The following is a 57,671-nucleotide window of genomic DNA, read 5'->3' as shown; positions in this document are numbered from 1 at the left end:
CTTAGAGCATATTTTATGTGGTGAATGTGATGTTTGTCATGGTCGCGGTTACATGAAAACAGTAGAAACTGTTTGTTTTGAAATTTTACGTGAAATTGTCCGCGTTAACCGTGCTTATGATGCAGATAAATTTATTGTTTATACTTCTTCTTCGGTAAGTGAGTCATTAGAGAATGATGAGTATCACAACCTTGCCGAGCTTGAAGTCTTTATCGGTAAGCAAATTAAAGTGCAAACAGAAAGCATGTATAATCAAGAGCAGTTTGATGTGGTGATGATGTAGCTATAACTGAAATGCAGGCGCTGTAATCAAGTAAATTTAAAGTTGAGTAAAGGTTTGGCTAAAACGTAATGAGTGTTTCCGCGGTTCTAAATAGATGGCTTAAACGTCTGTATAAACTACTAGCAATTTTGTTAGTAGCTTTTGCCGTGTTAATTAGCGCCTTACGATTATTTTTACCCTATGCTCACAACTATCGCCAAAATGTCGAAGATTTTATTAATAATACTTACAACAGTAATATTTCGATTGGCACATTAGCGATGGGCTGGGGTAAATCGGGTCCAACGTTAATCAGTAATCAAGTTGAGCTTTTAGCGGGTGATAATAGCCAAATATATATTGATAGTTTAGCTGTTGAGTTAAATTTTTGGCGCAGCATACGAACCGGGCAATGGGTCACAAAAGACTTTGTAATTTCGGGTGCAGAGTTTGAATTCGAACAAGTTGCCTTAGCGAGTTCTGAAGATAATCTTGCTAGTGATAACACAAATGAAGTTAGTTTAGTTGATTCACTTTCTTCCATATTTCTAAAGCAAATATCTCGTTTTTCTATTCGCGATAGTCATGTGCTTTATCACACAACTACCGGCACTCGTGCTTTTACCATTAATGAAATGTTTTGGGTCAATAAGAATAACCGCCATCGAGCAAACGGCAGTGTTATGGTTGATGGGCTAAGCTCAAATAACTTAAAAGTATTATTAGATTTTAAAGGTCCAAGGTTCGATAAACTAAGCGGACAAGCTTACCTTGAAGCCAATGAAATCGACATTACTCCTTGGCTAGGAAGCTTTTTGGCCATCAAAGATGCCAATACACATTCAGCTATTAACTTTAATGCATGGTTAACTTTAACCGCAGGAAAACCTGACTTGGTCCAGTTTTCTTTAGGTAAAAATGAAATTATTTGGCAGCATAAAAGTAAGGCACAAACTTTTGAGATTGTTGGTGGTGATATTCAAATAAAAACACTAGACCAATTAGTTTATAACATTGCCACATCGGCTATAACAATCAAAAGAAACGGTGTGAAAACCAATAAATTATCATTAATTGCAGATGTAAATGGCGAGTTTATTAATGGCCATATTAATGCCATAGAATTAGCCAGCTTTGCCGGTGTATCACCGCTATTATCTGACAATGTTGGTCTTGAAAAACTATTATTTGATCTCGATGCAGTTGGCCGAGTAGAAGACATTTACTTTCGTAGCAACCCCAATAATAAAGCTATAACCGCAACTTTTAGCGATGTAGATAGTCATTTCAGTCAAGGTATTCCGGGTCTAGACAATGTGAGTGGCGAGTTGATTTATGCTAATAATCAACTGCAAATATCGCTTAATGCTATTGACGGTGCTCTACATTTTGATAAACATTTCAAATACCCTATCCCATATACGCATTTAAGTAGTTTGATCAATGCTAAATTTCTTGACGATAGCTGGCAACTTTCGGTTGAAAATATTGCCTTTAACTCTTCACAAATAAGTTTAAAAGCAGATCTAAACGTTAATAGTGTCGTAGATCAGCCAACTACCATGGCATTGTTAGCCAGTGTTAGTCATGGCGATGCCAAATTTGCCGAATATTTTTACCCTCATTTATTAATGGGGGATAGCTTAGTTAACTACCTCAATGGCGCTATTATTGACGGGGAAATTAATCAAGCATTGGTCTTATTTAATGGGCCGTTGCAAAGTTTTCCATTTAATAATAATGAAGGTATCTTTGTTGTTGATGCCGAGTTAGCGCAAAGCACATTTAAGTTTGATCCACAGTGGCCAGCGATAGAAAACTTTGCCGCAAACCTTAACTTTACTAATAATAGTATGCTGATTACGGGACGAGAGGGTACGTTATCAGGTATTGATGTTACCGGTGTTGAAGCGGCAATTGCTGACTTATCTGGTGAAGGAGTGTTGACTGTTGATGCTAGTTTTACCCAAACACAGCCGGAATTAGTTACGCAATTAATGAACGCAAGCCCGATGCAGGATTCGGTTGGTGTTACCTTAGAACAAGTTATTATTTCAGCACCTATTGATGGTGACTTTTCATTAATATTACCCTTAGCTACCCCCGAAGATGTTATTGCTAAAGGCCATGTTAAGTTTAAAAATAATAGTGTGGCACTGCAAACGCCAGCAATGGACTTTAAGCGAGTTAATGGTCGATTAGATTATTATAATGATGTGATAACCGCCAAAGGTGTAAAGCTTGATTGGCGTGGTATGCCAATGACAATTAATGTGGAAGCGAAGCAAAAAGCTGAACTTTATAGCGTTAACATAGAAACGCTAGGTCAGTGGGAAAGTAAACACTGGCAAGCACAATTACCCAATGAATTAGTTAAATATGCCGATGGTAAAGTGGCTTGGAAAGGGATGCTTGAGCTTGAATTCATCGGTGATCAATGTTTTTACGATTACCAAATTAATACCGACTTACATAATATAGCGCTAGCTATTCCTGCACCATTTACCAAAGAAGCTGAACAACAGCTTGCGGTGAGTATTCATGCCTTTGGAGATGAAAAAAATAGTACCATAAAGGCAGATGTAGGCAAGAATATTAACTTTTATGGCTTAATAGACCATCAACAAACACGTTTTTCATTAGCGCATTTAGTGTTGGGTAATCAACAGTCTTGGATGCCGACGCAAGGCTTTCATATAACGGCGGATCTTGCGGATGCCAATTACCAAGAATGGCAGCCATTAGTATTAGATATTATAGCTGGAATAGAGTCAGCAACAACGGACTTAACTGATAATGTAGCTGATAACTTAGCACCGGCTAAAGTCAGTGAACCTGGTTTGTTATCTGTACCTGAAAAAATACACGGGCAATTGAGTAATTTAGATGTTTATGGTCAAAACTTTCAGCAAGTAAGCTTTGATTTTACCCCTGAGCCAAATGGCTGGTTACTTAACCTTAATGCGAAAGAGCTAAGAGGTACTGCTATGTTTTACCCTGATTGGCTTGAGCAGGGTATCGATATTAATGCTGATTTTATTCATTTAAAAAGTATACAACCTCAGTTAGAACCATCAGAAAACATTGATGATTTAGTAAAACAGAATGTACTTGTAACACAAGCTAACAGTGACGCTATAGTCAATGATTCACCAACACAGCATGTTGGTAAGCAAAATGAAAAAATTAAACAAAGCCAACAAGAACAAGCTGAAGTTCAGGCTGTTGATACAGCACAGCAGAAAATAATATCAGCTATCAACCATGAAAGTAATGCTGAAATATTTACAGTGTTTCCTGCATTAAAAGTAAAGTGTACTAGTTGTAAATATGATAATTATGACTTTGGTGAGGTCAACTTTACTATTGCGCGAGAAAACCAGAACACACTACTGCTGAATAATTTTATTGCTAAAAGAGGGGAAAACAACCTTACTTTTGATGCAAAGTGGCAACAAATAAATGATAGTTCAACCACTTCAATAATGGGCAGTTTATCAACAAATAATGTAGCGCGAGAAATTGAAAACATCGGTCTTGTTTCTATTATTAAAGACAGTGGCGTGAAAATGGATTATGACCTTGTTTGGCAAGGCGGTCCGCATGACTTTACAATGGCAACTCTAAACGGAGATTTATCAACAACATTTGATGATGGTTATTTAGCTGATGTTGATGATAAAGGTGTACGTATTTTCTCTTTCTTAAGTTTACAGTCATTGGTACGTAAATTAAGTTTCGATTTTAGAGATATTTTTAGTGACGGTATGTTTTATAGTGAACTTAAAGGTAATTTTACTTTAAAAGATGGCGTAGCTTATACCGATAATGTGGTTATGAAAGGTACGGCTGGGGACTTAAGTATTGTTGGGAATACAAATTTAAATAGTGGTGGGCTAGACTATCGAATGACTTATAAGCCTAATTTGACCTCAAGCTTACCGGTATTAGCGTGGATTGCGACTTTAAATCCCGTTACTTTTTTAGCGGGTGTTGCACTAGATGAAGTGATCACTTCTACGGTCATTGCTGAAATAAATTTCGAAGTAACAGGTAATCTCGATGAACCTTTATTTAAGCAAGTAAGTCGAAAAAATAAAAACATTAGTGTTGGTCGTTCATCGCCCCTAAAATAGTTGATAGCTTGCCAGAAAGTACTGCTGACGGCACCAATGTAGAAAAGTCAGCAAAGCCAAAGTCTAAAGGAGATAACATTGATGGGTCTTGAATATGGCAGATAAAATAAAGCAAATTTGTGCGATCCAAATGACTTCAGGTACTAATGTTGATGATAATATTAGTGATATTGAGCAACAGTTATTAACACTAGAACAGACACAGCAACAATTAGTTTTATTACCCGAGTGTTGCTTATTTTTTGGTGGTAAAGATCAAGAACAACTGACATTAGCGAAAGCAAATAAAGATAGTCATGGTTTGAAGGCAAAACTTGCGGCGCTAGCAAAAAAATATAATGTTTTTTTAGTCGCTGGTAGTATTCCTGTGTTATCAAAATTTCCAGATAAGTTTACCAATAGTTGTTTTGTTTTTTCTCCTGATGGAGAAACCCTCGGTGACTATGATAAAATTCACCTTTTTGATGTTGCAGTAGAAGATAACGAAAAAAATTACTTTGAATCACGTTACGCGAAAGCCGGTGATCATATTAGCGTGGTTGATGTTGCCGGTATTAACGTAGGTTTATCGATTTGTTATGATCTGCGCTTTCCTGAACTTTTTAGGCAATTATGCCAGCAAGGCGCGAAAATTATTACCGTACCCAGTGCTTTTACACGTGTAACGGGAGCCGCACACTGGCAAACACTATTACAAGCCCGTGCGATTGAAAATCAGGTCTATATTATTGCTGCTGACCAAGAAGGTGTGCATTCAAATGGCCGTGAAACTTGGGGCCACAGTATGATCATTAGCCCGTGGGGCGAAATACTGACTCAGCTAGATACTGGTAAAGGTATCATTTGTGCTGAATACCAAGAAGAAGAATTAAACAAGGTGCGTAAAGCTATGCCTGTTAACACTCATAATCGTTTTAAAAATAAGTTGATGTCGTATGAATAATGTTGAGACTGAGCTCTTAGCCAATAGTAAAATTGATGAAAGTATGCTGATGGACACTTTGGATAACATCTTCCAACGTAAAATTGATTTGGCCGATTTATACTTTCAATCTAGTAGTCATGAATCGTGGATGTTAGAAGACGGTATAGTCAAAGAAGGTTCTTATAATATTGAACGTGGTGTGGGTGTGCGCGCTATATCAGGTGAGAAAACTGGTTTTGCTTACTCTGATGATATTTCCCCTGCGGCGTTAAAAAAAGCTGCAGATGCTGCTAAAGGTATAGCTATTGCTGAAAAATCTGCACGTGTACAGGTTTTTGATGGCAAGCAAATGCAAAAAAATCCAATGCTTTATAAAGCGTTGGACCCGCTAGCAAGTTTACCTCAAGAACAAAAAATTACGCTATTGCACGAAGTAGAAGCACATGCTCGTAGTGTCGATAAACGTGTTAAACAAGTGATTGTAAGTTTGTCAGGTGTTTATGAAAAAATATTAGTCGCTGCCAGTGATGGAACTTATGCGACCGATATTCGTCCATTAGTGCGACTAAATTGTTCGGTGTTAGTCGAAGAAAATGGTAAGCGAGAACGTGCCAGCTCTGGCGGCGGCGCACGTACAGACTATAGCTATTTTTTTGAGTTAGAAAATAATAAGCCGCGTTACTTAGCTTATGCAGAAGAAGCGGTAAGACAAGCTTTAGTTAACCTTGTTGCTATTGACTCACCCGCGGGTTCATTTCCTGTTGTACTTGGCGCAGGTTGGCCAGGCGTTTTGTTGCATGAAGCGGTAGGGCATGGTTTAGAGGGAGATTTTAATCGTAAAGGCTCTTCTGCATTTTCTGGCAAAGTGGGCCAACAAGTTACCTCTGATTTATGTACCATTGTTGATGATGGCACCATGGCTAATCGTCGCGGTTCAATAAGCATTGATGATGAAGGTACGCCAGGTCAATATAACGTATTGATTGAGAAAGGTGTGCTAAAAGGCTATATGCAAGATAAACACAATGCTGGCTTAATGGGCGTTAAACCAACCGGTAATGGTCGCCGTGAATCATATGCCCATTTGCCTATGCCACGTATGACTAATACTTATATGTTGGCTGGAGAGCACAAACCTGAAGATATCATTAAGTCAGTCAAAAAAGGTATTTATGCACCAAACTTTGCCGGCGGACAAGTTGACATTACCTCAGGTAAATTCGTATTCACTAGCTCAGAAGCGTACTTAATTGAGAATGGTGAGATCACCTCGCCGATCAAAGGCGCCACTCTGATTGGCAGCGGTCCAGAAGCAATGAAAAATGTCAGTATGGTGGGTAATGACTTAAAACTTGATGCTGGGGTTGGTGTTTGTGGTAAAGACGGACAGAGCTTACCTGTAGGCGTAGGTCAGCCGACCTTGAAAGTTGATGAAATGACCGTTGGCGGTACACAATAATTCGCTAAACACTTTGTTTGTTTTTTGAAAAAGTTTAGTTGAAAAAAAAGCCCGTAAGGGCTTTTTTGTTTTTAAATAGATTGTAAAGTTAAGCTTATTTCAGGCGGATGCCATTAGCTTCAATGGTAATTTTTCCATTTTTCATTAAGTTACCTACCGTTGCTTTGAAGGTTTTTTTGCTCACCCCTAATATTCGCTTAATTAATTCAGGGTCACTTTTATCATGCAAAGGGCTAAAACCGTCATGTTCAGCAATGTGAGCTAATAATTTCTCACTAAAGTCTTTAACTTTACCCTCGCCCGGACGAGTTAAAGATAGATCAATACGGCCATCTTCACGAACTTGTTTGATATAACCCGTTATTTTCTTACCCGTTCTTAGCGGTTTAAATATTTCATTGTCGTAAAGTAAACCCCAGTGCAAATCATTAATAATGGCTTTAAAACCTAAGTCAGTTTTAGAGGCAATGGTAAGTTTAACTTTATCCCACTTCTGATAATCAGCTGGCCAAATATCGATAAACTTATCAAGCTTACTTGAAGCGACTAAACGATCGGTTTTTAAATCGAGAAAAATTCTTACAAGGTAATACTTACCTACTTCCATTTCGCTATGCTGCTGGTTATAAGGTACGAGTAAGTCTTTTGGTAAGCCCCAGTCAAGAAAGGCGCCCATTTTGTTTACTTGGCTGACCTTCAAAGAAGCAAATTCATCTACTTGTGCTAAGGGTTTTTCAGTTGTGGCAACGATTCGATCAGCAGTATCAGCATAAATAAAAACTTTAAGCTCACTTCCTATCTGGCAATCTTCAGGCACAAAACGATTGGGTAATAGTAGTTCACCTAAATCATCCGCATTTAAATATGCGCCTTTATCTGTTATTGCTACTACAGGAAGAGTGTTGTATTTGCCGATGCTTGCCATATGGTTTCTTGTTGTCAGTTAACTTGCGGCTATAATAACCGATTTAGCGGTAAGTTAACTATAACTTTCCATGTTGTCGGTATATTTTATTTAGTCGTACTGGTCTTGGCTTGAATATTTAATTTTGTTTGAATATATTCGCTATGTCGCAAATGCAATAAATCAGCAATTTTACGGATTATATGCTCCTCAATACTAGCAAGTTCACCATCAGCATAAGCCACCTGCCATAATAGTTCTAACATTTTAACACGCTGTTCTAAACTGTATTTCTCGTTGATTTTCGAGGTAAATTGATAAAAGTCAGTCGCATTTTCACAGAGCGCGAGCGAGTGATTAATTATTTCTGATACTTCATCAGGTGTTAACTGAAATTGGGTAGAAATAATATCGTTTAATTTTTTCTGCTCTGTAGTTTCAAGCTGACCATCAGCAAGCATAACTTCACATAATAAAACGCTACAAGCTATTTCAAGCGATAGTTCGTTCTCATGCTGATCATCCGTGTTGCCTAATGATTGAAAGAATGCGTTAATTTTTGACAACATAAAGTGTTCTCCGATGAAATAAAGATTAATTTTAATGTATTTACTTTAAGGTTCAAGTATTCAAGGTATATATTTCACAAAAAATAGGCACCTTGGGTTTGGATTGCTAATGTGTATTTATTCTGTGAAGTGATTAGATTCTACAATAATAACGATAAATTTTTTAAACCTAAGTTCAAACTGATCGTCATGAAAAATGCCTTACTGTTAACGACAATGTTAATTTCTCTCTTACTTATAGACCTCGATATTTTCAAAAAATAGGAGACAACGTCAGAGTATTTAATACTTAAGGCTGAGCATTCTTGGTAATTTCCATTGTTACTATCGTTAGTATTTTATGGGTAGTGATATCGACCAACAATTTTTTAAAAGTAAAATTATTTAGTGAAAAAAACCAAAGTTGTGATCTTAGTTACATATTTTTTAACAGTCCTGATAAATACATATCAAAAATATTTAATTTAAACTAATGATCTATATCGTTTTTATTTATTTTTAGATGGGATTTTCAAAGTCGGCTTGAATTTTGTAACAAGCATTTACAACTTTGTTAGTTTTTGTAGCCAATAATTTCTGTATCCTATTGGCAATTAAGCTAGAAATTTTAAAATTTAGATTCTATGAGGACGTCATTGTGACACGGAAAAAACAAATAATTATACCAATTGTCATTCTAATTGCCGGTGTTTTAATTTTCTTTGCATTTTCAAGTATGAAAAAGCCCCCGGAAGAAAAAGAAGAAATCGATAATACTCCTATTGTTGCGGTTGAAGCTATTTCACTCGCACCCATGACCTTAGATGTAAATTCATATGGTGTTGTTAAACCTAAATATGAAACTGAATTAGTGGCTCAAGTTAGTGGTCAAATTGTTGAGTTATCTGAAACATTTGTTCGTGGTGGCTTTGTCAAAGAAGGTCAATTATTGGCTCGTATAGATCCTAACGACTACGAGGCGGCACTTATTGAAGCTGAGGCTACAATGGCATCAGCTCGTGCTTCGCTTGAAACAGAGCGAGCACAAGGCCAAGTTGCCAAACAAGAATGGCAGCAAATAACAGATTCATCTCCAACAGAATTAAGTTTACGTAAACCACAATTAGCCCAAGAAATTGCTCGCGTTAAATCTGCGCAAGCATCTATTTTACGTGCTAAGCGCAATTTAGAGCGCACTGAAATTAGAGCGCCATATGACGCTATGATAGACAGTAGAAATGTTGGGTTAGGCTCATTTGTTGGTACAGGTAGTATGGTTGGCAAGCTACTAGGTACGGCTATTGCTGAAGTACGTTTACCCGTTGCAGATAATCAATTACAGTTTTTGATTGATCAAGGAGAGAACGCAACGGTGAATTTAACGGGTACATACTCGGGTCTTACAACGGTATGGGACGCTAAAATTGCCCGTGGCGAAGGCGTTATAGACAGTACAAGTAGAATGAGCTATTTGGTTGCTGAAATTTATGACCCTTATGCTTTAGGTAAAGAAAACTCAAAAACACCATTACGCTTTGGCTCTTATGTAAAGGCAAAAGTATTAGGTATAGAAATAGCTCAAGCAGCCAGTGTGCCGCGTTATTTAGTTAATAATGGCCTTGTTGCATTAATGGATAATGAATCTAGATTACATTATTCAGCCGTAACAATTGTTCGCCAAGATGGCCAAAACATTATTATTTCAAAAGGCTTAGCTGACGGTGATAAATTGATAGTTTCTGCGCTTGATTATCCCGTTGATGGGATGAAATTGGCTTTAATTAGTGACAAAAAACCGAAAAAAAATGAACAAGAAGAGGGTGAAAGTAACGAGTCACAAGTTGCACAAAATGACAGTGGTTCAGGAGAGTAATCATGACAACTGTTACGCCTAAAGAAAAGCCGGAAATCGATCATACTATTGATACCAATACCGGCATAATAGCTTGGTTTGCTCGCAATAGCGTTGCCGCTAACTTGTTGATGATTTTCATTTTAGTGGGTGGTTTGTTAACTATTCAAACCATAAACAAACAAATGTTCCCACAGGTTAAGATCAACTGGATTTCTTACACCGCACCCTATCCTGGAGCCGCACCGCAAGAAGTTGAAGAAGGCATAACCATTAAAATCGAAGAGGCGCTTGAAACTGTTCAAGGCCTCAAAAGAGTTATTACTTATTCAAACCGAAATTTTTCCAATGGTTGGTTCGAGGTTGAACTAGATTATGACCCACAAGTTGTACTTGAAGAGGTAAAATCTGCAATAGATTCAATTTCTAGCTTCCCTGACGGTATGGAGCGCATCAAAATAGAACGAGAAAAATTTCGTCAAGAAGTGATGTACTTAAGCCTATATGGTGATTTAACCAACGGCGAACTTAAAGAGCTTGGTCGTAAAATACATAACGAAATTCAACAGCTGCCGATGATCAATATATCCGATATATACAGCGGTTTAGGTTATGAAATATCTATTGAAGTAAGTAAAGATAAGCTTCGAGAGTACGGCTTAAGCTTTACTGATATTGCCACTGCAGTACGCAGTTATTCACGCAACATGTCTGCTGGACAAATTCGTGCAGAAAATGGCTATATTAACTTACGTGTTGAAAATCAGGCTTATCGTGGACATGAATTCGAACAAATCCCGTAGTAACTTTAGCCGATGGCACCAGAATTGTTTTAGGCGAAATTGCGACCATTGATGATGGCTTCGAAGAAGGTTTACAGTACTCTAAATTTAATGGTGAAAACTCAGTTACCTTATTTATTGGTGCTGCTGATAACCAAAGCATAACTGACATTGCCGCTGTGGTTAAAAAATATGTAGAGAAGAAATCTGCGGTATTACCTGAAAGCGTGAAGTTAGAAACATGGGTTGATATGACCTACTACCTTGAAGGTCGTTTGAATATGATGGTAGACAATATGAAAAGTGGTGCCGTATTGGTATTTATCATGTTGGCATTATTTCTACGTGTTCGCTTAGCTTTTTGGGTAATGATGGGATTACCGGTATGTTTCCTCGGTACATTACTGGTAATGCCACTCGAATTTGTCAATGTTACTATTAACGTTATTAGCTTATTTGCTTTCATTCTAGTGCTCGGTATTGTCGTCGATGATGCCATTGTTATGGGGGAAAGTGCCCATGATGAAATCGAAGAGCATGGTCATAGTACCGATAATGTTATTCGTGGAGTTAAGCGTGTCGCCATGCCGGCAACCTTTGGTGTTTTGACCACTATCGCGGTATTTCTGCCGTTTCTTTTTGGTGAAGGGCCATCTTCAGCGTTTGGAAAAGCGATTGGCTCTGTTGTTATACTTTGTCTTATCTTTTCATTAATAGAATCTAAACTTATTTTGCCAGCTCATTTGGTTAAAATGAAAATGAAAGCGTTCAACCCTAAAAATCCAATTGATAGATTACGTGCTTGGATTGACCTTAATTTGAAAAAATTTATTGATACCGTTTATAGCCCTGCGCTAGCTGTTTTTATTGCATACAGATATGGGGTATTAATGTTCTTTATTAGTTTAATGCTCATTAGTGGAGGATTGTTTAGTGGTGGTTTTGTGCGCTTTGTTGGGCAACCTAAAATTCCACATGACTTCCCTCGCGTAACGGTTGAAATGAATGTCGATGCTTCAGAAAAAGCGACTTTAGAAACCTTGTTAAACATTCAAGGGGTAATTAACCGTATCGATAAAGATATTGAAGCTAAATATGGCAATTCGATGATCTCAGATATGCAAGTTGATTTACGCACTAGAACCAGTGGTCAACTGATGGTTAAGCTTGTAGTACCAGAACTTAGACCAATGAATACCTTTGAACTGGCAGATTTATGGCGTGAGGCTATTCCTAATTATCCAGGCGTTAAATCATTCACTATAGGCGACAATTTATTTGGTGGTGGGCGAGACGACGGGGATATTGCTTTCAGATTAGAAAGTAAAAATGATGCAGAATTACTGGCAGCTGCGAGAGAATTAAAAGTTAAACTCAATTCACTTAAAGGCCTTGGTGATGTTAACGATAGCCGTCAAACGAGTGCTAAAGAAGTACAGTTTGAATTGAAACCACTCGCTTATAGTTTAAATTTAACCTTAGCAGACATCGCTTCGCAAGTAAGTTATAGCTTCTATGGTTTAGAGGCGCAGCGTATATTGCGTGACAGTGAAGAAGTGAAAGTCATGGTGCGTTACCCACTCGAACAACGTAGTTCTGTTGGTCATGTTGATGACGTAATGATTCAAGCCCCTAATGGTGCTGAATTGCCATTATCTGAACTGGCCGTTATTACCCTACAAGAAGGGGTTACTCGTATACGCCGTGAGAATGGTAATCGTACGATTAATGTTTGGGCAAGTGTTGATGCAGAGCAAGTAGAGCCCTTTAAAGTGGCTAATGATATTCGTGATAATTTCATACCTGAGTTGTTAAACAAATATCCACAAGTAAAAAGTGAAGTTACGGGTAGTATTCAAGAAGAAATGGAAGGGGCAGATAGCCAATTGCGCGATTTCGTTATCTCGTCAATGATCATATTTTCATTGTTAGCTATTCCGTTAAAGTCTTATTCACAAGCAATGATGATTATGGTCGTTATTCCATTTGGTATTATTGGGGCTGTACTGGGTCACTTTATTTTAGGTATGGATTTAAGTGCCTTATCTGTAATGGGAATTCTAGCGGCTGCCGGGGTAGTGGTGAATGACTCATTGGTGATGGTTGACTATGTTAATAATGCCAGAAAACGAGGTGTGCGACTTAAAGATGCTGTAATGCATGCGGGTAATAAACGCTTTAGAGCGATTATGTTAACGTCAATAACCACATTTATTGGTTTAGTGCCGATCATATTCTTTGAAGTTAGTGCCCAAGCTCAAATTGTTATACCTATGGCGGTATCACTTGCATTTGGTGTGTTGTTTGCCACCATAGTAACTTTAGTGCTAATACCTTGCCTGTATCTTATTGTAGAAGATATTAAGGAATTATTTAGGCGTAAGAAAAAAGTTTCACAAACTGAAACACCTGTTTTAGACAGCCTTAAAGGTTAAGTTTAAGACTATGCTTAAGTTATATGAACGTTAAGTTTTAAAGCCGTTAAACCTTAGGGCGATAAAATAAGCAGAAACTAAAAAGCCATCACATAGTGATGGCTTTTTTATTAACGGGTCTGTCCCAAACTTAAATGTGTTTATGCATTTAAAGCTTATGGGTAATTATTTAACACCGAGCTCTTTTAGTCTTTCTAGTAAGTAACTTGCATGGGTATGTTTTTCTGATAAAACCACTTCGTTACGTGGATGTAAAAATAACGGTAAAGATATGCGTGATTTAGTCGCATTGTCGCCCGTTGGGTTAATAACCCTATGACTAGTTGAAGGAAAATAACCTTGTGAGGCTTCTTGTAACATATCACCAATATTAACAATTAAATGACCAAAGTCAGCTGGAACATCTAGCCATTGACCATCTTGAGCTTGCACCTGCAAACCTGGTTCATTGGCAGCAGGCAAAATAGTTAATAGGTTAATATCTTCATGTGCTGCAGCACGAATAGCACCAGGTTCTTCAGTCCCTTTAAGTGGAGGATAATGCAGTATTCTTAACAAAGTATTCGGGGTATCCTTGATCATATTCGATAAAGGCTCTGAATAGTGTTTAGTTACCTCTACAGGGCTATACTTCTCAACCCAATCAAGTAATTCACTGGCTAAATCTGAGGCCATTTTATAGTAATTTAAAATATCAGATTTTAATTGCTCAGGAATTCGTCCCCACGGGTATACATGATAATACTCTTTAATATCTTTTTTAGTGTGGCCTTTAGCAGTTTCTGAAATTTCAGGGCCGAAGTAGCCATCTTGCTTTTCAGGATCAAATGCAAAATTTTGCTTTTCTTCTTGCGTGAAAAAGGTATACCAATCCTGGTAAATTTTATCGACTAAAGCCTGTTGAATAGGATGATTAGTTAATACTCCAAACCCTGTATTTCGCAAACTCTCTACAAACTTTTTGGCGGCGTCATCAGCGCGATAATCAACAACTTGTACTTGCATATTTTTCCCCTAATACAATAATCTTAATGCTTAATCTTTATTTTTACGTATTATATACCAAACTAAAGGGAAGTGAATGAATTCAATCATTGTCGATTTTTAGACAAATAGCGTCACTGGTTTTAGCGTGCTGAGTTATATAACAAACAGCGCGTTCTTAGCGGTTTTTATTTATACCAAGTCGTGTTAATAACACCTATATAATAATTAATAGGCTGTTATTAAATAAGTTTATATAAAATTAAGAGTAGTCGTATGATAAAAAATTTGGTTGTGATGGTTTCTTCTGTCGTGTTTTTTTCGGCATGTAGTTCTAGTAATAATGTTTGTGAAGATCTCACATTAGCGTCAGAGCAGGTTCAGCAGTGCCAGTCATTACATAAACAAATCATTAATGCGAAAAATAAACCTATAATTCGTACAGAGTTGGAGCGCAGATATCAACAAGATTGTATCGATATCCGTTATTATCGTGATGACAAGCAAGACGGTGTTTGTGGAAACAAACAAGAGGTCGAAGAGTCACTAAAACTTAATAAATAAAACAATGGCTTAAGTGGATTTATTGCCTGATATTTGTTACTTTGCCTACCTTTGAAGCGCTAGGGTCATTTACATGATCCATTTTATAACGTTTACCCGTTCAGTATGGTGAAAAAGTTGACTGATTCATTACACCCAATTGATCCATTAACTAATTCAAACGCAGATTTAGCGGTAGAATCGATCGCCTTACTAAATAAATATCAAAAACTTCAAGATCGCTACAAAGCGCTCTTAAAACTTAACCAACTTTCTATTGATTGTGCTGACCTAAACGCGCTATTTGAACAAGTTCATCATTCTATTGCCTCGGTGATGAGAGCAAATAATTTTTATATCGTGCTTTATGATCAAACATTATCAACGTTAGAGTTAGTTTATCATGTAGATGAAAAAGACAATTTAGCGTTAGGTGTTTACCCTATTAAATTTTTTGAAGGTTCAATGACAAACTATGTTATTGAAAGTCGAAAAGGTTTACTAGCGACACCAGAAGTTGTTATTCAATTAGAGCAAGAGCAAAAAATAAAATCTGTTGGTGAAGATAGTATTGACTGGCTTGGTGTTCCTTTAATGCACGATGGTTTTGTTATTGGCGTAATGGCGGTGCAAAGTTATTCTGCTGATATGCGTTATCAAGAATCTGATCGAGACTTATTAGAGTTTACCGCTCAACATATAGTAACAGCTTTAACACGTTTACAAGATAGAGGCCGTTTGCAAGCGGCTGTTGATGCGCGTACAAAAGAATTGATGCATCAAATTCGAGATCGAGAAAAATCGGAGTTATTGCAAGAGTCATTGTATCGTATCTCAGAGCTAACCAATGATCCTAATATAGATATAGATTCTTTCTACAGTTTAGTTCACAACATTGTAGGACAGCTGATCAACGCCGAAAATTTTTATATTGCTAAGTATGATGTAAAAAATGACGAGTTGTTCTTTGCTTATTTTCTCGATCAACATTTTGATAATACCGATGATCACTATCAACCCAGAAAACTTTCCAATCGTTTTACAGAAATAGTATTGAAAAGCGCTGAAACCGTATTACTCGATCAGGAAGCTATGCTGGCGCTGCATCATCAAGGTAAAACGATTAAGCCAGATTTAGACGTTGTTTCTTGGCTTGGGGTGCCACTCATTCATTCTGGCGAAATGCTTGGCGCTATGGTATTACAAAGCTATCAAAAAGCAATACGCTTTAACGAACAAGATGCAGAGTTGTTGCGATTTGTATCACGACATGTTGCCTCTGCCATGAATCGCCGTGAAATTTCAGATGATGAAAGAAAGTCACATGAATTGTTAGAGCATCAGGTAAAGCTTCGAACTTCGGCGTTAGAAGAAGAAATAAAGCAACGTAAAGATGCCGAAGAAAAGCTCAAACATGCTGCTTCGCATGATATTTTAACGGGGTTACCCAACCGAGCAGTATTTATAAATCTTTTAAATCGTGCCATTGCGCGTAACAAACGTCATGCAGAATTTAAATTTGCTATTTTGTTCCTTGATTTAGACCGTTTCAAAGTGGTAAACGATAACCTTGGACATCACGCAGGGGATAATTTATTAAAAAAAATATCTATCGCTTTAACTGAAGTAATCCGAGACAACGATACGGTTGCACGTTTAGGTGGTGACGAATTTGTTATTTTGGTAGAAGACATAGATAGTGAAGTAAGCACATACGAAATTGCTAAACGTATAACTGAGTTATTGTCTTTACCATTTACGATTGAAAATCAGACGGTTTTTATCGGCACTAGCATTGGCGTATTATTTAATAATATGCGCTATGAAAATGCAGATACTATGTTAAGAGATGCCGATATCGCGATGTATCACGCCAAAGACAAAGGTAAAGGTCGCTTTGAAGTATTTGACTCAAGTATGCACTCTAAAGTGCAAAATGCGATGTCGTTGGAAACTGATTTACGCGAAGGTATTGATAACGAAGAGTTTACCCCTTATTTTCAACCCATAGTACAAATGAGTGATGGTAAAATAATTGGTTTTGAAGCCCTAGCTCGATGGCAAAGTCCTAAACGAGGTTTTGTATTTCCTAATGATTTTATTCCGTTAGCAGAAGAAACTAACTTAGTGATGGCGATTGATTTTCAAATTCTTGAAAAGTCATGCCGACAACTCATGCTTTGGCAAAAACGCCTCGGGTTAGAACATCTATATGTCAGTTGTAACTTATATTGTAACCATTTTTTTAATGTAAGTTTACCGCAAGATATTCAAAATATTATTAATATAACTGGTGTAGAACCTCATCAAATTCGTGTTGAGCTTACCGAGCGAGCTTTACTCGAAAATAGTAATATTGTTCTTGATAACATGCGAGCTTTAAAGAAGCTGGGCGTGAAAATACTACTTGATGATTTTGGCACTGGATATTCGAGTTTAAGTTATTTACATCGTTTTCCAATTGATGTGTTAAAGATTGACCGTTCTTTTATTCATAATGTCCACGAAAGGGGTAATCACCAAGCAATAATTAAAACTATTATCGACTTAGCGGCAAACTTAAATATGGCGACAATTGGTGAAGGCATTGAAAATGAAGCTGATGCACAATTATTAAAAGCAATGGGCTGTATTTATGGGCAAGGTTATTATTATTACAAACCATTACCAGGTGAAGAGATAGAAGGCTTTTTGATAAGTAAAAGCTAATACTAAAAATGTAGTGTTTCACCACCGGACTCTTTAAAACCGCTAATATGAAGATATTTGCGGTTTTTTTGAAATCATAAAGTCGCTTATATTAAATTTTTTAAATAGTGTGGCTAATTTTTTATTCAAACGTCATGTTGAGAATATATTGACAGTACTGAAGATTTCGAGATAATTTATTCTGTAATGCTAACCATAAAACTGACTGAACAATGATAAATAGCAAACCGAGAACGCTAGATCGTATTGATTTAACTATTTTAGACATTTTACAAAAAAATGGTCGAATATCAAACAACACGTTAGCACAGCACGTTAATTTAAGCGCTAGCCCGTGCCTAGAACGTGTAAAACGCCTTGAACAAGAAGGCTATATTGAGCGTTACGGTGCTTTTTTAAATGCCAGTAAATTAAAGTGCGGTATGACAGCGTTCATTCAAGTAACACTTGATCGTACGACCGCCGATATTTTTAATGAATTTCGTTCACAGGTAGTGCAAATAAAAGAGGTTGCTGAGTGCCACATGGTAGTGGGAGGCTTTGATTACCTACTTAAACTGCGCTTCGAAAATATGGAAGCTTATCGCATATTACTCGGAAGTATTGTCGACTTGCCAGCGGTATCTCAAACGCACACATATGTTGTTATGGAACATGTAAAACGCCACTCTGGCATCCCTATTTTTGATTAACAATAGCTATAATGCAAAGTTATAGTAACACCTAGCGATTTCCAATATGTTTGCATTTGGCACTGTGAGCTAGTTTTTTTACATAACAGTCGATATAGTGTCTGTAGACGTTTTTTAGCTCTTTTTATTACGATATATTTTTTAAAAAAGCTGAAATGTAATTATTAAAATAATAAAGCTAAATAGGTAAAATTTTTTTCAAGCCATTTAGCAGAAGTTAATGAGACTCCATGAATATACTCCCATCAAACATGATCAAAAAATTTAGCCTTATCGCCGTTGCTTTCATAGCATTATCCGCCTGTAATAAGTCACCCACAACGCCGGTGAATACCAGCAGCGAAACGGGAGCTAGCCAAGTTAACGCTGACAACATTAAAGCGCATATTGAATTCCTTGCTGACGACACATTGCAAGGGCGAGACACAGGTAGTAACGGATACCAAATTGCAGCCAACTATGTAAAGTCATACTTTAAACAATTAGGGTTAACGCCTAAAGGGGAGAATATAGGCGGCGATTCCGAAGGCTTTGAACAACAAGTTCGCTTTCGTAAAACCTACCTAGTTGATGGCTCCGCAAGTGCTGTTATTCACGGCTTAAAAGGTGATGTTGAGCTTGAGTATATTAATCAGTTTTTAATGTCGGGTTCTAGTTTACAAAATGAAAGCGCGATTACTGCCCCTACTGTTTTTGTGGGCTATGGCGTTATCACTGAAGAGTTTGGCTATAACGATTATGAAAATATTGATGTTAAAGGCAAAATTGTAGTAGCGTTAACTGGTAGACCTGATGATTTACCTTCTGAAGAGGGAGCTCATATTGGCTCTAGCGCAGAAAAAAGTCGTCATGCAGCTGAACATGGAGCAGTTGGTTTTATTACTATCCATACACCTAAACGTGAACTGGTCAGAAGTTTTGAAAAATCTGCACAATATGCCAACACACCACGCTTAAGTTGGTTGACGAAAGATGATGTTCCATTTGGCAAGCAACCTACATTAATTTCTGGTGCATATATTCAACAAGATGCAGCACAGGCGCTTTTTGAGGGGGCAGAGTTTAACTTAGCCGATATTTATGCTGCAGATTCAAATAATACCGTGATTAAGGGGTTTAACTTACCTTATCAAGTTACGTTGAAGAATAACTCTCGCCATGAACAGATCACTAGCCCTAATATTATCGCAGCTATAGAGGGGAGTGATGCAAAATTAAAAAATGAATATGTTGTGTTTAGTGCGCACTTAGATCACATTGGTATTAGTTCGCATGGCGATAGTGAAGACACCATTAATAATGGTGCACTTGATAACGCATCAGGGGTTGCTATTTTACTTGAAACTGCTCGTTTGTTAGCTGAAATGCCAATAAAACCTAAACGCTCAGTATTGTTTGTCGTAGTTACAGGTGAAGAAAAAGGTCTATTAGGCTCAAGCTACTTTGCAAATAACCCAACGCTTCCGGTAACGCAGCTCGTAGCGAATGTGAATTTGGATATGCCGCTAATTTTGTATCCATTTGCCGATGTTATCGCTTTTGGTTCTACGCATTCAACGCTGGGTAACATTGTGGCAACAGCAGCAAAAAAAGTTGATATTGAGCTAAGTGAAGACCCAATGCCAGAACAAGCACTTTTTACCCGTAGTGACCATTACAGTTTTGTTAAAGCTGGTATTCCATCAGTATTTTTAATGACTGGTTTTAAATCAACAGATGAGAACATAGATGGTGGTGAGGTATTTGGTGACTTTTTGAAAAATCATTATCATCAACATAGTGATGAAATTACATTACCGATAAATTATCAAGCAGCGGCAAATTTTGCGCTAGTTAATATGATGATAGGCTTAGAAATAGCTAACCAAACTGCCCGTCCGCAGTGGCATGTAGGTGATTTTTTTGGTTTAACATTTGCGCAATAATATTTATCTAAAAGTTGTGAACATTTACATTAGGAATGATTAATTGATGAATGCCCTTGAATATGCCCAACAAGCAAATGGTTCTTTTGCGCTTCCTGACGCGTGTTTTAAAATAAAAGCGTTAATGGAAGACGACGACTCAACTATCGAAGATTTCGCTAACGTAATCAGTGTTGATCCCTCAATGACATCGCGCTTGTTGCAAATTGCTAATAGTGCAATTTATAGTTTTCCAGGTGAAATAAGCACTATTTCACGTGCGATTACCATTATTGGTACACAAGCTATTTACAACATGATGCTAGTCGATGTTGCTGCAACAGCGTTTAAACACTTTTCAAATGACTCAATTGATTTAAAACGTTTTTGGCATATGAGCGTTTTTTGTGGCTTAGCGACTAAAAATTTAGCAATAACCGCCGGTATTCGAGATATAGAACGATTATTTGTTGCGGGTTTATTGCAAAACTTTGGCGAGTTAATTGTGGCAAAAATATCACCAGAGCTTGCTAAGCAATGTGAAGCTTACCATGCCGATTTGTTGCCTTGGCAATTACAGCAGCAGGTGTTAGGTTTTACTTATACCGAAGTTTCTGCCGAGTTATTAAAAATATGGCAAATACCAGAAAAAATAATTTTGCCAATTCGCCATTACAATAACGCTCATAATATTCAAATCAATAAAGATGTTCAGGTACTATATTTAGCATCAAGACTAGCATTAGTTGAGTGCCATCCTGAGGACTTTAGTTACGATGACAGTATTGATGCTGCGATATGTAATACTCTAAAAGTATCAACAGATGATCTAGAAGCAGCCGCTAATTTTGCGGCCATAGAAACGGAAAACATTCTCAATATAATGAATGCTAACTTTTACGGTTAATCAACAATAGCAGGTGCAACAAATATGATACACCTGCAAACTATTGACGCATTTCAAATACAAGACTTTGGGGAAAAAGCTTGTTAGCATCAGTCAGTTATCCATCTAAATAAAAAACGGGCGCTGTGAATAAAAATTATAATTATTAGCCCTAAAAAAATACAATGAAGGACATTTATGAGTACAGAAAGAGAGCATTTCAGTTCCCGCTTAGGGTTCATTTTAGCAGCTGCTGGTTCAGCTGTTGGTATCGGGAATTTGGTTGGTTTTCCGGTGAATGCAGCTAAAAATGGAGGTGGTGCATTTTTATTAATGTATGCTCTTTTTGTGTTTTTTATCTGTTTACCCGTAATGGTTGCGGAAATGGCCGTTGGTCGCAAAACAGCAAAAGAACCTGTTGGAGCTTATAAAGCCTTAAGTGGTGGAAGTAGGGCTTGGGGCGCTGCCGGTTTTCTTGGTGTATTAACTCCTTTTATGATCGCTGTTTTTTATATGGTTTTAACCGTTTGGATTTTTGGTTATATCGTATTAACCTTAAGCGGAAATTTAGACTATTTAGCGAGTAACAAAGGTTTTGGAGAGTTTGTAAATAGTCCTTATATTTTCGCTGGTATGATTGTGGTTGCAGGTATAGTTAATTTTATACTCGTCGCTGGCGTTAAAGACGGTATTGAGCGCGCATCAAAGATATTGATGCCGACTTTATTTATTATGTTACTGGTGATGGTGATATATGTTCTAACTCTAGATAATGCACTTTTAGGTGTTAAGTTCTTTTTAATTCCAGATGTATCTAAAATTACCCCTGCGGTGATTAATGGCGCCTTATCACAAGCATTTTTCTCATTATCCTTAGGCATGGGCATATTGATCACTTATGGTTCTTATATTGACCGTAAAACTGATATTGTCGGCTCTGCAAAATTGGTAGCGTTAACGGATACCGCCGTAGCTTTCACTGCTGGCTTAATGATTTTACCTGCTGTGTTTTCATTTAATCCTAACGTAAATCCTGCGGAGTTAAGCGATAGCTCAGTATCGTTAATCTTTACATTCTTACCGAAAATATTTTTAGCGCTACAAGCATCAATTGGTTATATCGGTGCAAGTGCTGTCGCGGCTTTCTTCTTTATATTGGTATTTTTTGCAGCGATAACCTCACTAGTCTCTATTTTAGAAGTGCCAGTATCTTATTTAGTTACGGAGAAAAAACACAGTCGTAAGAAGGCGTTATCTATTTTATTGATGACTGCAGGTGTATTGACTGTGTTCGCTACTTTGTCTTTCGGAATGGTTTCATACTTTACAGAATTTACCTCCTATGCGGGCGGTACACGCTCATTCTTTGATGTGATTTATGATGTTTTCTACGATACTATTTTACCGCTTAATGGCTTTCTATTGTGTGTTTTTGTCAGCTATCGTTGGAAGAGATTACAATTATCAGAAGAGTTGTCGATAGGTAACGCAAACTATAAAGGCTCATGGGTAGAAAAGTATATTAACTTCTCGCTCGGCACATTTATCCCGGTTATTGTCTTTAGTATTTTTCTAAATACGGTACTGCAAAAGTTCTTTGGCTATAGTATTTTTGGTTTTTAACTGATGTAACTGTGTAATTTATTTTAATGGGTATGATACCTAAGGCCGGATAATTTGTTATTATCCGGCCTTATTTTTTTAGCGAGCACTTCTTATAATGATTGAATTTATCCAGCCATGTGACTTTAGTGAAAGCCAGCGACTATTTCATGGTCGTGGTCATGCATTTCCTGAGCTTTCACATGTCAATATTGATTGGTTTGAGCCGGTGATTCTGATCAGTTTATATCAAGAGGTTGAAGCAGAGTGGTTAGCTGAACAGGTTGCTCAGTTACGCATGTTGACCGATAAGTGCCAATCTATTCAAGTGCAATATCGCTGCCGTAAATTTGCCCCGTGCGAGTTAGTTTGGGGCAAGATATAACCAATTTAACGGCATTAGAACATGGCTTGAAATACCATATTAGTCTAGGGAAAGCACAAAATTCAGGCTTGTTTTTGGATATGCGTAACGGTCGTGAGTGGGTTAAACAGCATAGCGAGAATAAACGCGTGTTAAACTTATTTTCATACACCTGTGCATTCTCGGTTGCAGCTTTAGCGGGTAATGCGTCAAAAGTTGTCAATATCGATATGAGTAAAAGCTCATTAACCAAAGGACGAGAAAATCACCGACTGAACCATCAAGATCTCAACAAAGTCATATTTGAAGGTGTTGATATTTTTAAGTCATACGGTCGCTTGAAAAAGCATGGACCATACCAACTACTTATTTCAGATCCGCCATCATTTCAAAAAGGCAGTGTTGATATTGAACGAGATTATAAGAAAATTATCCGCCGCTTACCTGATTTAATGTCAGATAATGGTGATGTCTTACTGTGTTTAAACTCGCCCGACCTTAATATTGAATTTTTATTAGCAGAAGTTGCAAGAGAGTGCCCTGACTGCGAGTTTCAATATCAATTTAATGCACCCGCAGTTTTTAAAGAGGCGCATGAAGGTAAAGGTTTAAAGTGTTTATATTTCATTTATAAACCCCAGGTTTAAATACTTAAATACTTAAATACTTAAATACTTAAATACTTAAATACTTATATGCTTGAATAAATAGGTTATTCAAGCATATATCATTGGAATAATATTTTTACTAATTAAGTACCACGCGCGCCGCTAATAAAATTAAAAAGCTGCCGGTAATTTTATCCACAATATGACTATTAGCTTTTAGTTTTTCTAAAATCGGCCCACGAGACAGAGTAAAAGCAATAATGACATACCAAAGCATATCTATAATGCCAACGGTTGCAGTCATCACACCTTTTTGTTGCCAACTTGCATCAGGCTCAACAAATTGGCTAAATAAGGCCAAAAAGAAAATTGCCAGTTTAGGGTTTAAAAAAGCAATTAAAAAACCATCTCTCCAACCATTGATTGTTGGATCAAAATCACCATTTTGTTGAGAAAGATTTATATTTTGCTGTTTGCTCATCAAGGCTTTAATGCCTAAATATAAAAGAAAAGCAGCTCCAGCATATTTTATTGTTGCGAATATCATTGGTGATTGCACTATCAATAACCCAATACCTGTGGCGGTTATAGCAGCATAAAGCGCAACCCCTAAGCCATGACTAATCGCTGTTGCATAACCTTGGTTAACACCACCGTTTAATGTGTTTTTAATGACTAAAGCAAGGCTAGGACCAGGTGATAAAGCACCAAGAATGCAAATAACCACCAATGATAACCATAAATGAAATTCCATACGTTAAATGCCTTAAAATGATTACTTAATTGAACTAACTAATGTGTATTTCTAATTCGCAGAAAACTGGCAAATCTTGGCACACCTCGTTGTGTTTTACCAATGTATTTATAGGTTATTACACTGCCAATTTTTGGCGGGTGCTCACGTTGCAAGTCAGTAAATCCGCTGCCTATTTTAAATATGATCCCTTCAGGTGTTTTGACTTTAATTGCACCGAGTAATCCGTTATATTTTCCCTTACCAGGCAGATGTGCTATTACCACGGCTTCAGCATCTTGATACTTTTTCAGTTTTAATAAATTTTTACTGCGACCCATGTTATATTTTGCGGTTGCAAGGTGCAGCATTAAACCTTCGCCTTTGTCCTCAACAACCTCTGTTAACCAAGCCAACAAATCAGAATTGGAAACTACTTTTTTTTGCTCAATCATAGCTAAATGCGGTGAATTACTGTTTTTTACCACTTGCTTCATAAGTGATATACGATGATTAAAGTCACCCGGTTGATGGGGTAAATCGAATAGCATAAGCTTTAGCTTCTTCCAACATGAGCCGTTTGATTTTTTTCGTCGAACACAGGCGCTGATTTGTTCAAATTGTCCTCTGTCACTCCACAGTTCGCCACCCATTGCCATTTTAGGCCAATGTTCAATAAACCATGTGGGTGGATTTAAATTATTTCCTTTGCGGGTTAATAATTTATCTCCAGTCCAGTAGCCACGAACACCATCTAGCTTTTCGCTAACCCAGTAATCATTAATAACCACATCTTCATAATACTTAGTAGCGTGCTGTAGCTGAGGTTTAGCCTGACTTTTTTTATCGATTATCATTTCCTGAGCTTGCACATCAGATAATTGAACGATGAAAATAGAGATCAGAAACAAAGTGGAGAAAAATTTATGGTAGCTAATTGAATGAAACATCCTTGTCCCTTAATCTAAAGTAACTTTAAAGTATTTAGCGCTTTTGTTGGCTAGATTCGAATACAGTATAGAAGTATTTTTTTGATTTGGTTTATCACTTGATGAATTAGCTAACTATAGGCGTTATCGATTAAGTCGACTTTTTCTCAATCTTGACTACACTCTGGCTTACTATGGAATTCAATGGATGAAAGCCAATGCAAAAAATAATTATTTTTAGTCTACTGACGATGAGTTTATTATTTTCAATGACCGTAACAGCAGGTAAAAAGCACTGTAAAGGGTATCGAAGTAAACTCGACAATGTGCAAACGCAACAACGTCAATCTAACTCAAACAAGCGTAGTCAAAGCTTAGCAGTTAAAGAGTCTAAAGCTCGAAATATATGGTGGCAATGTGAAACGGGTAAACTCAAACCTAAAACAAAGAAAAAAAAGCAGAAAAAAGTTGCGAAACAACGCAGAAAAAAGACACTTAAATCTACTACGGTAAGGGCAGAGCAAAAGCCGTATAAGGCGATTAAACCTTTAATACCTTTTGCCAGTGATCACCCTGTTGTAGTGCGCTCTAAATACCAAGTTGAAAAATTACAGGCTTGGTTATCATTTTATAAACCCGCGAAAATGTGTGCTCGGCCAAAATCAACTCAACAGTTTGCCGCCTGTGTTGAAGACAAGCGCCGTCAGCAAATTGAATTTGATAATTATTATTAAAACTTTGTTGTTATTTTCACTATTAAATTGTTTTTTAAACCACAGTATTCTGCTGGATTTTTAAAGATTATTCTTACTTACTTGATAAGTATGAATAATATTTTTTGGAACAACCTTTGCTGTTACTTACTATTACTTGCCATTAATGATGTAAGAAAAAACAACTTAAAGGTCTATTATGACAAATAACATATCAGAAAAGATAAAACGCTTAGCACTAACTTTGCTAGGCTTTGTGTGTTTGTTGTTAGGAGCAATATTCATATTACTACCTGGTCCTGCGGTATTCTTTATTCCGCTGGGCCTAGCTTTGTTAAGTTTAGAGTTTGATTGGGCTAAAATTTGGCTCAAAAAAAGCCAACGTTATTTTCGTCGGGCGGCTATTAAAGCCGACCAAGCCCTGCATTGGTTGAATAGGAAACTACGCAGTTAAGCAAGCGTGACAACTAAACATAATTAAGTACTAGATAAGTCATTAGCTTAAATCGTAATGACTTATCTTTAACTTAATCAAGCCGTTTAAATCTGGTGGGTATTCCGAGGTTTGTGATTATCTCTGTGTTAAATATTGTGCTTTTGTATCATTGTATTGAGTAACAATATTATCAATAGTTTCTTGGCAATAATCTCTTAAACCACTTAATAGCATGAATTTCTTGCCGTTCCCGATCACTTGACCTTTTGAAACTAAATCAAATGATAAGCAGGCATTTCCGCGTTTACCATCAATATCGAGTGTGGTTGACGATAACTTTAATGTCACTTCTTCAAAATCTAGATTATCGAGATGAATTGACATACTTTCGTACATGATCATAGGGCGAGTAGGGTTGATCATAACCTGGCATTCTTTCATTAATTCGACAAGAATATGAGGAAAGGTGTGTCCTGAAAACTCAACATAAGCTCGAGTTAACGCCGTGATGGTTTTGCTACTCTTTGTGTAGTCACCCGATACAGACATATTCAGATATTCTTTTTGATTATCGTCAACAATACTCGCTGCAGTGGTTATTTTTGTTGGAATCGTTAACTTAGTAGCATCGGTAACCATACCTGAGAACTTAAAGCTCATTTCTTGGTGTAAACCAGCACGCTCTAAAATTAATGAAAACAGCAAGTCACCAGGCACACAGAAACGTTTTGCTTGTATATCATGAAGCGGATTAAAATCGTCAGCAATTTGCTTTGCAAAATCGCTCGCCTGTTGACGTGTGAAACTAATTTTATCATCCGTAATTTGGCAATAATTTTCTAAAAACATGGCTATTTACTATCACTTTAAGGTGTTGAAATCGGCGCTATTCTATCAGTATGATGGATTAAGATCGAAGTTTATTCATCTTTAACAGACAAAGCAGACCAGTAATTGTAGGGCCTTTAGAGGTTTGTTGGTTATTTATGTGAGTCACTGGAATGAGAATATTGAGACACAAGTTGCTCTTTATTTTGCTTACTCAACTGCTTAAGCTGATATTCACGACGACTTGCTTCCTGACGATTTAATTGCGGCTCAGCATAGACTAATGTGACTGGTCGACGGACACGAGTATACTTTGCTGCTTTTTTGTTGCACTCGTTGTGCTCATACAAACGTCGTTCAAGTGACGTAGTAATGCCGGCATAAAGGCTGTTGTCAGCACAGCGAAGAAAATAAACATACCACATAAATTAAGTGTCTGATCGGTGAACTATTCATGCATTTTCGCAACTTTTGTCTAGATATTCGAGGTATTATTGAATTAATGCTAGCTGCTAGAAGTCGATTTTTATATTATTACACCCTAAAAAAATAATAGGTTGAGATATGTTGCAAATAGAAGCGGGTGCTCTGCGCAAAATGCGAGCGGATTTAGACGCAGACGGTACGGTAAATTATTGTATGGTTTTAGGCGAACAAGAAGTCGAATTAAATCCACTTATTTCCAAGCACCTGACGCTAAATTTTACCGGCCATATAGATTGTCAGCACTGTGGTCGAAAAATTAAAAAGAGTTATTCTCAAGGCTATTGTTACCCTTGTATGCAAAAATTAGCACAATGCGATATGTGTATTATGAAGCCAGAAACTTGTCATTTTGAGCAAGGCACTTGTCGAGATCCGCAATGGGGAGAAAGCAATTGTATGATCCCGCATTATGTTTATTTGGCAAATACTTCAGGTTTAAAAGTCGGTATTACGCGTCATACACAAATACCTACTCGCTGGATTGATCAAGGTGCCACTCAAGCATTGCCTATCTTTAAAGTAAGTACTCGCTTACAGTCTGGTTTAGTAGAAATTGCTTTAGCGGAGTTTATCGCGGATAAAACCAATTGGCGCGCAATGCTCAAAGGTAGTGCTGAAAACATAGATCTAAAAGCAATTGCAGAAGAGCTAAAACCAAAAATAGCAGAAAAATTAGCAAGTGTTAGCCTTAAGTATGGCACTGATGCTGTCATAGCATTAGATGAAGATATTGTAGATTTACATTTTCCTGTAACGCAATATTTAACCAAAATTTCATCTTTTAACTTTGATAAAACAGCTGAGGTTTCAGGTGTTTTACTTGGTATAAAAGGGCAATATTTAATTTTTGACACCGGTGTTATTAATCTCAGGAAGTTTACCTCTTACCATGTAAGCTTGAAGGCAAGTTAATTATTTTATTTGATATTACATAGGCTAAACTAAACTTATTACTTGAGATTGTATTTATAATTGAGTTATTTGTAGCGATGAATGAGATTTTAGGATCATTATGATGAATGAAAACGACTATGCACAACAAGCCAGTGAAATATTTGTACTTTCAGATTCTTTTATCCGTATTAAAGAGCTGATCGATGATGACAATTCTACGATTGACGATATTGCTGACGTAATAATATTGGATCCTGCATTAGCAGGAACCATATTAAAACTCGCTAATAGTTCACTTTTTAGCTACCCAGGTAAAATTGACACCATATCAAAAGCTGTTTTGGTGTTAGGTATTACTGAAGTTTATAATTTGGTTATCGCCTTTTTCACTAGTCGTGCATTTAAAGCGTTAGACGTTGAACAAGACTATTTAGATGATTTTTGGTGTAAAAGTGTAGATTGCGCACTAATAGTAAAGTATCTAGGTGTTAACCTGAGAATTCCAAATGCAGAGCGCTTATTTCTTATTGGTCTTCTACATAATTTGGGTGAACTTGTTGTTCAACAAATAGCCCCTGAGAAAGCCGTAGTTGCGAACAAATTTACCGCTACTGAATTGCCGTGGGATAAACAAAAAAAGACACTTGGTTTTACCTATGCTGATTGCGCTGCAGAGCTTTTAAAACAATGGCAATTGCCTTTTAGTATTATAGAGCCTATTCGTAATCAAGATAATAGCGACTTTACTTACAGTACAGACGAAATTAAATTACTCTATTTATCAAAAAGAATTATGTTGAGTCAATTCGACTGCAGTGCGCACGATGCTGAGTTGTTATTTCCTGATAATGCTATGCAACAGTTACTTATTGACGATGAAATGCTACAAGGAACAATTAATTATTGTGATTTCGAGCGTTTGAGTATTTTATCGATTATTAACCCCAGTGCCGCTACCATTTTTTAGTGGCTAAATTACTGATGGTCATCATGTTTAAAACCTATTCAATATGATGGTCATTGCATTTCACTTTTAGACATTCGTAACGTTAAGCTGATTGATATAGGTTAGTCTGCAACCTAGTTATTTTGGCTAAACTTACCGACATTAGTTTGTTTACAGTACAAGAATAATCACTGTTAATTCATTTTTCTTTTTAAATTTAAGTATCCTATTGATTAAATTTATATCAATACGCAAGTCTTTCTTCGTTAAATTACGTTTCTCTATAAAATACTTTACGCCCCTCCATCATGGTAATAAATGTTGCACCAGTTGCTCTCAAATCAATTTGATTCGCACTATTGTGGTGCGTTTATCTTGGCATGAAAATCACTAACCTTTTGTTTTTAATTGTTATTTTTTTTGGCATAAAGCTTGATAAGGAATAGTTAATAATAATTAAGGGAAATATAACATGAAACTAGTAAGCGCAATTATAAAGCCATTCAAGCTTGATAATGTCAGAGAGGCCATTTCTGAGATAGGCATTGAAGGTTTAACTGTTAGTGAAGTTAAAGGCTTTGGTCGTCAAAAAGGTCATACCGAATTATATCGTGGTGCTGAATACCAGGTAGACTTTTTACCGAAAGTTAAACTTGAAATCGCTGTAAATGATGAGTTTGTACAACGGTTAGTTGATGCGATAGCTGAAGCGGCGCATACCGGTAAAATTGGTGATGGCAAAATATTTGTTTATGACCTTGAGCAAGCTGTACGAATTCGTACTGGTGAACAAGACATAGAAGCGATATAGGAGAAAATCATGGAACAAAATATTTTTCAACTACAGTACGCAATGGACACTTTTTATTTTCTAATTTGTGGTGCCTTAGTCATGTGGATGGCTGCTGGCTTTTCAATGTTAGAAGCCGGTTTAGTTAGAGCTAAAAACACCACAGAAATTTTGACTAAAAACGTCGCACTTTATGCTATTTCTTGCATGATGTATTTATTTGTCGGTTACGACATTATGTACGGTGGCGGCATGTTTTTATCAGGTATAGAAACGGTTGATCCTGCAAAAGTGTTGGCTGATTTCTCTACAAGAGAAGATGGTTTCACTGGCGCGGCAATATATTCAGCTGCATCAGACTTCTTTTTCCAAGTAGTTTTTGTAGCAACAGCGATGTCTATTGTGTCAGGTGCCGTTGCTGAGCGTATGAAGTTATGGGCATTTTTAGCTTTTGCGGTTGTGTTAACGGGTGTAATTTATCCAATGGAAGGTAGCTGGACTTGGGGTGGTAACGCCGTGTTTGGTTTATACACACTTTCAGAGCTTGGATTCTCAGATTTTGCTGGTTCAGGTATTGTACATATGGCCGGTGCAGCAGCAGCCTTAGCTGGTGTTTTACTGTTAGGTGCTCGTAAAGGTAAATACGGTAAAAATGGTCAAATAAACGCTATACCAGGTTCAAACTTACCTATGGCAACTTTAGGTACCTTTATTTTATGGATGGGTTGGTTTGGTTTTAACGGCGGTTCAGTGTTAAAGCTAGGTGATATTGCTAGTTCACACTCAGTGGCTTTGGTTTTCTTAAATACCAATGCCGCAGCTGCAGCTGGTGCTATAGCAGCATTAGTATTTGCTAAATTGTTATTCAAAAAAGCTGATTTAACCATGGCACTCAATGGTGCATTAGCAGGCCTAGTTGTTATTACCGCAGAGCCATCTACACCAACACCTATACAAGCTACACTGTTTGGCGCAATTGCAGGTATTGTTGTCGTGTTATCAATTATCAGCTTAGATAAAATAAAAATTGATGATCCTGTCGGTGCTATTTCAGTACATGGTGTTGTTGGTTTACTAGGTTTATTACTAGTGCCTGTGACAAATAGTGGTTCAAGCTTTAGCGGCCAATTAATTGGTGCGGCAACTATTTTTGTTTGGGTATTCGCTACAAGCTTTGTTGTTTGGTTTATTTTGAAAAAATTAATCGGCATTAGAGTAAGTGAAGATGATGAATATGAAGGTTGTGATAAATCGGATTGTGGTATGGAAGCTTATCCTGAGTTTACGCGTGGCTAAGTCACGCTCAAACTAATCGCTTTAAAACCATTAAGCCTGTGTATTCATTTACACAGGCTTATTTTTTTTACCGATTACTACTTCAACTTAACGCTATAAAATAGTCTAACGTTGAAATATTTTTCAAAGTTTACTGCCATTAGTCATAAACTGTGTAAAATTAGGTATTAATCGATTTTTTTATTAGTGGATATTAGATGGCAAGAGAGCAGTTTGGCGTGTGTGCAGAGCCTAGTCTTCATGGTTATTATTTATTATTTAATGCCTTAGATGATAACTATTTGTTTTTGCGTAAAGCACTATCACGGTTGCCAGCTTTATTTGATAAATATGCTGATCGTTTTTCTGAAGCTAATTTAGCTGGTGTTATTGCTATTGGTACCAACTTTTGGGATGAACTTTATCCGCAAGGGCGACCCAAGCATTTGCGTCAATTTCCAGAAATGGCGATTGAAGATTGCACAGCGCCCTCAAATAATTACGATTTGTATATTGAAATTCGTGGTGATCGTGCAGACGTAAATCACATTGTTGCGACTAAGGTCTGTCAGTTATTAGCTGACAGTGTTGAGTTGGTTGAGCAAGTAAGAGCTTTTCGATTTTTAGATGGCCGTGATTTAACGGGTTTTGTTGATGGCACTGAAAACCCACAAGGTCATCATCGTCGACGTGTGGCCTTGATTAACGATGAACAAGATGCTGAATTCGCTTCAGGCAGCTATTTACATATTCAGCGATACCGTCATAACCTGAACTTATGGAATTCATTAGAAGTGAAAGAGCAAGAAGACGTTTTTTCACGTACTAAAGTTAATAATGAAGAGTATTCAGAAGAAAACAAAGCGCCCACATCTCATATAAAACGCGTGAATTTAAAAGATAGTGAAGGCAAAAGTCTTGAAATATTAAGACAAAGCATGCCTTATGGCGATATGAAGCTGCAAGGGTTGTTTTTTGTTTCTTATTGTCATTCACCTGAGCCATTCGAATTAATGCTAAAAAGTATGATTGGCGGTGATGCACATGGTCACAGTGACCACATGCTTAAATATACTCAAGCCGAAACTGGCGCTGCATTTTTTGTACCTAGCTTAAATATTTTGGCAAAGTTGGGTGAGTAGCGCTGATAAAATTGAGAAAGCGAGCTTAAAATAACCAGGCTGATTTGCTGCATGTAAGCTTAGTGTTGCTGAATTTATATTTTAGTATCTTTTGCTAATTTTAAAGGTAGGTTAGCTTTCAAAGGCTGCAGTATAAAGATACATAACCCTTATTCAGTACTTGATCAGAATCACTAATTTAGTTTGATTTATTAAGCTAAATTAGTGATATAAATTTAGCTAAATCAGTTAAGTTAGATTTTTTAAGAATAAATCTTCAAGTCTCGAAATGGTTTGCTTAATTGCTTTGACATCAGTTGGGGCAATGAAAATGGTGTCATCACCTGCAATCGTACCTAAAACACCATCACTTTTACTTAAGCTGTCCAGTAAGCGAGCGATTAGTTGTGCTGCTCCGGGGCTTGTTCTAATGATTATCATCACATCGTTATGTTCAATATCAAGAACAAGTTGTTTAAGTGGGCTTTTAGCTGTTGGCATTCCTAGCTCTGCAGGCAAGCAGTAAACCATTTCTTGTCGGGCATTACGCGTACGTACCGCACCAAACTTGCTTAACATCCGTGATACTTTAGATTGGCTAATATTTTCAAAGCCTTGAGCCTTTAAAGCATCAGCAATATCGCCTTGTGAACTAAATTGTTCCTGATTTAATAAATCTTTGAAAGCTTGCACTAAAGCTTCTTGTTTGTTTTGTCCGCTCATATAGGTCCATTAAGTGATAAAATTATGGTCGACTATTGTTGGTTGATAATATCTAAATTATACCTAAGTATTATTTCACAATTTTTATTATACGTTATCCTTATAGGTCAATACAGATGAATAACACTAACTCAATTAAGTATTGACGCGCTAGGCGGGAAATATATTTGATAGAATTGGTATAAACATTGTTTTTTTGTTGGTTATAATATATCTTTTGGCCAACAAATTTTTTTACGTAATTACTCAAATTTTCGGAGACATCGAATGAAAGTTGCTGTGCTAGGCGCTGCTGGCGGAATCGGCCAAGCGTTATCTTTACTATTAAAAACTCAATTACCTGCAGGTTCTGAGCTATCTTTATATGACGTTGCACCAGTAGTTCCAGGTGTTGCCGTTGATTTATCACACATCCCAACAGCAGTAAAAGTTGCTGGTTTTGGTGCTGACAACTTAGCCGGTGCTCTTACTGGTGCAGATATTGTAATTATTCCTGCTGGCATGCCTCGCAAACCAGGTATGGACCGTGCAGATTTATTTGCTGTTAATGCTGGTATTATTAAAACCTTAGCTGAAGGTATAGTGGCAAATTGCCCTAAAGCCTTGGTTGGTATTATTACTAACCCTGTAAACGGTACAGTGCCAATTGTTGCTGAAGTTTTCAAAAAAGCAGGTACTTACGACAAAAACCGTGTTTTTGGTGTGACTACACTTGATGTTATTCGCTCTGAAGCTTTCATTGCTGAATTAAAAGGCTTGAACGTAAGCGAAGTTAAAGTTCCGGTAATTGGTGGCCATTCAGGCACAACAATTTTACCACTTCTTTCACAAGTTGAAGGTGTTACTTTTTCTGATGAAGAAGTTGCAGCGTTAACACCACGCATTCAAAATGCGGGTACTGAAGTTGTAAACGCTAAAGCTGGTGGCGGTTCTGCTACACTTTCAATGGGCGCTGCTGCTGCTCGTTTTTGTTTATCTTTAGTGAAAGGTTTACAAGGCGAAGATGTTGTTGATTACGCTTATGTTGAAGTTGAAGGTGGCGATGCGCCATTTTTTGCTCACCCAGTACGTTTAGGTGTAAATGGTATTACTGAAATTTTACCTTACGGCGAGCTAAGTGCTTTTGAAGAAAAAGCTAAAAATGACATGCTTGCTACATTAAACGCAGACATTAAAGAAGGTGTTGATTTTATCAACGGCTAATCTTTTAACGTCATGCTTAAAAACCGCGTTTACGCGGTTTTTTATTGCCTAAATTTTGCTTAAAGCCACTTAAATTTCCTGATCTAAAATGTAGAGTAGAGACTTTTAAGTGACAAAATAGTATTTAGATTAAGTAATAGGTAAAATGCACACAACTTCATTAATTATAACTGTAATATGACCCAGCCCTTTAGTTATCAAACAAGCTTTATATTAGACAAATCTCATTTTAGTGAATGCTATGAGGAGTCTGTGCCAGCACAAACGCCCATCACTTTGTATAGTAAAGGTGCTGTTCTGATGTTAATTGGTGCCGTATTAGTTATCTTTTCAGAGCTTAACCCTTATGCAGCCTGGTTTATTTTCACGCTTGGTGTATTAGAAATTGTTAGTAGCCACTATAAAAAGCCGTGGTGGGTTGTACGTCAGATGTTAAGTAAAGTCGCCAAAGCTGAAGTTACCCTTAAAATTGATGATGATTGTATACACATATCGTCATTCTATAATGATAACAATATGAAATTTAGTGATATTAACCAAATAACAGCAACAGAAAATGGTTGGTTAATAAAACATAGTAATAGCAGGCATTATATTTCTAACCGTTGCCTTGATGAGCAAGCTCAGGCTTTTTTAAAAACTAAAATGGGTTAATAATTTCTCTTGATGACGTTATTGTTTATTTTGGTGAGCTTATTAATCATATTTATATAAATTTAGTATAAGTTCTATAAAAGTTGAATGAGAATAATTCGCAAAAACCTTGACAGCGATAAGTATCTTCATTAGTCTTGCGGCAACTATAAATTCATCAATTTTCTAATTGTTTAGGCAGGTTTCATGTTGAATAAAATTTGGTTTTCTTCTTTTGTTTTAGTCGCTATTTTAGCGACAAGTAATAGCGTTTTCGCCAATGACGATGTTAATGTTTACTCATATCGACAACCGTTTTTAGTTGAACCATTATTTAAAGAGTTTACGAAAGAAACGGGTATCAAGGTTAATGTAGTTTTTGCCAAGAAAGGCATGGCTGAAAGACTAGCACGTGAAGGCGAATATAGTCCCGCCGACATTTTATTAACAACTGATATTAGCCGCTTAATTGAATTAAAAGACAAGCATTTACTTCAAGCTGTTCAATCGGCAGAACTCACGGCCGCAATTCCAGCACAATTTAAAGCGTCGGATAATACCTGGTACGCATTAACAACACGCGTGCGTAATATTTATTCGGCAAAAAGATTAGGTAAAATTGATTTTAATTATGAAGACCTAGCTGATGAAAAATACCGAGGTAAAATTTGTACTCGCAGCGGTAAGCATCCATATAATGTAGCACTAATCGCTTCAATGATTGCAGAACATGGCGAAGCCGATACTTTGATTTGGTTAGAAAAAGTTAAAGCTAACTTAGCTCGTAAACCACAAGGTAGTGATCGAGCGCAAGTACAAGCTATTCATCAAAACTTATGCGACATATCATTAGGTAATAGTTACTACTTTGGTAATATGCTTAACGATGAAAAACAAAAAGTGTGGGCAGACGCTGTTAATATTAACTTCCCTAATCAAAGTAATCGCGGTGCTCATGTTAATATTTCTGGTATGGCCATGGCAAAATATGCACCAAATAAAGCTAATGCCCTAACTTTAATGAATTTTCTTGTCTCAGAGCCAGCGCAAAAAATGTATGCTCAAACGAACATGGAATACCCTGTTCGCCCTGGTGTACAACCTTCTAAATTAGTCGCTTCTTGGGGACAATTCAAAGCCGATAACTTATCGCTCGAAACTATCGCTAAACATAGAAAATCGGCATTGATTTTACTTGATAAAGCACAATTTGATCTCTAATTCTCAACATCTCGAGTTCACTGAGTGATAATCGGTAATAAAAGTACCAGCTGGAAATTTTTCAGCTGGTTTTTTGCTTTAGCGCTAATGTCACCTATTGTAGTCATGCTAATAGGTAGCATGAGTGATTCAGGCGACCTTTTTTCGCATTTATGGGCTACGGTATTACCAGAATATATCCAAAATACCATTATACTTGGCGTGTTGGTCGCATTGCTTTCATTTTGTTTTGGTGTGCCCGCTGCAGCGCTTATTAGTCAAACTAATATCGTCATGGCTAAGCAGTTAAGGTGGCTATTAATGCTACCGCTGGCGATGCCAGCTTACTTAGTTGCTTATCTATATACTGATTTATTTGATTATGCTGGGCCTGTGCAACGTGTATTGCGTGCATGGTTTAATTGGCAATCACCCAATGATTATTACTTTTTTGACATTAGAACCATAGGTGGCGCGGCAATTGTCATTTCATTGGTGATGTTTCCTTATGTCTACATGCTGACACGTACCGCTTTTGAGCAGCAAGACAGAAACCTGTTCAGAGCAAGTCGCTTATTAGGTTGCACCGAACGACAAAGCTTTTATCAAATAGCGTTACCATTAGCACGACCCGCTATTGCTGTGTCACTAATGTTAGTGATCATGGAAACACTCGCCGATTTTGCTACCGTACAATACTTTGCTGTAAATACTTTAACGACGGCTATTTATGATACCTGGTTAGGTTATGGTGATTTTGGCGCGGCGAACGCCTTAGCTAGTGTACTGATGTTATTTATTTTATTTATTGTGGTTGCCGAACAAAGAGCTAGAGCAGGGCAACGTCATCAATCAAGTCGACCAAATACAGAGCATCAGCTAAAGCAGCTGACTTTTGGACAACAAATACTGGCCAGTATTTTTTGTTGGTTCTTGGTGATTGCTGGGTTTTTATTGCCGTTAACGTTACTCATTATTATGGCAATAGATTATGCTGATTATCATCAGTTGATTGCGTTAATTGCTACCGGTAAAAATAGTATTGAAATTGCGGTTTATAGTGCGACTATAGCCACTTTAATTGCACTGACGCTGGCTTTATTTCAACGATTACATCAAAGTCGCGGTCGCATGATACCCGTGCAAATTTCTGGCTTTGGTTATGCTATTCCCGGTACGGTACTTGCCATGGCTATGTTAGCTACTTTTGGTCCTTTAGATCATCTCATTAACGACATCGCCAAAGCGTTAAACTTTCAAGCGCCGGGATTAATACTATCAGGTACAGTCTTTGCTATTATTTTTGCATTTGTGGTACGTTTTTCTGCTATAGCTAATGGCACGATAAACGCAGGCATTAGTCAAATACCTAAATCGCTTGATCTCGCGCCTGGCAGTTTAGGCGTAAAAACTTTACCGGCTATTTTTCGGGTACATCTACCGTTATTAAAATCATCAATTTTGGTTGCTTGGCTGTTAGTGTTTGTTGAAGCAATGAAAGAGTTACCTGCTGTGTTATTATTACGCCCGTTTAATTTTGAAACCTTAAGTACGCAGATATATCAGCTAATTTCCGACGAACGCCTAGAACAAGGGGCGTTAGGTGCTATCTTGATTGTTTTGTTTGGTTTATTACCTATTATTTTTCTTAACCGCCAGAAGGACAGCGAGTGAAGCCACTTATTAATATTGAAAATTTAGCGGTCGAATTACAATCTAAAAGCATCCTCTCTAAGGTTAATTTATCACTGGAAAAAGGTGAGATTTTAGGGCTTGTTGGTCCTAGTGGTTGCGGCAAAACTACATTGCTTAACACGTTGGCGGGTTTTATTGCACAAAGTACTGGCACCATTGAAATTAACTCTAGCCATAAACCGTCAATACAAGTGACTATCGATAATATGCTGCCAGCAGAACAGCGTAATATTGGTATGATATTTCAAGATTACGCATTATTTCCCCACTTAAATGTTAATGAAAATATTTGCTTTGGGCTTAAAAACCTCACCAAGCTAGAGCAAAAATCGCGTTGCGAGGAATTATTAACCTTGCTTGAGTTATCAGCATTTGGGCAACGATACCCGCATCAACTATCTGGTGGCCAACAACAACGTGTTGCAATTGCAAGAGCGTTAGCGCCACAGCCCAGTTTACTGTTACTTGATGAACCGTTTTCAAATATTGACGCGAGATTGCGTAATGAGTTAATGATTGAAATAAGGCAGCTATTAAAACGCTTAGGTATGACCGCTATTTTCGTTACTCACAATAAAGACGAAGTGTTTACATTTGCAGATAAAATTGCCGTTATGCATCAGGGACAAGTATTGCAAATGGGATCGCCTGCAAGTGTTTGTCAGCATCCCAATAGTTGGCAAGTTGCTGACTTTTTACAACTGGGTAGCTGGCTACCAGTTACTTTACTTGAAAATGAGCACTCTGCATCAGTATCTACACTTATTGGAGACATTGAACCTGAAAATGTTTTACAACAAACAACAAATAATACGGCTAATAAAGCACTGAGTTATCAGTTGTTAGTAAAGCCTAATCATGTCGAGTTATGTCAGCAGCAAAAACCTAATGTCGTTATTGAACACGTCAGTGTGACAGAACAAGGTTTTCACTATTTATTGCGTAGCACGGAACAAAATGTTGCATTATCCTTTACTCAGTTAAGTTATTATAGCCAAGAGCTTCACAGATTAGGTGATGCATTATCGGTGCGATTAAAAGCCGATAACTTCCATTTATATGCGGTTGAAAATAGCCACTTATAGGGTGAGTTTATTACCACTGTCGCTGATCTGTGACAGTAAAACAGCATTTTTAGCCAAAAATTATTAATTTTTCGGGCCAAATTGGGCAACCGATCCACAAAAGCCCACAAATTCATTCACTTCCCTAAAAGCCTTTATTTTCTAGGCACTCAGCGCGTTCAAATTACAAAACTTTGCTTGACATAAGTTGACTTTACTCACTAAACTGTATCATTGTGGTAAAAAGTGGGAATTAGTGGATCAAAGGTGATCCCAAACTAATTAAGTGGATTATGTACAGAGGCACTAGCGCTATAACGCTCGACAGCAAAAATAGAATCACGATACCTACAAGGTACCGCGAGGAGCTGTTTGCCGATTGCCAAGGAAAAATGGTTTGTACTGTTGATATTCAACATCCGTGTTTATTGTTATACCCGCTTCCCGAATGGGAAGAAATAGAATTAAAGCTTTGTGGCTTGTCGAGTATGAACCCACAAGAGCGATTATTACAACAAGTGCTATTAGGCAATGCCTCAGATTGTGAAATTGATAAAAGCGGCCGTTTATTAATTAATGGCCCACTGCGACAACATGCCGGCTTAGAAAAAGGCTTGATGCTCGTTGGACAGTTAAGAAAGTTTGAAATCTGGAGCGAAAATGCATGGCAAGATCAAATGCAGCAAGGTATTGCTAAAATTCAGTCAGGTGAAATAGAACTCACTGACCGACTTCTTGATTTGTCGTTATGATAAATCAAACCGCGAAAATAATGAAAATTATAGGGTATCGATAAACTCATAATGCAACATGATAATGCACATATTTCAGTACTACTTGCCGAGTCGATTACAGGACTTGCGATTAAACCAGATGGTATTTATATCGACTGTACCTTTGGTCGTGGCGGGCATTCAGGTTTAATTCTTGAAAACTTAGGACCTAAAGGTCGTTTGATTGCGATAGATCGTGATCCATCAGCGATAGCCGCTGCAGAAAAGTATGCTAACGATGAACGCTTTATTATTGAACATCATGGTTTTGCTGATTTAGAAATGATTGTAGAAAAACATCAGCTAGTTGAAAAAATAGATGGTGTTTTATTGGATCTAGGTGTGTCATCTCCGCAACTTGATGAAGCAGAACGTGGCTTTAGTTTTATGAAAGACGGCCCGCTTGATATGCGCATGGATACATCACGTGGTCAAACAGCTGCTGAATGGCTAGCCGTTGCCGATGTTGAAGACATTACGTGGGTACTTCGAACTTTTGGTGAAGAAAAACATGCATGGCGCATTGCCAATGCGATTGTCGACGAGCGCGAAGTTACCGCGTTGACACGCACCGGGCAATTAGCGCAACTCATTAAGAAAACTGCGCCACAAAGAGAAATTAAAAAGCATCCTGCAACAAGAAGCTTTCAAGCCATTCGTATGTATATCAACAGCGAATTAGAGCAAATTGAGCAAGTGTTGGCTGCGTCTTTATCAGTATTAGCAACAGATGGCCGTTTGGTTGTGATTAGCTTTCATTCGCTTGAAGATCGCTTAGTGAAGCAGTTTATGAAAAAGCATTCACAAGGCAAAAAAGTACCTCGTGGTATGCCAATCAGTGAAGCAGAATTAAACAAAGGTAAAAACTTGAGCTTAATTGGCCGCAAGTTAAAACCAACGAAAGATGAAGTGGAAGAAAATGTGCGTTCTCGTAGCTCAGTACTTAGAGTTGCTCAGAGACTAGTACGCTAACTTTGGCGCTTTAGTATGGCAAACCAAAAAGTTGTGTTAACGCTTGATATTTGGCATGACATCCGCCGACATTTTTGGATTTATGGCATTTTATTATTGGTATTGATTTCTGCGTTTTCGGTGATTTATTTCACCCATTTAAATAGGCTTACTACCAGTAAAATTGAAATATTATTAACTGAGCGTGACGCTTTAGAAAATGAATGGCGTAACTTGGTTCTAGAGCAAAATAGTTTAGCAGAACATAGTGCGATTGAAAGTAGCGCAGAGAAGCAACTGAATATGACCAGACCAGACGCAAGCTCGGAAATTATAATTAAATTACCATGATTTATTAGCACGGGTAGGCAATGAAAAAACCAGCACAATATAATCCAAACACGGTAGCATGGCGTTTTTACGTTGTGTTAGGCGCTGTTGTGCTGATTTACGCAGGTTTGATGGCTCGTACTGCTTACATTCAAGTATTTGAACCCGACATGCTGAAAAAGCAAGGCGACAATCGCTCGCTTCGTACCAATACAAAAACAGTGCAACGCGGTTCAATTGTTGACCGTAATGGTCATGAACTGGCGATCAGTGTGCCTGTGGAGACTGTCTGGGCTGATCCTAAAATTATTTTTGACACCAATGCGTTGTCGATGACTGAGCATTGGCAGGCTTTAGCTGATGTATTAGGTCAAGACGTGAACAAGTTAAAAGTTCGTGTAACGAAAAACCCTAGAAAACGTTTTGTTTATATCGAACGAAAAGTAGCGCCGGCAATGGCGAACTATATTCAAGAGTTAAAAATTCCGGGTATTCATTTACGTAAAGAATCTAAACGTTTTTACCCTGCAGGTGAAATAAGCGCTCATATTGTTGGCTTTACGAATGTTGATGATAAGGGCATTGAAGGCGTAGAACGCGTTTATGACCAACTGTTGACCGGTGAAGACGGCGAGAAAAAGTATCGTAAAGATGCCAAAGGCCGCAAGATTGAAATTTTATCAGTTAAAGCGTCTACTCAACCCAAAACAATTACCTTGAGTATCGACCAACGTATTCAAGCATTGGCTTATCGTGAGTTAAAAGGCGCGGTTAAAGCATTTAAAGCCACATCAGGCTCTGCTGTTGTTACCAATGTAAATACTGGCGAAGTTCTAGCGCTTGTTAATAGCCCATCATACAACCCAAATAATCGTTCAGGTGTGGCAATTCATCGTTTTCGTAACCGTGCGATTACCGATATTTATGAACCAGGTTCTACCATGAAGCCGTTAACAGTTTTAACCGCTTTAGAATTTGGTAGCGTAAAAAAAGACAGTATTGTTGATACCTACCCAGGTTGGATGCGTTTAGGGGGGAGTCGTGTTTCTGATCCACGCTATCTTGGTAAAATCTCTTTAGCAGATTTATTGGTGCATTCATCTAATATGGGCACGACTAAATTGGCGTTATCGGTGCCAAAAGATTACTTAATTGATAAGTTTTTTGACGCGGGATTTTCTGAAGATACAGGTACTGGGCTGGTGGGTGAAAGCTCTGGCATGATGCACGATAGAGCACGATGGTCAAAATTTGAACTAGCAACGTTATCTTGGGGTCATGGTGTCGCCATTACGCCAATTCAACTGGCACGCTTTTATACAACACTAGCAAATGGTGGTGTTAAAACACCGTTAACTATTTTAAAGCAAGACAAAGAATCATTAGCGCAGCAAAAGCATGAACGTATTTTCTCAGCTGAAAATAGTCAAAATGTGGTTGAAATGTTAGAGCATGTAGTTAATGAGCAATATACCGTAGCGAAAGTTGATGGATATCGTGTTGGTGGAAAAAGTGGTACAGCAATTAAAGCGTTTGCTGGTGGATATGGCAGTGATTATGTAGGTTTATTTGCTGGCATAGCCCCTATTTCAGACCCGGAAATTGCCGTGGTTGTGGTCATTGATGATCCTGGCGGTGATTTATATCACGGTGGTGAAGTTGCCGCTCCGGTGTTTTCTCGAATTATGAAGGGCACGCTGCGGCTGCTCAATGTCCCGCCTGATGCGAACACGCGAGTGACCTCTGTACAAGCAGAGAAAAAAATTGAAAGTGTACCTAAGGAGCGTGACCATGTTTGATCACGCTTTAACCGTTTCTACTGCACCGACAAATTTTGCCGCCATTGAAGCGGTTTTAAGCTTTGGTGAAATTACGCTTGCGCCTAATGATTTAACGCAATTAGCAACACAGTTTTCTCAAAACTTTAACTCAACTAGAGCTAATTTAGTCAACGACACAAGGGCGTTAATATCGGGCGATGTTTTTTGCGCGGTTATTGGCAGTTTACGTGACGGCCGTGAATATACGGTACAGGCGTTATCGGCGAATTGTGCAATGATATTACAAGAAACAACTGAGTCGTCCGAACATGGCAAATTGACATGGCTTGGACAAGCCTCAGGTCAAGAAACGCCAGTATTAAGTTATTTCCAGCTGAATGATAATTTGTTCAATGTTGCAAAAGTATTTTATGGCGAACCGCAAAAATTGTTAAATATTATTGGAATTACCGGTACTAATGGTAAAACCAGCACGAGCCAAATTATTGCGAACTTACTCGATAGTTGTCAGAAAAACTGTGCAGTTATTGGCACCAATGGCGCGGGTAAGTTGGCACAATTACATACGATTGAAAACACCACGCCGGGCGCAACTGAGTTGCATCAATTGTTGGCGTTATTTGCCGACAATAAAATTACAGATGTTGCTATGGAAGTATCTTCGCATGCTTTAGCGCAAAAACGTGTTAATGCAACCTTATTTAATACCGCCGTTTTTACAAATTTGAGTCGTGACCATTTAGATTATCATCAAACCATGGCCGCTTATGCTGAAGCAAAAAAAGCTATATTCACTGGCGATAATAAGCAAGTAGCGGTGATCAATGGCGACGACGCGCAAGCACAAAAATGGTTAGAAAATTGGCCAAGTACACAAGCTGTTGTTGTTTACGGACGAGACGCCAATGTTGCTAGTTATCAGCGCTTCGCACAAGCACTAGATGTTAAACATTATCCTCAAGGTGTTAGTTTTCAGCTGGTTACTGACCAAGGCAAATGTGAAATTAACAGCCAATTATTAGGTGACTTTAACGTTGAGAACTTGCTTGCTGCTATTGCCGTGTTAATGGTCGAAAAAATAGCCCTTGCGACAATTGCTAAAGCGATTACTCAGCTTGTGCCCATTATTGGTCGCATGGAGTCATTTTCCTTACAAGGTAAGCCTACAGCCGTAGTTGATTACGCGCATACCCCAGATGCATTAGCTAGCGCTTTAGATGCTTGCCGATTACATTGCCAAGGTAAGTTATGGTTAGTATTTGGTTGCGGTGGTGACAGAGATACAGGCAAAAGAGCGTTAATGGCTAAAGTTGCCGAAAGCAAAGCAGATTGCATGATCATTACCAATGACAACCCGCGCAGCGAAGACCCTGAAGCCATAGCTGCAGATATTATTGCAGGGTTAGATAAAAATACACGTTTTGAAAAAATACTAGATAGAGCAACGGCAGTATCCACGGCTTTACAACAAGCGGATGCCAATGATGTTGTGCTTTGCGCTGGAAAAGGCCATGAAGATTACATTATTTTTGGTAATGAAAAACGCCATTATGACGAACGTGCAGTAGTTAAAGCATTCTACTCTTCAGAAAAAGAGGTAACGGTATGATTGCGTTAACCTTAACTGAACTGTCACAAGTGATAAATGGTGAACTTATAGGTGAAGACTTAACAATTCATGCCATAAGTACGGATAGTCGTGCATTAAAACCTGGTGATGTTTTCTTAGCATTGCAAGGGCCAAACTTTGACGGACACAAATTCTTAAGCCAAGCAAGTACATTGGGTTGCAGCGCGGTAATCGTTCAAAAAGCGCAAGCAGATCTTACTATTGCACAAGTTGTGGTTAAAGACACTCACACAGCACTGGGTGAAATTGCCGCTTATGTAAAAGCAAAAGTTGCGCCGAAAACGGTTGCTATAACCGGTAGTAGTGGCAAAACCACCGTAAAAGAGATGGTGGCGGCAATTTTAAGTCGTTTAGGTAATGTGCTTGCGACGAAAGGTAACTTTAATAACGATATTGGTGTGCCGTTAACACTATTACGTTTAGAAGATAAACATGACTTTGCTGTCGTAGAGTTAGGTGCAAATCATTTGGGTGAAATTGCATATACCTCCGCGTTGGTTAAACCCGATGTAGCCATCATTAATAATATTGCCGCAGCGCATTTAGAGGGGTTTGGCGATTTATGTGGTGTGGCTCGCGCTAAAGGTGAAATTTTTTCTGGCTTAAATATCGGTGGCGTTGCCATTTATAATCAAGACACTCAATGGGCAGATAAATGGCTGTGGCGCTTAGCTGACAAAAAAGTCCTGAAATTTTCCTGTAAAGATGTCGCTGACTGTTACAGTCATCAAGAGACTTTAGACGAAAACGGTTGTGCAAATTTCACTTTAACAACGCCAATAGGCAGTACATCAATTGCGTTGACCGTGCCTGGTCATCATAACGTTTGCAATGCTGTTGCGGCAGCAACTATCGCATTAGAATTTGGTGCTAGCCTAGAAGATATTCGCCTAGGTTTAGCAAAAATGGCAGAAGTTAAAGGGCGTCTAAACTTACATCAACTTAATAAGCAAACTAAATTAATTGACGATACTTACAATGCTAACGTCGAATCAATTAATGCAGCATCTGATTTATTAGCCAGTTACCCAGGGCGTAGAATCCTTATTCTTGGCGATATGGGCGAATTAGGCTCAGAAGCACGCCGTTATCATCAAGAGGTTGGCGAGCATGCAAAAGACAAGCAAATTGACGATTTGTTGACCTTAGGCGTGCTAAGTCAAAATGCATCTGATGCTTTTTATCAAGGGCAGCAAAAACAAGCTCAACATTTTAGTAGTAGAGAGAATTTATTGTCACGTTTACAACAGTTACTTCAAGATGAAAAACAACAAGTGACTATTTTAGTAAAAGGTTCGCGCAGTGCTCATATGGAATACGTAGTAGCTGATATTATTCAATGGCATAACAGTCAGACTATGCAGGAGCAGGCATAATGTTACTTTGGTTAGGTGAGTATCTCACTCAGTATTATTCATTTTTTAATGTCTTTTCGTATTTAACATTTCGAGCCATTATTTCAACTCTTACTGCGTTGATTATCTCGTTATATTTTGGCCCTAAATTGATCCGAGCATTACAAAATATGCAAATAGGTCAAACGGTTCGCGATGATGGTCCAGAAAGCCATTTAGTTAAATCGGGAACACCTACCATGGGTGGGCTATTAATATTAGCGTCTATCGTGGTCAGCGTTTTATTGTGGGCCGATTTATCTAACACCTATGTTTGGGTGGTGTTATTTGTAATAGCTAGTTTTGGCTTGATTGGCTTTGTTGATGATTATCGTAAAGTTATTCGCAAAGACTCTAATGGTTTAATTGCCCGCTGGAAATATTTCTGGCAAACGGTTATTGGTTTAGCTACGGCAATATTCTTATATCAATTTGCCCAAAGCCCTGAAGAAACAACGTTACTCATTCCATTTGTGAAAAATGTTTTACCGCAGTTAGGCTTGCTCTACATCGGTTTAGTGTATTTCGTTATTGTCGGTACAAGTAACGCGGTTAACTTAACCGATGGTCTTGATGGCTTAGCTATTGTGCCAACCATTATGGTGGCCGGCGCGTTCGCGGTATTTGCTTACATGACAGGTCATGCAAATTTTTCTGAATACTTACACATTCCACACATTGCCTTAGCCAGTGAACTGGTGGTGGTATGTACGGCGATTGTTGGTGCAGGCTTAGGATTTTTGTGGTTTAACACATACCCTGCGCAAGTTTTCATGGGGGATGTTGGCTCACTTGCTTTAGGCGCTGCATTGGGTGTTATTGCTGTATTGGTGAGACAAGAATTAGTGTTATTTATTATGGGTGGTGTATTTGTTATTGAAACGCTATCGGTAATTTTACAAGTGGGTTCATACAAATTGCGTGGTCAGCGCATATTCCGTATGGCGCCTATTCATCATCATTACGAATTAAAAGGCTGGCCAGAGCCAAGAGTGATTGTTCGCTTTTGGATAATTTCTTTAGTGTTAGTTTTGATTGGCTTAGCCACTCTGAAATTAAGGTAAATATAAACGCGTGAATAAACATTTGCATCAGTCGGTAACGACACAATTAGCAAATAAGCGAATCGTGATCTTAGGTATAGGGATCACAGGATTGTCGTGCGCGCGTTTTTTACATCGTCATCAAATTTCATTTGCAGTAAACGATAGTCGAGCAATGCCTATTTCGCCCGGTGATTTTAAAAATCAATTTGCAAATAATACTTTATCACTTGGGCAGTGGGACTCTGCATTGATCGCCCAAGCAGAAGTGTTAATTGTCAGTCCAGGTATTGATATTTCAGTGCCTGAAATTAGCCATGCTATTGCAAAAAATTGTGATGTTATTGGCGATATAGAACTATTTTGTCGCTTAAGTGATACGAAAATTATTGCCGTTACTGGCTCAAACGGTAAATCTACCGTGGTTTCAATGCTAAATTATGTTGGTAACGCACTAGGCTATCATGTGCAGTTGGGTGGAAATATTGGCTTGCCAGTACTTGATCAAATAGATGAAGTAGACGCTGATTTTATTGTGTTAGAACTGTCAAGCTTTCAGCTTGAAACAGTTAAAAGCATGAAAGCCTTAGCAGCGACCATATTAAATATCAGCGATGATCATTTAGATCGCCATAAAACCATAGAAAATTATGCTGCGATTAAGCAAAAAATTTATCAAAACGCACGTTATGCAATTTTTAATCGTGACGATGAATCAACTAAACCCAATGAAAATTGTACCAACACTGAACAGTTAAACTTTGGCTGTGATTCAGCACAAAATGCAAATTTTGGTTTAGCTGATATTGATGGTGTTGTGCACTTAATGGACGGTGAAACAGCGTTATGTTCATTAACAGAGTTACCATTACAAGGTATTCACAATGCGGTTAATTATCTAGCGGTATTGGCTTTAGGAAAATGTGCGGGCTGGAATGTCGCTGCGATGCTAGCAAGCTTAATAACCTTTAAAGGCCTTGCACATCGTTGCGAAGTAATTGAAACAACCGATGGCATTTGTTGGGTAAACGACTCAAAAGCTACTAATGTTGGTGCAACACTTGCCGCTATTGAAGGGCTATCACCGACATTAAAAAACAATAAACTGATTTTGATTGCTGGCGGTGATGGCAAAGGTGCTGATTTTTCTCCGCTAACACAAGCGCTGACACAACACGTTGATTACTTGATCACATTAGGTAAAGACGGACGCGCTATTGCTTCATTACGATTACCAAATCAAGCCAGTACAACGACCCATGTTGAGACCTTATCAGCAGCAGTTTCGCTGGCTAAAAATCAGGCTAACGCAGGCGATATGGTTTTATTATCACCAGCTTGTGCCAGTTTAGATATGTTTTCAAATTATGTTGAACGCGGTGTTGTATTTATAAAGTCGGTGCTAACGCAAAAGGAGCCTGTGTAATGTCGGTTTCTTTTGCAAACTTGTCACAGTGGACAATGCCAACTTGGCTACAAGTGGAGTCTCGCTCGGTTGCCACCTTTGATCGCAGCTATGTATTACTTGCGCTTAGTATGTACATGATAGGTTTAATTATGGTGGCAAGTTCTTCAATGCCAATTGCCGAGCGATTATTTGAAAACCCATTCCATTTCATCGTCAGGCATATGATTTATATCGTATTAAGTTTAGGCGTTGCAGGCCTAACGTTACAAATTCCAATGCAGCGCTGGCATCAATTTAGCAGTAATTTGTTGATATTAGGCATTGTTTTACTGGTTGTTGTTTTAGTCGTTGGCCGAAATGTTAATGGCTCTACACGCTGGATCGCCATTGGACCGATAACGATACAGGCGGCAGAGCCAGCAAAACTGTTTTTCTTTTGCTATTTATCTGCCTACCTAGTGAGAAGACGTGATGAAGTCATGGAGAACGTTAAAGGTTTTGCCAAACCATTAATCGTTTTTGGAGCGTTAAGTGGTTTGTTATTAATGCAACCAGATTTAGGCACCATTATCGTGATGTTTGTCACCACATTTGGTTTACTGTTTCTAGCCGGCGCTAAGTTATGGCAATTTATAGCTATTTCAGGTGTAGGGGTCACATTATTATCAATGTTAGCTTATTTCTCTCCGTATCGCTGGGCAAGGGTTACGGGCTTTCTTGACCCATGGAAAGACCCTTTTGGCAGCGGTTATCAGTTAACACAATCGTTAATGGCTTATGGTCGCGGTGAAACATTTGGTCAGGGCCTTGGCAATAGTGTACAAAAATTAGAATATCTACCTGAAGCACATACCGATTTTGTTATGGCTGTGCTTGCAGAAGAATTTGGCTTTATCGGCATAAGCGTTATTTTAATCTTAAGTATGAGCTTGGTTTTTAAGGCTTTATTATTAGGTAGAAAAGCCGTTAATCAAGAGAAGTATTTTGAAGGTTTTTTTGCTTACGCGATTGGTATTTGGTTTTGTTTTCAAGCAGCCGTTAATATAGGCGCAAGTGCAGGTATTGTACCGACCAAAGGATTGACCATGCCGTTAATTAGTTATGGTGGTAGTTCCATGATCATTATGACTATGGCAGTCGCCGTTTTAATCCGTATAGATCACGAAATAAGATTACAAAGTATTCAAGCAACCAGTCGCGCTACTGGTACTCATAAAAGCACTAAGAAGAAATCAAGTAAAGTGAAGAAAACTAAAATTATCGAGGGCGGCAATGACTGAACAAGTAAGTCATGAAGTTAAACGCCCAACACTGCTCGTAATGGCAGGTGGAACCGGCGGACATATATTCCCAGGCATTGCTGTTGCAGATGCACTGGTAAAACAAGGTTGGAATATTCATTGGCTTGGCACAGCTCAGCGAATGGAAGCCGATTTGGTGCCTAAAAATGGCTATCCAATTTCATTTATAAACATGGCAGGCGTGCGTAATAAAAACTGGCAAACATGGTTGAAAACACCGTTTAAAATTATGCAGTCTGTTATGCAGTCTATCCAGATTTTACGCAAAGTTAAGCCAGATGTTGTGTTAGGAATGGGAGGCTACGCAAGTGCTCCAGGTGGAGTAGCTGCTTGGCTACTAGGAATTCCGTTGGTATTGCATGAACAAAATGCCGTTGCAGGTATGAGTAACCGTTTTCTTTCGTATTTAGCAACGACAACCTTAAGTGCGTTTCCGGGAGCTTTTAGTAAAAGAGTAACTTCTAAAGTCGTTGGCAACCCATTACGTAGCGATATTATTGCCATAAAAAATGTTGTTCCTGCACAGCCTGCTACCAGTAAAAAAGTGTTAGTTGTTGGCGGAAGTTTAGGGGCAAAGATACTGAATGATGTAGTGCCGCAAGCGATGAATCAAATCAAGGTGCAAAGTATTGATGTTTGGCATCAAACAGGCGGCGGTAATGAACAAGCCGTACTAAAAAGTTATCAAGATTACGGATTACCTGAAGAAAAGGTCAAGGTAACAGAATTTATTGAAGATATGGCAGCAGCTTATGAATGGGCCGATGTTGTTATTTGTCGAGCAGGTGCACTTACTGTGTCGGAATTAGCCATGGCAGCAAAACCGGCAATATTTGTACCTTTGCCACATGCGGTTGATGATCATCAAACTAAGAACGCTATGTATTTAGTTAATTGTGGCGCGGCAAAGTTAATTCCACAAAAAGAGTTTAATGGCACCACACTAGGGCAAACGCTAAATAGCCTGTTTATTTCAGACAAAGTAGTGCAGCAAATGTCTAAAGCTGCACACAACGCTGCCCATGCTGATGCAACGAATCTCGTTTCATCAGCTTGTATTGAAGTAGCAAAAATATGAGTGAATTAATGACAGCACAAAATGACAAAAATACTGTATCAAACCTGAGCAATAACAGGGTGCCAGAAATGCGCCGTGTGAAAACCATCCACTTTGTTGGTATTGGTGGCGCGGGTATGGGTGGTATTGCTGAAGTATTGTTAAATGAAGGTTATCAAATTACTGGCTCTGATATTGGAGAAAACCAAGTCGTTAAACGACTAATGGCTTTAGGTGCAAAGGTCACTATAGGCCATCACGCTGATAATGTTTCTGGCGCTAGTGTTATTGTGGTTTCAACTGCTATTGATAGTGAAAACCCTGAACTGACTGCAGCATATGATCAACGTATCCCTGTTGTTCGAAGAGCTGAAATGTTAGCCGAGTTAATGCGTTTTCGTCATGGTATTGCCATTGCCGGTACACATGGTAAAACCACCACTACAAGCTTAATTGCCAGTATTTTTGCACAAGCAAATTTAGATCCTACTTTTGTTATTGGCGGTTTACTAAATAGTGCTGGAACGAATGCTCGTTTAGGTAGTAGCCGTTATTTAATTGCTGAAGCAGATGAAAGCGATGCGTCATTCTTACATCTGCAACCTATGGTTTCAGTGATCACAAACATTGACGAAGATCATATGGAAACGTATGAAGGTGATTTTGAAAAACTTAAAGATACCTACATCGAGTTTTTACATAACCTACCTTTTTATGGTTTAGCCGTGGTTTGCTTAGATAACCCAGTCGTGCGAGAAATTTTACCGCGTATTAGTCGCCAAGTTATTACTTATGGCTTTTGCGAAGATGCAGACGTTAGGGCAACACAATACCAACAATCAGCCGGTATGAGTTCATTTGTTGTTGAACGTAAAGGCAGTGCTCCTTTAGCTATAAGTGTTAACTTGCCCGGCGAGCATAATGTATTAAATGCCTTAGCAGGTGTTGCAGTAGCTATTGATGAAGGTGTTGCCGACATTGCTATTCAACAAGCTCTTCAAGGTTTTGCTGGCATAGGCAGACGCTTCGAAAAACTAGCAACGTTGCAAACCGAGCAAGGCGAAATGATGCTAATTGATGATTACGGTCATCATCCAACAGAAGTGAAAGCAACCATATCTGCAATGCGTAACGGCTGGCCTGAAAAAAGATTGATCATGGTATTTCAACCTCATAGATATTCGCGCACCCGTGATTTATATGAAGACTTTGTTGAAGTGCTATCTGAAGTTGATTGCTTATTTTTACTTGATGTTTACGCTGCAGGCGAAGCGCCAATTGCCAATGCTGACAGTAAAAGTTTAGCGCGTAGTATTCGTTTACGTGGCCAAATAGAACCTATTTATGTTAGCGACAGTGATAAATTAGCCGAGCTAATCGCTGCTCAGTTGCAAGATGGCGACATGGTTATTACGCAAGGTGCCGGAAATATTGGTGCAATTGCGCGTAGTTTAGCCGCAGATGAAAAATTGACGGTGACAAACTCATGAAACCTTTAATGGAACAAAAGTTAGCCGTACTTTATGGCGGTACATCAGCAGAGAGAGCTGTGTCTCTAAATTCAGGTGTAGCGGTTGCTAAAGGCTTAGAGGCTGCTGGTTTTAAAGTACAGCTTATTGATACTCAAGACTACTGTTTAAGCGATCTTGTAAAGCTTGATATTGATCGAGTTTTTATTGCCTTGCATGGCCGAGGTGGTGAAGACGGCTGTGTACAAGGTGCATTGCAATATATGAATATTCCCTACACAGGTTCTGATGTGTTGGGCTCTGCATTATCGATGGATAAAATTCGCAGTAAGCAAGTATTTCAAGCGTTGAACTTACCTACCGCGGCTTTTGCTATTGTCGATAAAGCGCAATATCAAATGGCAGATGCAGAAAAAATTCTGCAACAGCTAGGTAACGTGGTTATGGTGAAGCCAGCTAATGAAGGCTCCAGCATAGGAATGTCTAAGGCAAATAATGCCGAAGAATTGCATCAAGCGCTTATTGCCGCGTTTAACTATGACCACCAAATATTAGTAGAAGCTTGGGTTCAAGGTCCTGAATACACGATTGCGATTTTAGGCCAAACGGCTTTACCTGTAATTCATATGGAAACACCAAACGATTTTTATGATTACGATGCGAAATATAAATCTAATACTACGCAATATCACTGTCCTTGCTCACTTTCAAATGAGGATGAGGTTGAACTTCAATCAATAGCATTAAAGGCGTTCAACGCCACGGGTGCAAAAGGTTGGGGACGTGTTGATGTCATGCGAAATAGCCAAGGACAATGGCAGATACTAGAAGTAAATACTGTACCAGGTATGACAGAAACGTCATTAGTGCCTAAAGCAGCAAAAGTATTTGGCTTAAGTTTTAGTGAGTTAGTAACAAAAATTGTAGAAATAAGCGCGGAAGGTAGCGCGTAAGTTATGGCAACGTCACAACAACTTCCGTTAAAGGAAGAGCTCTCAAACCTGCATTGGTCATTTTGGTTAGGGGTTACGTTTTTCGTTGCGGTTATTATTGCGATTTTATCGTTTGGTATTTTTTTAAACAAACAATTGAGTGCTGAAGAGTCGGCACCTGTTACATCTATTGCTATAGCGGGTGAAATGCCGTATACAACGCGTGCAGATATTGAAGGTGCAATAGAAAAAGTTAACTTAGGTAATTTTTTCAACTTAGATGTTAATGATGTACAGAAAAAAGTGGCCATGTTGCCATGGGTTTATTCAGTTTCTGTTCGTAAAAAGTGGCCTGATGAACTGAAGATCTATGTGGTAGATCAGAAGCCTATCGCTCATTGGAATGGTGACTTTTTAATAAATGTTAATGGCAAGGCTTTTCAGGCGGATGTAAAGCGCTTAGCCAAAAAATTACCGGCCTTTTTTGGGCCAGAAGGTAGTGAGCAAATAGCATTAGACAATTTTATAAATTTGAACAAGCTATTGGATTTTAGCCAATTAGCAATTGATGAATTAGTGCTGACTGAGCGTTTTGCTTGGCAGCTAATCTTAAATGATGGCATTACCATTGATTTAGGACGAGATAATAGAGTAGAACGTATACAGCGTTTTATGGATATTTATCCAGAAATTAAATTACACAAAAAGGAAGGCCAACAAGTTGATTACGTTGACCTGAGATACGATACCGGTTTAGCCGTTGGTTGGAAGACCTCGGATAATAAAGAAAGAGTTTAGCCTGAATGTCAAAAATAACTGAAAGAAATTTAGTGGTTGGATTAGATATTGGAACGTCAAAAATTTCAGTAGCTGTTGGCGAGATCACGCCTGATAACCAGCTCAGTATCGTAGGGGTTGGAAATCAACCTGCTCGTGGCATGGATAAAGGCGGTGTTAATGACTTAAACCTCGTTATTCAGTCCATTCAACGTGCGATTAATGAAGCTGAATTAATGGCTGATTGTCATATTACCTCAGTTTATCTTGGCATTTCTGGTAAGCATATCAGTTGTCAAAATGAAAACGGTATGGTGCCAATTAATGACAAAGAAGTCATGCAGGACGATGTAGATAACGTGATTCATACGGCGCGTTCAGTACCTATTTCTGCTGAACGTCGGATGTTACATGTGTTACCTCAAGAATATAGTATTGACTGTCAAGATGGCATTAAAAGCCCTATTGGTATGTCAGGCGTAAGAATGGAAGCCAAAGTTCATATTGTAACGTGTGCTAATGACATGGCTAAAAACATTGTTAAATGTGTTGAGCGTTGCGATTTAAAGGCTGACCAATTAATTTTTTCAGCACTTGCCTCTAGCTACGCCATTTTAACTGACGATGAAAAAGAGCTCGGTATTTGTGTTGTTGATATGGGTGCAGGCACCATGGATATTGCTGTTTTTACTGGCGGAGCGTTACGCCATACTGCAGTTATTCCAGTTGCAGGTAACCAAGTCACTAGCGATATAGCTAAAATATTTCGCACACCATTAAGCCATGCTGAAGATATTAAAGTGCAGTATGCCTGTGCATTGCGCCAAATGGTGAGCATGGAAGAAAACATTGAAGTACCCAGTGTTGGAGGACGTCCAGCGCGTTCAATGTCTCGTCATACCTTAGCTGAAGTTGTTGAGCCTAGGTATCAAGAGTTATTTGAACTGATACAAGAAGAATTAAGAGAGTGTGGTTTAGAAGATCAAATTGCCGCAGGTTATGTATTAACTGGCGGTACCGCAAAAATGGAAGGTGTGGTTGAGTTTGCTGAAGAAGTATTTCAAATGCCAGCTCGTGTAGCGCAACCTTCTGACGTATGTGGATTGAAAGAGTATGTAAACGACCCAACATACTCCACGGTTGTTGGCTTATTGCATTACGGCATGCAGGCGAGTCAGCAACAAAGTAACGAACAAAAGAAAAGTGAGTCAGTTGGTAGCATCGGATCGAAAATACTGGCTTGGTTTAAAGGCGAATTTTAATTAGTGGCATTAGCGGCTAATTAAAGGTGTAAGAAAAGTGTTTTGGTGGAACAAAACGTAATAAAAATCGGAGATAATAAAATGTTTGAATTAATGGAAGATCATAACGAAGAAGCAGTCATCAAAGTTATAGGCGTTGGTGGTGGTGGTGGTAATGCGGTAGAACACATGGTTTTACAAACCATTGAAGGTGTTGAATTTATTACCGCAAATACTGACTCGCAAGCATTACGCAATTCAGCGGCGAATGTTACTTTACAACTTGGCCACGATGTTACAAAAGGTTTAGGCGCTGGCGCTAATCCAGAAATCGGTCGTCGCAGTGCAGAAGAAGATAGAGAAACCATTAAAGAAGCACTTAAAGGTGCTGATATGGTATTTATCGCTGCAGGTATGGGCGGTGGTACGGGTACTGGTGCAGCACCTGTAGTAGCTGAAATTGCGAAAGAAATGGGTATTTTAACGGTTGCAGTAGTAACCAAACCTTTCCCATTCGAAGGCAAAAAACGCATGAATTATGCTGATCAAGGTATTGAGTTTTTATCAAAAAATGTCGATTCATTGATCACTATTCCAAACGAAAAACTGTTAAAAGTATTAGGCCCAGGTACAAGCTTATTAGATGCATTTAAAGCGGCTAATGATGTTCTATTAGGAGCAGTGCAAGGTATTGCGGAACTTATTACTCGACCGGGACTCATAAATGTCGATTTCGCCGATGTTAGAACGGTAATGTCTGAAATGGGTACAGCAATGATGGGCTCAGGCACAGCATCTGGTCCTGATCGTGCAGAAGAAGCCGCAGAAGCCGCAATTTCTAGTCCGTTACTTGAAGACGTTGATTTAGCCGGCGCTCGTGGCATTTTGGTCAACATTACTGCGGGTATGGATATCAGTATTGATGAGTTTGAAACTGTAGGTAACATGGTTAAAGCTTTTTCATCTGAAAATGCTACGGTAGTTGTTGGTGCGGTTATTGACCCTGAAATGACAGAAGATCTGCGTGTTACCGTTGTAGCAACAGGTATTGGTGCAGAGCGCAAGCCTGACATAACACTAGTTAACCCTGCGCCTATTGCTGAACCGCAAGTGGTTGGTGGTGATTATATCCCAAGCGCACAACCAGAGTTATCAGCGAGTCCGGTAACTATGCCAGAAGCAAATGCTCAAGCACAAAAAGTAGCGGCAACAGAGCTTGATGATTACTTAGATATTCCAGCATTTTTACGCAAACAAGCTGATTAATCGCGATTAATTTGGCTTGCTAATAATGCTATAAAAGTTGGAATATTGATTTTGTTAGGCTTTTTTGATATATTACGTCTCCGCTTAAATCAGTGGCGGCTAATAAATATAAAATATAGGCTTAAGAAGGCTATTTATGATTAAACAACGTACGTTAAAAGAAAGTGTCTCTGCCATTGGTGTAGGGTTACATAAAGGTGAAAAGGTGCAGATAACTCTCCGTCCTGCGCCTGCTAACACCGGTATTATTTTTCGCCGAGTTGATTTAGATCCCGTTGTCGATATCCCCGCGACACCGGAAGCTGTGGGCGAAACTACCCTTTGTACATGTTTAGTGAATGAGCAAGGTGTTCAGATTTCCACCGTCGAACATTTGCTTTCTGCTGTTGCAGGTTTAGGTATTGATAACCTTATTGTTGAGGTTGACTCACCTGAGATTCCAATTATGGATGGCAGTGCTTTACCGTTTGTATATTTAATACAGTCGGTAGGCATTGAAACATCAAATGTTGCCAAACGCTTTTTACGCATTACTAAAACTATTCGCGTTGAAGAAGGTGATAAATGGGCCGAATTAAAGCCTTATGAAGGATTCCGCGTAAACTTCGCTATTGAATTCGAACATCCTGTAATCGTAAATACTTGTCAAGCGATGAGTATGGACCTTTCAAGTTGTTCGTTTATCAAAGAAATTAGTCGTGCACGTACTTTTGGTTTTATGAAAGACATTGAATTCTTGCGCTCTCATAATTTAGCACTCGGTGGCAGTTTAGAAAATGCTATTGTGCTAGATGAATATCGCATGCTAAATAAAGATGATCTTCGCTATGATGACGAGTTTGTAAAACATAAAATTCTTGATGCCATTGGTGATTTATACATGAGCGGTGTTAGTATTTTAGGTGAACTTAATGCCTTTAAATCTGGTCATGCATTAAATAACATCTTGCTACGAGAAGTGTTTAAGCAAGTTGATTGTTGGGAATGGGTGACATTTGAAGACAGTGCTAAATCACCTATTCAATATCAAGAGATTGAAGCAACGTCTTTTTAA

The 57,671-nt window shown here is 38.3% G+C and carries 49 protein-coding genes and 1 pseudogene (1 of these 50 cut by a window edge); 42 read left to right on the top strand and 8 right to left on the bottom strand.

The genetic code is table 11. From position 1 onward, the window contains the following. The 4 genes from rng to tldD all read left to right on the top strand — a co-directional run. A protein-coding gene (gene rng / locus DBO93_RS16375; protein WP_108457298.1) for a ribonuclease G crosses the window boundary here: on the top strand, window positions 1-283 show its 3' end. The gene continues 1,181 nt to the left of window position 1, outside the view; the window shows 283 of its 1,464 coding nt (coding positions 1,182-1,464); its start codon lies beyond the left edge, outside the window; it ends in the stop codon at window positions 281-283. 68 nt (window positions 284-351) lie between these two features. Further along, complete coding sequence (locus DBO93_RS16370; protein ID WP_108457297.1) at window positions 352-4,398, top strand: YhdP family protein; 4,047 nt, start codon at window positions 352-354, stop codon at window positions 4,396-4,398. A gap of 94 nt (window positions 4,399-4,492) precedes the next feature. After that, a complete protein-coding gene (locus tag DBO93_RS16365; RefSeq protein ID WP_108457296.1) occupies window positions 4,493-5,341 on the top strand; it encodes a carbon-nitrogen hydrolase family protein in 849 nt (282 codons plus the stop codon). After that, window positions 5,334-6,782 carry a metalloprotease TldD gene (gene tldD, locus DBO93_RS16360; protein WP_108457295.1) on the top strand — a complete coding sequence of 483 codons (1,449 nt, stop codon included), beginning with the start codon at window positions 5,334-5,336 and terminating at the stop codon, window positions 6,780-6,782. The genes DBO93_RS16365 and tldD overlap by 8 nt, the downstream gene beginning before the upstream one ends. Before the next feature lie 94 nt (window positions 6,783-6,876). Here tldD and DBO93_RS16355 read toward each other — a convergent pair whose 3' ends face one another. After that, the gene (locus DBO93_RS16355; RefSeq protein ID WP_108457294.1) at window positions 6,877-7,707 is read right to left on the bottom strand and encodes a S1-like domain-containing RNA-binding protein; all 831 of its coding nucleotides are present in this window, start codon (window positions 7,705-7,707) and stop codon (window positions 6,877-6,879) included. A gap of 86 nt (window positions 7,708-7,793) precedes the next feature. Further along, window positions 7,794-8,255, bottom strand: a complete 462-nt coding sequence (locus tag DBO93_RS16350) for a TerB family tellurite resistance protein (RefSeq protein ID WP_108457293.1) — start codon at window positions 8,253-8,255, stop codon at window positions 7,794-7,796. 637 nt (window positions 8,256-8,892) lie between these two features. Between DBO93_RS16350 and DBO93_RS16345 the strand changes: the two genes are divergently transcribed. After that, entirely contained in the window at window positions 8,893-10,107 is a 1,215-nt protein-coding gene (locus tag DBO93_RS16345) for an efflux RND transporter periplasmic adaptor subunit (protein WP_108457292.1), read from the top strand. 2 nt (window positions 10,108-10,109) lie between these two features. Continuing rightward, window positions 10,110-13,303, top strand: a pseudogene (locus DBO93_RS16340) (efflux RND transporter permease subunit). A 165-nt stretch (window positions 13,304-13,468) separates the two neighbouring features. Here DBO93_RS16340 and DBO93_RS16335 read toward each other — a convergent pair. After that, entirely contained in the window at window positions 13,469-14,308 is an 840-nt protein-coding gene (locus tag DBO93_RS16335) for a 2OG-Fe(II) oxygenase family protein (protein WP_108457291.1), read from the bottom strand. A 255-nt stretch (window positions 14,309-14,563) separates the two neighbouring features. On the opposite strand from DBO93_RS16335, the gene DBO93_RS16330 reads away from it, so the two are divergent. The 8 genes from DBO93_RS16330 (at window position 14,564) to DBO93_RS16300 (ending at window position 23,634) form a co-directional block, all read left to right on the top strand. After that, window positions 14,564-14,851, top strand: a complete 288-nt coding sequence (locus DBO93_RS16330) for a hypothetical protein (protein ID WP_108457290.1) — start codon at window positions 14,564-14,566, stop codon at window positions 14,849-14,851. A 117-nt stretch (window positions 14,852-14,968) separates the two neighbouring features. Continuing rightward, window positions 14,969-17,539, top strand: a complete 2,571-nt coding sequence (locus tag DBO93_RS16325) for an EAL domain-containing protein (protein ID WP_239059025.1) — start codon at window positions 14,969-14,971, stop codon at window positions 17,537-17,539. Between the two features lie 212 nt (window positions 17,540-17,751). Beyond that, window positions 17,752-18,231 carry a winged helix-turn-helix transcriptional regulator gene (locus DBO93_RS16320; RefSeq protein WP_108457288.1) on the top strand — a complete coding sequence of 160 codons (480 nt, stop codon included), beginning with the start codon at window positions 17,752-17,754 and terminating at the stop codon, window positions 18,229-18,231. Window positions 18,232-18,461: 230 nt separating this feature from the next. Beyond that, complete coding sequence (locus DBO93_RS16315) at window positions 18,462-20,156, top strand: M28 family metallopeptidase (protein WP_239059024.1); 1,695 nt, start codon at window positions 18,462-18,464, stop codon at window positions 20,154-20,156. A gap of 46 nt (window positions 20,157-20,202) precedes the next feature. Further along, entirely contained in the window at window positions 20,203-21,042 is an 840-nt protein-coding gene (locus tag DBO93_RS16310) for an HDOD domain-containing protein (RefSeq protein WP_108457287.1), read from the top strand. A gap of 177 nt (window positions 21,043-21,219) precedes the next feature. Then, the gene (locus tag DBO93_RS16305; RefSeq protein ID WP_108457286.1) at window positions 21,220-22,644 is read left to right on the top strand and encodes a sodium-dependent transporter; all 1,425 of its coding nucleotides are present in this window, start codon (window positions 21,220-21,222) and stop codon (window positions 22,642-22,644) included. A gap of 97 nt (window positions 22,645-22,741) precedes the next feature. Beyond that, a complete protein-coding gene (locus DBO93_RS19215; protein ID WP_343215935.1) occupies window positions 22,742-23,008 on the top strand; it encodes a class I SAM-dependent methyltransferase in 267 nt (88 codons plus the stop codon). Further along, a complete protein-coding gene (locus tag DBO93_RS16300; protein WP_343215934.1) occupies window positions 22,993-23,634 on the top strand; it encodes a class I SAM-dependent methyltransferase in 642 nt (213 codons plus the stop codon). The genes DBO93_RS19215 and DBO93_RS16300 overlap by 16 nt, the downstream gene beginning before the upstream one ends. 100 nt (window positions 23,635-23,734) lie before the next feature. Here the strand turns inward: DBO93_RS16300 and DBO93_RS16295 are convergent, their stop codons facing one another. Together DBO93_RS16295 and DBO93_RS16290 are read right to left on the bottom strand one after the other, a co-directional pair. Continuing rightward, window positions 23,735-24,349, bottom strand: coding sequence for a LysE family translocator (locus tag DBO93_RS16295; protein WP_108457285.1), 615 nt, complete (start codon window positions 24,347-24,349; stop codon window positions 23,735-23,737). 38 nt (window positions 24,350-24,387) lie between these two features. After that, a complete protein-coding gene (locus DBO93_RS16290; protein ID WP_108457284.1) occupies window positions 24,388-25,278 on the bottom strand; it encodes a DNA ligase in 891 nt (296 codons plus the stop codon). A 197-nt stretch (window positions 25,279-25,475) separates the two neighbouring features. Between DBO93_RS16290 and DBO93_RS16285 the strand changes: the two genes are divergently transcribed. Together DBO93_RS16285 and DBO93_RS16280 are read left to right on the top strand one after the other, a co-directional pair. After that, window positions 25,476-25,991 (top strand): hypothetical protein, encoded by a 516-nt coding sequence (locus DBO93_RS16285; RefSeq protein WP_108457283.1) that lies wholly within the window; start codon window positions 25,476-25,478, stop codon window positions 25,989-25,991. 178 nt (window positions 25,992-26,169) lie between these two features. Continuing rightward, entirely contained in the window at window positions 26,170-26,424 is a 255-nt protein-coding gene (locus DBO93_RS16280; protein ID WP_108457282.1) for a PGPGW domain-containing protein, read from the top strand. A gap of 117 nt (window positions 26,425-26,541) precedes the next feature. On the opposite strand, the gene DBO93_RS16275 is transcribed toward DBO93_RS16280, so the two are convergent. Next, entirely contained in the window at window positions 26,542-27,255 is a 714-nt protein-coding gene (locus tag DBO93_RS16275) for a DUF3581 family protein (RefSeq protein WP_108457281.1), read from the bottom strand. A 131-nt stretch (window positions 27,256-27,386) separates the two neighbouring features. Then, window positions 27,387-27,659 (bottom strand): GIY-YIG nuclease family protein, encoded by a 273-nt coding sequence (locus DBO93_RS16270; protein WP_108457280.1) that lies wholly within the window; start codon window positions 27,657-27,659, stop codon window positions 27,387-27,389. Between the two features lie 139 nt (window positions 27,660-27,798). Here DBO93_RS16270 and DBO93_RS16265 point away from each other — a divergent pair, with 139 nt between their 5' ends. The 5 genes from DBO93_RS16265 to DBO93_RS16245 all read left to right on the top strand — a co-directional run bounded on the left by DBO93_RS16265 (window position 27,799) and on the right by DBO93_RS16245 (window position 32,767). Further along, window positions 27,799-28,632, top strand: a complete 834-nt coding sequence (locus DBO93_RS16265; RefSeq protein ID WP_108457279.1) for a DUF2797 domain-containing protein — start codon at window positions 27,799-27,801, stop codon at window positions 28,630-28,632. A gap of 100 nt (window positions 28,633-28,732) precedes the next feature. Beyond that, window positions 28,733-29,581 (top strand): HDOD domain-containing protein, encoded by an 849-nt coding sequence (locus DBO93_RS16260; RefSeq protein ID WP_239059023.1) that lies wholly within the window; start codon window positions 28,733-28,735, stop codon window positions 29,579-29,581. A gap of 451 nt (window positions 29,582-30,032) precedes the next feature. Beyond that, window positions 30,033-30,371 (top strand): P-II family nitrogen regulator, encoded by a 339-nt coding sequence (locus tag DBO93_RS16255; protein WP_108457277.1) that lies wholly within the window; start codon window positions 30,033-30,035, stop codon window positions 30,369-30,371. A 9-nt stretch (window positions 30,372-30,380) separates the two neighbouring features. Next, complete coding sequence (locus DBO93_RS16250; RefSeq protein WP_108457276.1) at window positions 30,381-31,646, top strand: ammonium transporter; 1,266 nt, start codon at window positions 30,381-30,383, stop codon at window positions 31,644-31,646. 197 nt (window positions 31,647-31,843) lie between these two features. Continuing rightward, on the top strand, window positions 31,844-32,767 hold the full coding sequence (locus tag DBO93_RS16245; protein ID WP_108457275.1) for a Dyp-type peroxidase: 924 nt from the start codon (window positions 31,844-31,846) through the stop codon (window positions 32,765-32,767). 228 nt (window positions 32,768-32,995) lie between these two features. Here the strand turns inward: DBO93_RS16245 and argR are convergent, their stop codons facing one another. After that, entirely contained in the window at window positions 32,996-33,469 is a 474-nt protein-coding gene (gene argR, locus DBO93_RS16240) for a transcriptional regulator ArgR (protein ID WP_108457274.1), read from the bottom strand. A 267-nt stretch (window positions 33,470-33,736) separates the two neighbouring features. On the opposite strand from argR, the gene mdh reads away from it, so the two are divergent. From mdh to lpxC, 21 genes are all read left to right on the top strand, one after another. Continuing rightward, the gene (gene mdh, locus DBO93_RS16235) at window positions 33,737-34,672 is read left to right on the top strand and encodes a malate dehydrogenase (protein WP_108457273.1); all 936 of its coding nucleotides are present in this window, start codon (window positions 33,737-33,739) and stop codon (window positions 34,670-34,672) included. A 252-nt stretch (window positions 34,673-34,924) separates the two neighbouring features. Beyond that, window positions 34,925-35,326 (top strand): YcxB family protein, encoded by a 402-nt coding sequence (locus tag DBO93_RS16230; RefSeq protein WP_162533811.1) that lies wholly within the window; start codon window positions 34,925-34,927, stop codon window positions 35,324-35,326. Between the two features lie 186 nt (window positions 35,327-35,512). Continuing rightward, window positions 35,513-36,526, top strand: coding sequence for an extracellular solute-binding protein (locus DBO93_RS16225; protein WP_108457271.1), 1,014 nt, complete (start codon window positions 35,513-35,515; stop codon window positions 36,524-36,526). Window positions 36,527-36,646: 120 nt separating this feature from the next. After that, complete coding sequence (locus DBO93_RS16220) at window positions 36,647-38,179, top strand: iron ABC transporter permease (RefSeq protein WP_239059022.1); 1,533 nt, start codon at window positions 36,647-36,649, stop codon at window positions 38,177-38,179. Beyond that, window positions 38,176-39,285, top strand: coding sequence for an ABC transporter ATP-binding protein (locus tag DBO93_RS16215; RefSeq protein ID WP_108457270.1), 1,110 nt, complete (start codon window positions 38,176-38,178; stop codon window positions 39,283-39,285). Before DBO93_RS16220 ends, DBO93_RS16215 begins: the two co-directional genes overlap by 4 nt. A 272-nt stretch (window positions 39,286-39,557) precedes the next feature. Then, window positions 39,558-40,016, top strand: coding sequence for a division/cell wall cluster transcriptional repressor MraZ (gene mraZ, locus DBO93_RS16210; RefSeq protein ID WP_108457269.1), 459 nt, complete (start codon window positions 39,558-39,560; stop codon window positions 40,014-40,016). Window positions 40,017-40,067: 51 nt separating this feature from the next. Continuing rightward, window positions 40,068-41,009, top strand: a complete 942-nt coding sequence (rsmH, locus tag DBO93_RS16205) for a 16S rRNA (cytosine(1402)-N(4))-methyltransferase RsmH (RefSeq protein WP_108457268.1) — start codon at window positions 40,068-40,070, stop codon at window positions 41,007-41,009. Between the two features lie 15 nt (window positions 41,010-41,024). Beyond that, window positions 41,025-41,339 (top strand): cell division protein FtsL, encoded by a 315-nt coding sequence (gene ftsL / locus DBO93_RS16200; RefSeq protein ID WP_108457267.1) that lies wholly within the window; start codon window positions 41,025-41,027, stop codon window positions 41,337-41,339. Between the two features lie 20 nt (window positions 41,340-41,359). Then, entirely contained in the window at window positions 41,360-43,117 is a 1,758-nt protein-coding gene (locus tag DBO93_RS16195; RefSeq protein ID WP_108457266.1) for a penicillin-binding transpeptidase domain-containing protein, read from the top strand. Next, complete coding sequence (locus DBO93_RS16190) at window positions 43,110-44,708, top strand: UDP-N-acetylmuramoyl-L-alanyl-D-glutamate--2,6-diaminopimelate ligase (RefSeq protein WP_108457265.1); 1,599 nt, start codon at window positions 43,110-43,112, stop codon at window positions 44,706-44,708. The genes DBO93_RS16195 and DBO93_RS16190 overlap by 8 nt, the downstream gene beginning before the upstream one ends. Continuing rightward, a complete protein-coding gene (murF, locus tag DBO93_RS16185) occupies window positions 44,705-46,105 on the top strand; it encodes a UDP-N-acetylmuramoyl-tripeptide--D-alanyl-D-alanine ligase (protein ID WP_108457264.1) in 1,401 nt (466 codons plus the stop codon). Before DBO93_RS16190 ends, murF begins: the two co-directional genes overlap by 4 nt. Next, the gene (gene mraY / locus DBO93_RS16180) at window positions 46,105-47,187 is read left to right on the top strand and encodes a phospho-N-acetylmuramoyl-pentapeptide-transferase (RefSeq protein WP_108457263.1); all 1,083 of its coding nucleotides are present in this window, start codon (window positions 46,105-46,107) and stop codon (window positions 47,185-47,187) included. The genes murF and mraY overlap by 1 nt, the downstream gene beginning before the upstream one ends. Window positions 47,188-47,197: 10 nt before the next feature. Next, on the top strand, window positions 47,198-48,592 hold the full coding sequence (gene murD, locus DBO93_RS16175) for a UDP-N-acetylmuramoyl-L-alanine--D-glutamate ligase (RefSeq protein ID WP_239059021.1): 1,395 nt from the start codon (window positions 47,198-47,200) through the stop codon (window positions 48,590-48,592). 35 nt (window positions 48,593-48,627) lie between these two features. Further along, on the top strand, window positions 48,628-49,854 hold the full coding sequence (gene ftsW, locus DBO93_RS16170; RefSeq protein ID WP_239059217.1) for a cell division protein FtsW: 1,227 nt from the start codon (window positions 48,628-48,630) through the stop codon (window positions 49,852-49,854). After that, a complete protein-coding gene (gene murG / locus DBO93_RS16165; RefSeq protein ID WP_108457261.1) occupies window positions 49,847-50,953 on the top strand; it encodes an undecaprenyldiphospho-muramoylpentapeptide beta-N-acetylglucosaminyltransferase in 1,107 nt (368 codons plus the stop codon). Before ftsW ends, murG begins: the two co-directional genes overlap by 8 nt. An 8-nt stretch (window positions 50,954-50,961) precedes the next feature. Further along, window positions 50,962-52,422: a UDP-N-acetylmuramate--L-alanine ligase gene (murC, locus tag DBO93_RS16160; RefSeq protein ID WP_108457896.1), complete on the top strand. Its 1,461-nt coding sequence runs from the start codon at window positions 50,962-50,964 to the stop codon at window positions 52,420-52,422. Then, complete coding sequence (locus DBO93_RS16155) at window positions 52,419-53,354, top strand: D-alanine--D-alanine ligase (protein ID WP_275403655.1); 936 nt, start codon at window positions 52,419-52,421, stop codon at window positions 53,352-53,354. Before murC ends, DBO93_RS16155 begins: the two co-directional genes overlap by 4 nt. Before the next feature lie 3 nt (window positions 53,355-53,357). Then, window positions 53,358-54,131 carry a cell division protein FtsQ/DivIB gene (locus DBO93_RS16150; protein ID WP_108457260.1) on the top strand — a complete coding sequence of 258 codons (774 nt, stop codon included), beginning with the start codon at window positions 53,358-53,360 and terminating at the stop codon, window positions 54,129-54,131. Between the two features lie 5 nt (window positions 54,132-54,136). Then, window positions 54,137-55,372 (top strand): cell division protein FtsA, encoded by a 1,236-nt coding sequence (ftsA, locus tag DBO93_RS16145; protein ID WP_108457259.1) that lies wholly within the window; start codon window positions 54,137-54,139, stop codon window positions 55,370-55,372. 81 nt (window positions 55,373-55,453) lie between these two features. After that, complete coding sequence (gene ftsZ, locus DBO93_RS16140) at window positions 55,454-56,617, top strand: cell division protein FtsZ (protein WP_108457894.1); 1,164 nt, start codon at window positions 55,454-55,456, stop codon at window positions 56,615-56,617. Between the two features lie 136 nt (window positions 56,618-56,753). Continuing rightward, window positions 56,754-57,671: a UDP-3-O-acyl-N-acetylglucosamine deacetylase gene (lpxC, locus tag DBO93_RS16135; protein ID WP_108457258.1), complete on the top strand. Its 918-nt coding sequence runs from the start codon at window positions 56,754-56,756 to the stop codon at window positions 57,669-57,671.

Origin of the sequence: Colwellia sp. Arc7-D, from assembly GCF_003061515.1 — a bacterium.
Classification (GTDB): Bacteria; Pseudomonadota; Gammaproteobacteria; order Enterobacterales; family Alteromonadaceae; genus Cognaticolwellia.
This window is presented reverse-complemented; position numbering and strand designations above follow the sequence as displayed.

Bases quoted from the DNA above. Each gene is read 5' to 3' on its own strand.
- DBO93_RS16370 (WP_108457297.1), top strand. From the start codon at position 352: ATGAGTGTTTCCGCGGTTCTAAATAGATGGCTTAAACGTCTGTATAAA.
- DBO93_RS16365 (WP_108457296.1), top strand. From the start codon at position 4,493: ATGGCAGATAAAATAAAGCAAATTTGTGCGATCCAAATGACTTCAGGT.
- tldD (WP_108457295.1), top strand. From the start codon at position 5,334: ATGAATAATGTTGAGACTGAGCTCTTAGCCAATAGTAAAATTGATGAA.
- DBO93_RS16355 (WP_108457294.1), bottom strand. From the start codon at position 7,707: ATGGCAAGCATCGGCAAATACAACACTCTTCCTGTAGTAGCAATAACA.
- DBO93_RS16350 (WP_108457293.1), bottom strand. From the start codon at position 8,255: ATGTTGTCAAAAATTAACGCATTCTTTCAATCATTAGGCAACACGGAT.
- DBO93_RS16335 (WP_108457291.1), bottom strand. From the start codon at position 14,308: ATGCAAGTACAAGTTGTTGATTATCGCGCTGATGACGCCGCCAAAAAG.
- DBO93_RS16330 (WP_108457290.1), top strand. From the start codon at position 14,564: ATGATAAAAAATTTGGTTGTGATGGTTTCTTCTGTCGTGTTTTTTTCG.
- DBO93_RS16320 (WP_108457288.1), top strand. From the start codon at position 17,752: ATGATAAATAGCAAACCGAGAACGCTAGATCGTATTGATTTAACTATT.
- DBO93_RS16315 (WP_239059024.1), top strand. From the start codon at position 18,462: ATGAATATACTCCCATCAAACATGATCAAAAAATTTAGCCTTATCGCC.
- DBO93_RS16310 (WP_108457287.1), top strand. From the start codon at position 20,203: ATGAATGCCCTTGAATATGCCCAACAAGCAAATGGTTCTTTTGCGCTT.
- DBO93_RS16305 (WP_108457286.1), top strand. From the start codon at position 21,220: ATGAGTACAGAAAGAGAGCATTTCAGTTCCCGCTTAGGGTTCATTTTA.
- DBO93_RS19215 (WP_343215935.1), top strand. From the start codon at position 22,742: ATGATTGAATTTATCCAGCCATGTGACTTTAGTGAAAGCCAGCGACTA.
- DBO93_RS16295 (WP_108457285.1), bottom strand. From the start codon at position 24,349: ATGGAATTTCATTTATGGTTATCATTGGTGGTTATTTGCATTCTTGGT.
- DBO93_RS16290 (WP_108457284.1), bottom strand. From the start codon at position 25,278: ATGTTTCATTCAATTAGCTACCATAAATTTTTCTCCACTTTGTTTCTG.
- DBO93_RS16285 (WP_108457283.1), top strand. From the start codon at position 25,476: ATGCAAAAAATAATTATTTTTAGTCTACTGACGATGAGTTTATTATTT.
- DBO93_RS16280 (WP_108457282.1), top strand. From the start codon at position 26,170: ATGACAAATAACATATCAGAAAAGATAAAACGCTTAGCACTAACTTTG.
- DBO93_RS16275 (WP_108457281.1), bottom strand. From the start codon at position 27,255: ATGTTTTTAGAAAATTATTGCCAAATTACGGATGATAAAATTAGTTTC.
- DBO93_RS16270 (WP_108457280.1), bottom strand. From the start codon at position 27,659: ATGTGGTATGTTTATTTTCTTCGCTGTGCTGACAACAGCCTTTATGCC.
- DBO93_RS16265 (WP_108457279.1), top strand. From the start codon at position 27,799: ATGTTGCAAATAGAAGCGGGTGCTCTGCGCAAAATGCGAGCGGATTTA.
- DBO93_RS16260 (WP_239059023.1), top strand. From the start codon at position 28,733: ATGATGAATGAAAACGACTATGCACAACAAGCCAGTGAAATATTTGTA.
- DBO93_RS16255 (WP_108457277.1), top strand. From the start codon at position 30,033: ATGAAACTAGTAAGCGCAATTATAAAGCCATTCAAGCTTGATAATGTC.
- DBO93_RS16250 (WP_108457276.1), top strand. From the start codon at position 30,381: ATGGAACAAAATATTTTTCAACTACAGTACGCAATGGACACTTTTTAT.
- DBO93_RS16245 (WP_108457275.1), top strand. From the start codon at position 31,844: ATGGCAAGAGAGCAGTTTGGCGTGTGTGCAGAGCCTAGTCTTCATGGT.
- argR (WP_108457274.1), bottom strand. From the start codon at position 33,469: ATGAGCGGACAAAACAAACAAGAAGCTTTAGTGCAAGCTTTCAAAGAT.
- mdh (WP_108457273.1), top strand. From the start codon at position 33,737: ATGAAAGTTGCTGTGCTAGGCGCTGCTGGCGGAATCGGCCAAGCGTTA.
- DBO93_RS16225 (WP_108457271.1), top strand. From the start codon at position 35,513: ATGTTGAATAAAATTTGGTTTTCTTCTTTTGTTTTAGTCGCTATTTTA.
- DBO93_RS16220 (WP_239059022.1), top strand. From the start codon at position 36,647: ATGAGTGATTCAGGCGACCTTTTTTCGCATTTATGGGCTACGGTATTA.
- mraZ (WP_108457269.1), top strand. From the start codon at position 39,558: ATGTACAGAGGCACTAGCGCTATAACGCTCGACAGCAAAAATAGAATC.
- rsmH (WP_108457268.1), top strand. From the start codon at position 40,068: ATGCAACATGATAATGCACATATTTCAGTACTACTTGCCGAGTCGATT.
- ftsL (WP_108457267.1), top strand. From the start codon at position 41,025: ATGGCAAACCAAAAAGTTGTGTTAACGCTTGATATTTGGCATGACATC.
- DBO93_RS16195 (WP_108457266.1), top strand. From the start codon at position 41,360: ATGAAAAAACCAGCACAATATAATCCAAACACGGTAGCATGGCGTTTT.
- DBO93_RS16190 (WP_108457265.1), top strand. From the start codon at position 43,110: ATGTTTGATCACGCTTTAACCGTTTCTACTGCACCGACAAATTTTGCC.
- murF (WP_108457264.1), top strand. From the start codon at position 44,705: ATGATTGCGTTAACCTTAACTGAACTGTCACAAGTGATAAATGGTGAA.
- mraY (WP_108457263.1), top strand. From the start codon at position 46,105: ATGTTACTTTGGTTAGGTGAGTATCTCACTCAGTATTATTCATTTTTT.
- ftsW (WP_239059217.1), top strand. From the start codon at position 48,628: ATGCCAACTTGGCTACAAGTGGAGTCTCGCTCGGTTGCCACCTTTGAT.
- murG (WP_108457261.1), top strand. From the start codon at position 49,847: ATGACTGAACAAGTAAGTCATGAAGTTAAACGCCCAACACTGCTCGTA.
- murC (WP_108457896.1), top strand. From the start codon at position 50,962: ATGACAGCACAAAATGACAAAAATACTGTATCAAACCTGAGCAATAAC.
- DBO93_RS16155 (WP_275403655.1), top strand. From the start codon at position 52,419: ATGAAACCTTTAATGGAACAAAAGTTAGCCGTACTTTATGGCGGTACA.
- DBO93_RS16150 (WP_108457260.1), top strand. From the start codon at position 53,358: ATGGCAACGTCACAACAACTTCCGTTAAAGGAAGAGCTCTCAAACCTG.
- ftsA (WP_108457259.1), top strand. From the start codon at position 54,137: ATGTCAAAAATAACTGAAAGAAATTTAGTGGTTGGATTAGATATTGGA.
- ftsZ (WP_108457894.1), top strand. From the start codon at position 55,454: ATGTTTGAATTAATGGAAGATCATAACGAAGAAGCAGTCATCAAAGTT.
- lpxC (WP_108457258.1), top strand. From the start codon at position 56,754: ATGATTAAACAACGTACGTTAAAAGAAAGTGTCTCTGCCATTGGTGTA.